General features: G+C 67.0%; 45 protein-coding genes and 2 tRNA genes. 27 read left to right on the forward strand and 20 right to left on the reverse strand.

Annotation, left to right across the window (positions count from 1 at the left end):
* Positions 1-92: 92 nt before the first annotated feature.
* On the reverse strand, positions 93-704 hold the full coding sequence (locus O0K41_RS10780) for a superoxide dismutase (protein WP_005410310.1): 612 nt from the start codon (positions 702-704) through the stop codon (positions 93-95).
* A 221-nt stretch (positions 705-925) separates the two neighbouring features.
* Here O0K41_RS10780 and O0K41_RS10785 point away from each other — a divergent pair, with 221 nt between their 5' ends.
* Together O0K41_RS10785 and O0K41_RS10790 are read left to right on the forward strand one after the other, a co-directional pair.
* Positions 926-1,378 (forward strand): ribonuclease domain-containing protein, encoded by a 453-nt coding sequence (locus O0K41_RS10785; RefSeq protein WP_005410311.1) that lies wholly within the window; start codon positions 926-928, stop codon positions 1,376-1,378.
* Positions 1,378-1,791, forward strand: a complete 414-nt coding sequence (locus tag O0K41_RS10790; protein ID WP_049451454.1) for a barstar family protein — start codon at positions 1,378-1,380, stop codon at positions 1,789-1,791. The genes O0K41_RS10785 and O0K41_RS10790 overlap by 1 nt, the downstream gene beginning before the upstream one ends.
* 141 nt (positions 1,792-1,932) lie before the next feature.
* Here the strand turns inward: O0K41_RS10790 and O0K41_RS10795 are convergent, their stop codons facing one another.
* Positions 1,933-3,699, reverse strand: coding sequence for a hypothetical protein (locus tag O0K41_RS10795; protein ID WP_164222023.1), 1,767 nt, complete (start codon positions 3,697-3,699; stop codon positions 1,933-1,935).
* Between the two features lie 10 nt (positions 3,700-3,709).
* The gene (locus O0K41_RS10800; RefSeq protein ID WP_005410314.1) at positions 3,710-4,309 is read right to left on the reverse strand and encodes an NfuA family Fe-S biogenesis protein; all 600 of its coding nucleotides are present in this window, start codon (positions 4,307-4,309) and stop codon (positions 3,710-3,712) included.
* A gap of 90 nt (positions 4,310-4,399) precedes the next feature.
* Here O0K41_RS10800 and O0K41_RS10805 point away from each other — a divergent pair, with 90 nt between their 5' ends.
* From O0K41_RS10805 to zupT, 3 genes are all read left to right on the forward strand, one after another.
* Entirely contained in the window at positions 4,400-4,750 is a 351-nt protein-coding gene (locus O0K41_RS10805; protein WP_005410315.1) for a 4a-hydroxytetrahydrobiopterin dehydratase, read from the forward strand.
* On the forward strand, positions 4,747-5,163 hold the full coding sequence (locus O0K41_RS10810; RefSeq protein WP_005410316.1) for an energy transducer TonB: 417 nt from the start codon (positions 4,747-4,749) through the stop codon (positions 5,161-5,163). Before O0K41_RS10805 ends, O0K41_RS10810 begins: the two co-directional genes overlap by 4 nt.
* Before the next feature lie 98 nt (positions 5,164-5,261).
* Positions 5,262-6,071 carry a zinc transporter ZupT gene (gene zupT / locus O0K41_RS10815; protein WP_164222026.1) on the forward strand — a complete coding sequence of 270 codons (810 nt, stop codon included), beginning with the start codon at positions 5,262-5,264 and terminating at the stop codon, positions 6,069-6,071.
* Positions 6,072-6,482: 411 nt separating this feature from the next.
* On the opposite strand, the gene O0K41_RS10820 is transcribed toward zupT, so the two are convergent.
* Complete coding sequence (locus O0K41_RS10820; protein ID WP_164222027.1) at positions 6,483-7,457, reverse strand: RluA family pseudouridine synthase; 975 nt, start codon at positions 7,455-7,457, stop codon at positions 6,483-6,485.
* Positions 7,458-7,864: 407 nt separating this feature from the next.
* Here O0K41_RS10820 and rne point away from each other — a divergent pair, with 407 nt between their 5' ends.
* On the forward strand, positions 7,865-11,152 hold the full coding sequence (gene rne / locus O0K41_RS10825) for a ribonuclease E (RefSeq protein WP_164222029.1): 3,288 nt from the start codon (positions 7,865-7,867) through the stop codon (positions 11,150-11,152).
* Positions 11,153-11,474: 322 nt separating this feature from the next.
* On the opposite strand, the gene O0K41_RS10830 is transcribed toward rne, so the two are convergent.
* From O0K41_RS10830 to O0K41_RS10875, 10 genes are all read right to left on the reverse strand, one after another.
* Positions 11,475-12,359, reverse strand: a complete 885-nt coding sequence (locus O0K41_RS10830; RefSeq protein WP_043034728.1) for an endonuclease/exonuclease/phosphatase family protein — start codon at positions 12,357-12,359, stop codon at positions 11,475-11,477.
* 2 nt (positions 12,360-12,361) lie between these two features.
* Entirely contained in the window at positions 12,362-15,529 is a 3,168-nt protein-coding gene (locus O0K41_RS10835) for a discoidin domain-containing protein (protein WP_164222031.1), read from the reverse strand.
* Positions 15,526-16,362, reverse strand: a complete 837-nt coding sequence (locus O0K41_RS10840) for a carbohydrate ABC transporter permease (RefSeq protein WP_005410322.1) — start codon at positions 16,360-16,362, stop codon at positions 15,526-15,528. The genes O0K41_RS10835 and O0K41_RS10840 overlap by 4 nt, the downstream gene beginning before the upstream one ends.
* Complete coding sequence (locus O0K41_RS10845; RefSeq protein ID WP_005410323.1) at positions 16,359-17,240, reverse strand: sugar ABC transporter permease; 882 nt, start codon at positions 17,238-17,240, stop codon at positions 16,359-16,361. Before O0K41_RS10845 ends, O0K41_RS10840 begins: the two co-directional genes overlap by 4 nt.
* The gene (locus O0K41_RS10850) at positions 17,237-18,577 is read right to left on the reverse strand and encodes a sugar ABC transporter substrate-binding protein (RefSeq protein WP_164222037.1); all 1,341 of its coding nucleotides are present in this window, start codon (positions 18,575-18,577) and stop codon (positions 17,237-17,239) included. Before O0K41_RS10850 ends, O0K41_RS10845 begins: the two co-directional genes overlap by 4 nt.
* Before the next feature lie 4 nt (positions 18,578-18,581).
* A complete protein-coding gene (locus O0K41_RS10855) occupies positions 18,582-20,186 on the reverse strand; it encodes a glucoamylase family protein (protein WP_049451706.1) in 1,605 nt (534 codons plus the stop codon).
* Positions 20,187-20,433: 247 nt separating this feature from the next.
* Positions 20,434-23,490, reverse strand: a complete 3,057-nt coding sequence (locus tag O0K41_RS10860; RefSeq protein WP_099484810.1) for a TonB-dependent receptor — start codon at positions 23,488-23,490, stop codon at positions 20,434-20,436.
* A gap of 76 nt (positions 23,491-23,566) precedes the next feature.
* Complete coding sequence (locus O0K41_RS10865) at positions 23,567-24,604, reverse strand: LacI family DNA-binding transcriptional regulator (RefSeq protein WP_012480808.1); 1,038 nt, start codon at positions 24,602-24,604, stop codon at positions 23,567-23,569.
* Between the two features lie 149 nt (positions 24,605-24,753).
* Positions 24,754-25,005, reverse strand: coding sequence for a BolA family protein (locus O0K41_RS10870; protein ID WP_032963317.1), 252 nt, complete (start codon positions 25,003-25,005; stop codon positions 24,754-24,756).
* Positions 25,006-25,025: 20 nt separating this feature from the next.
* Complete coding sequence (locus tag O0K41_RS10875) at positions 25,026-25,325, reverse strand: YciI family protein (RefSeq protein WP_049451704.1); 300 nt, start codon at positions 25,323-25,325, stop codon at positions 25,026-25,028.
* Between the two features lie 374 nt (positions 25,326-25,699).
* On the opposite strand from O0K41_RS10875, the gene O0K41_RS10880 reads away from it, so the two are divergent.
* The 3 genes from O0K41_RS10880 to O0K41_RS10890 are packed head-to-tail and all read left to right on the forward strand — an operon-like array spanning position 25,700 to position 29,115.
* A complete protein-coding gene (locus O0K41_RS10880; protein ID WP_005410330.1) occupies positions 25,700-26,605 on the forward strand; it encodes a ScpA family protein in 906 nt (301 codons plus the stop codon).
* Between the two features lie 13 nt (positions 26,606-26,618).
* Positions 26,619-27,494, forward strand: a complete 876-nt coding sequence (scpB, locus tag O0K41_RS10885; RefSeq protein WP_005410331.1) for an SMC-Scp complex subunit ScpB — start codon at positions 26,619-26,621, stop codon at positions 27,492-27,494.
* Positions 27,487-29,115 carry a pseudouridine synthase gene (locus tag O0K41_RS10890; RefSeq protein WP_164222033.1) on the forward strand — a complete coding sequence of 543 codons (1,629 nt, stop codon included), beginning with the start codon at positions 27,487-27,489 and terminating at the stop codon, positions 29,113-29,115. The genes scpB and O0K41_RS10890 overlap by 8 nt, the downstream gene beginning before the upstream one ends.
* A 116-nt stretch (positions 29,116-29,231) precedes the next feature.
* On the opposite strand, the gene O0K41_RS10895 is transcribed toward O0K41_RS10890, so the two are convergent.
* On the reverse strand, positions 29,232-30,020 hold the full coding sequence (locus tag O0K41_RS10895; RefSeq protein ID WP_005410333.1) for a helix-turn-helix transcriptional regulator: 789 nt from the start codon (positions 30,018-30,020) through the stop codon (positions 29,232-29,234).
* A 90-nt stretch (positions 30,021-30,110) separates the two neighbouring features.
* On the opposite strand from O0K41_RS10895, the gene O0K41_RS10900 reads away from it, so the two are divergent.
* Positions 30,111-31,238, forward strand: a complete 1,128-nt coding sequence (locus tag O0K41_RS10900; RefSeq protein WP_164222035.1) for an MFS transporter — start codon at positions 30,111-30,113, stop codon at positions 31,236-31,238.
* A 95-nt stretch (positions 31,239-31,333) separates the two neighbouring features.
* Entirely contained in the window at positions 31,334-31,627 is a 294-nt protein-coding gene (locus O0K41_RS10905) for a hypothetical protein (protein ID WP_005413984.1), read from the forward strand.
* On the opposite strand, the gene O0K41_RS10910 is transcribed toward O0K41_RS10905, so the two are convergent.
* The 3 genes from O0K41_RS10910 to O0K41_RS10920 all read right to left on the reverse strand — a co-directional run bounded on the left by O0K41_RS10910 (position 31,614) and on the right by O0K41_RS10920 (position 34,120).
* Positions 31,614-32,048: a hypothetical protein gene (locus O0K41_RS10910; protein WP_088435921.1), complete on the reverse strand. Its 435-nt coding sequence runs from the start codon at positions 32,046-32,048 to the stop codon at positions 31,614-31,616. The two genes, O0K41_RS10905 and O0K41_RS10910, sit on opposite strands and share 14 nt — an antisense overlap.
* A 103-nt stretch (positions 32,049-32,151) precedes the next feature.
* On the reverse strand, positions 32,152-32,958 hold the full coding sequence (locus O0K41_RS10915) for an amidohydrolase (protein ID WP_123958828.1): 807 nt from the start codon (positions 32,956-32,958) through the stop codon (positions 32,152-32,154).
* Positions 32,959-32,971: 13 nt separating this feature from the next.
* Entirely contained in the window at positions 32,972-34,120 is a 1,149-nt protein-coding gene (locus O0K41_RS10920) for a pyridoxal phosphate-dependent aminotransferase (protein WP_005410338.1), read from the reverse strand.
* Between the two features lie 188 nt (positions 34,121-34,308).
* Between O0K41_RS10920 and ccmA the strand changes: the two genes are divergently transcribed.
* The 11 genes from ccmA (at position 34,309) to O0K41_RS10975 (ending at position 42,675) form a co-directional block, all read left to right on the forward strand.
* The gene (ccmA, locus tag O0K41_RS10925) at positions 34,309-34,938 is read left to right on the forward strand and encodes a heme ABC exporter ATP-binding protein CcmA (RefSeq protein WP_005413987.1); all 630 of its coding nucleotides are present in this window, start codon (positions 34,309-34,311) and stop codon (positions 34,936-34,938) included.
* On the forward strand, positions 34,935-35,630 hold the full coding sequence (gene ccmB / locus O0K41_RS10930; protein WP_005410340.1) for a heme exporter protein CcmB: 696 nt from the start codon (positions 34,935-34,937) through the stop codon (positions 35,628-35,630). Before ccmA ends, ccmB begins: the two co-directional genes overlap by 4 nt.
* A 43-nt stretch (positions 35,631-35,673) precedes the next feature.
* On the forward strand, positions 35,674-36,444 hold the full coding sequence (ccmC, locus tag O0K41_RS10935; protein ID WP_043035336.1) for a heme ABC transporter permease CcmC: 771 nt from the start codon (positions 35,674-35,676) through the stop codon (positions 36,442-36,444).
* Positions 36,441-36,629, forward strand: coding sequence for a heme exporter protein CcmD (gene ccmD / locus O0K41_RS10940; RefSeq protein WP_005413988.1), 189 nt, complete (start codon positions 36,441-36,443; stop codon positions 36,627-36,629). Before ccmC ends, ccmD begins: the two co-directional genes overlap by 4 nt.
* Positions 36,626-37,087 (forward strand): cytochrome c maturation protein CcmE, encoded by a 462-nt coding sequence (gene ccmE / locus O0K41_RS10945; RefSeq protein WP_005413989.1) that lies wholly within the window; start codon positions 36,626-36,628, stop codon positions 37,085-37,087. The genes ccmD and ccmE overlap by 4 nt, the downstream gene beginning before the upstream one ends.
* Positions 37,088-39,007, forward strand: a complete 1,920-nt coding sequence (locus O0K41_RS10950) for a heme lyase CcmF/NrfE family subunit (protein WP_049451692.1) — start codon at positions 37,088-37,090, stop codon at positions 39,005-39,007.
* Between the two features lie 8 nt (positions 39,008-39,015).
* Entirely contained in the window at positions 39,016-39,633 is a 618-nt protein-coding gene (locus O0K41_RS10955) for a DsbE family thiol:disulfide interchange protein (RefSeq protein WP_005410345.1), read from the forward strand.
* Positions 39,634-39,637: 4 nt separating this feature from the next.
* Positions 39,638-40,087: a cytochrome c-type biogenesis protein gene (locus tag O0K41_RS10960; RefSeq protein ID WP_005413991.1), complete on the forward strand. Its 450-nt coding sequence runs from the start codon at positions 39,638-39,640 to the stop codon at positions 40,085-40,087.
* Positions 40,081-41,070 carry a cytochrome c biogenesis protein gene (locus tag O0K41_RS10965; RefSeq protein WP_049459788.1) on the forward strand — a complete coding sequence of 330 codons (990 nt, stop codon included), beginning with the start codon at positions 40,081-40,083 and terminating at the stop codon, positions 41,068-41,070. The genes O0K41_RS10960 and O0K41_RS10965 overlap by 7 nt, the downstream gene beginning before the upstream one ends.
* A 148-nt stretch (positions 41,071-41,218) precedes the next feature.
* On the forward strand, positions 41,219-42,331 hold the full coding sequence (locus tag O0K41_RS10970; RefSeq protein WP_088435924.1) for a homoserine O-acetyltransferase: 1,113 nt from the start codon (positions 41,219-41,221) through the stop codon (positions 42,329-42,331).
* The gene (locus O0K41_RS10975; RefSeq protein WP_005413994.1) at positions 42,331-42,675 is read left to right on the forward strand and encodes a DUF1294 domain-containing protein; all 345 of its coding nucleotides are present in this window, start codon (positions 42,331-42,333) and stop codon (positions 42,673-42,675) included. The genes O0K41_RS10970 and O0K41_RS10975 overlap by 1 nt, the downstream gene beginning before the upstream one ends.
* A 92-nt stretch (positions 42,676-42,767) precedes the next feature.
* On the opposite strand, the gene cydC is transcribed toward O0K41_RS10975, so the two are convergent.
* Together cydC and cydD are read right to left on the reverse strand one after the other, a co-directional pair.
* Entirely contained in the window at positions 42,768-44,441 is a 1,674-nt protein-coding gene (gene cydC / locus O0K41_RS10980) for a thiol reductant ABC exporter subunit CydC (RefSeq protein ID WP_088435925.1), read from the reverse strand.
* Positions 44,438-46,183 (reverse strand): thiol reductant ABC exporter subunit CydD, encoded by a 1,746-nt coding sequence (gene cydD / locus O0K41_RS10985; RefSeq protein ID WP_108270380.1) that lies wholly within the window; start codon positions 46,181-46,183, stop codon positions 44,438-44,440. The genes cydC and cydD overlap by 4 nt, the downstream gene beginning before the upstream one ends.
* A 228-nt stretch (positions 46,184-46,411) precedes the next feature.
* Here cydD and O0K41_RS10990 point away from each other — a divergent pair, with 228 nt between their 5' ends.
* The 5 genes from O0K41_RS10990 to O0K41_RS11010 all read left to right on the forward strand — a co-directional run bounded on the left by O0K41_RS10990 (position 46,412) and on the right by O0K41_RS11010 (position 49,688).
* Positions 46,412-48,001: a cytochrome ubiquinol oxidase subunit I gene (locus O0K41_RS10990; RefSeq protein WP_005410352.1), complete on the forward strand. Its 1,590-nt coding sequence runs from the start codon at positions 46,412-46,414 to the stop codon at positions 47,999-48,001.
* Positions 48,002-48,016: 15 nt separating this feature from the next.
* Entirely contained in the window at positions 48,017-49,168 is a 1,152-nt protein-coding gene (cydB, locus tag O0K41_RS10995) for a cytochrome d ubiquinol oxidase subunit II (protein WP_005410353.1), read from the forward strand.
* Positions 49,169-49,226: 58 nt separating this feature from the next.
* Positions 49,227-49,343: a cytochrome bd-I oxidase subunit CydX gene (gene cydX / locus O0K41_RS11000; protein WP_005410354.1), complete on the forward strand. Its 117-nt coding sequence runs from the start codon at positions 49,227-49,229 to the stop codon at positions 49,341-49,343.
* Positions 49,344-49,398: 55 nt separating this feature from the next.
* Positions 49,399-49,475: transfer RNA gene (locus O0K41_RS11005), tRNA-Pro, on the forward strand.
* Between the two features lie 140 nt (positions 49,476-49,615).
* Positions 49,616-49,688: transfer RNA gene (locus O0K41_RS11010), tRNA-Pro, on the forward strand.

Below are 49,688 nucleotides of genomic sequence, written 5' to 3' on the forward strand. Positions count from 1 at the left end.
CCCCCCCCCCCCCCCCCCCCCGGCACTACCAATGCGGAAAACAAAAAGGCCGGGGTTTCCCCCGGCCTTTTCTGTTCATCCTGTTACCACGATCAGGCAATCGCTTCCTGGTAACGGCGCTCGACTTCGTTCCAGTCGATGACGTTGAAGAACGCGCCGATGTATTCCGGGCGGCGGTTCTGGTACTTCAGGTAGTACGCGTGTTCCCACACGTCCAGGCCGAGGATGGGGGTGTTGCCTTCCATCAGCGGGCTGTCCTGGTTGCCGGTGCTCTCGACCACCACCTTCTTGTCCGGAGTCACGCTCAGCCAGGCCCAGCCGCTGCCGAAACGGGTCAGCGCTGCCTTGGTAAAGGCGTCCTTGAACTTGTCGAAGCCGCCCAGGTCCTTGTCGATGGCCTTGGCCACGTCGCCCACCGGGTTACCGCCCGCGTTCGGTGCCATCACGGTCCAGAACAGCGAGTGGTTGGCATGGCCGCCACCGTTGTTGCGCACCGGACCCTGCAGGTTCTCCGGCAGCGACTTGAGCTTCTTCACCAGTTCTTCGACCGGCAGGTCAGCGTACTCGGTGCCTTCCAGCGCCGCGTTGACGTTGTTGATGTAGGTCTGGTGATGCTTGGTGTGATGGATTTCCATCGTCGCCGCATCGATATGCGGTTCCAGCGCGTCGTAGGCGTAGGACAGCTTGGGCAGGGTATAGGCCATGATGCATCTCCTGATTGCGAGGGCACCCGACGGTGTCGGGCGTTGCGCGGTGAATGATGGGGACAGACCGCCAGATTACCAAGGGGGATGTAAAGGAAATTGCGTCCTGCCGGTGAGCACGACGGCAATTGTTACGCAGCGGTGACGCGGCGCCGTCCTCATGCACCGTGCAGCGCGCAGGCGCTACAGTGCGAGCACCACCCTCGCCCGCTTCCTTGCCCATGCGCAACCCCCGGCTGCTGATCACCGCCATCGCCCTGCTGCTGCTCGGCCTGGTCGTCAACCATTTCATGCAGCGCCCGCCGGCGCCGCAGTTCGCGCCGGACCTGCAGGGTGCGACTGCCGCGCGCGCACCGGCCACGGCCACGCCCGGCAAGGGCAACGGTCTGCCCGCCTTCCTGCCCGCCGAAGCCCTGCAGACGATCGCGCTGATCCAGCGCGGCGGGCCGTTCCCGCACCGCCAGGATGGCAGCACCTTCGGTAACCGCGAACAGCAGCTGCCGCAGCGTCCGCGCGGTTACTACCGCGAATACACCGTGGACACCCCCGGCGCGCGCACCCGTGGCACGCGCCGCATCGTCACCGGCGGCGATCCGCCGGAGGCGTGGTACTACACCGACGACCACTACGAATCGTTCCGCAGCTTCACCGTACCGGCCCAGGGAGCGCAGTGATGAGCCACGACGATTTCGGCCTCGGCCTGCATGACATCAACAATGCCGGCGTCTACGCCATCGACAGCGACGACATCGGCGCACTGGCCGCAGCGATGCGCGATGCCGGCCTGAAGGTGATCCGCATCGACCTGGAAGGCGTCGCCGACAAGCGCACCCTGCTCGCCCGGCTGGCGGCGCAGCTGGATTTCCCGGCTGGCTTCGGCGGCAACTGGGATGCACTGTCGGACAACCTGCGTGATCTGCAGTGGCTGCCGGCGAACGGCTACGCGTTGTTCCTGGCCGATGTGGATGCGCTGCGTGCCGCCACGCAGAAGGACTTCGACACCCTTCTGGACGTGCTGGATGAAGCCAGCCGCGATTGGGTCGGTCGCGACGTGCCGTTCTGGGTGTTCCTGTCACAGAGCGCGTAAGGGCAACGCCCTGGCAGGCGCCGCCCCTGGTCGACGCGCGTGCTCCGGTAGATGCCGACCTTGGTCGGCGCTTCTGTGCCAACCAAGGTTGGCACCTACCAAAGCGCGAGCCGGCCAACGTGTGGGGCGCGGCTCCCCTGCCTAGCGGCTCCCGTTATCTTCCTGCAGCTCTTTCTTGAACGGAATGTCCGGCGGCGGCCGTGCCACCGCCGGCTGGTCCTGCATGTTCGGATTGGTGAGGCCGCAGCCGCCACCCGCCTGCAGGATCGAGATCACGCAGGAGATCTTCGTACCGGTGCCCGGCAACGGAATCTCCATCGACTTGATGCCCTTGCGCACCCATTCGGCCAGCAGTGATTCCTGCGGCACCCAGTACTTGTCGAACGAGGTCGGCGTGTAGTCGTACGGCGGTCGCTTCAACCAGGTGCCAGACTGCGCGATGCGCTCCTTGCTCCAGCCATCGTTGGCGCCACCGGGGGCACCACGTTCGGCGTGACCGCCACCTTCCTGCCCCGGCACGCGCACGCTGCCGTCGGCATTGAACAGGCCATTGCCCTTGCCGGCGGCACTGGCCTGGCTTGCGCCCCTGCTGGCGCCGTCGTGGTTGCGGCTCGACGCGCCCCAGTCGTCGCCCTTGGCAGGCGTAGCCCAGTTGCCCGGGTTGGGAGCCGGACGCGCGCCGGCCTGGGCCGGTGTCGTGCTGGAGGTGGATGGCCGTGGCGTGCTGCTGTTGGCCTGGGTTGCAGTGCTACTGGCCGCAGGCGCGGGCGTTGCCGCTGGCGCGCTGCCACTGGACGTTGAAGGCGCCGCCGCGGGTGCCGACGCAACTTCGCGCTCGCGCACCTGCAGGTCACGGCCTGCCGGCGCACGCACGGTCGGCTCGCGCCCGGCCACAGCAGCCATCCGTACCTGCGGATCGACCACGGCCTGCACTTCGCGCTCGCGCACCTGCACATCGCGCTGCGGCACACGGACCTGTACATCGGCCGTGCGCAGCGGCTGCGATATCGCCGGTGCATCGACCGTACTGATTTCACGCTCCTGCACCGGGATGTCACGCAGCTGCGGCGTCCGCACCGCGATCTCCGGCGCACGCAGTGCGGCCGGGGCCGGCGGCACCTGCACCGGCTGCACACTGCGCTCGCGCACCGTCGGTACCGTGTCGCGCGGCACGATGCTGATCTCCGTGCGCGGCACGCTGACAGGTGGCACCACGAAATCCGTACTGGCCTCGGCTACTTCGGTGGCCTGCACCGGAGACGGCGGCGGTGCCGCGACCGGCGCCGGCTCGGATTCGGCGGGCGGCGGCGGCACGCTGGCCACTGCAGCCGGAGCGGGTGCGGACGCAGCTGCCGACGCGGACGCCGGACGCGGCTCAGGCGCCGTTGCGGCCCCTGCGTTCTGGCCAGCTGCAACCTGGCCCGGCGGTGCAGCGGCCGCCGCTTCCGCACCTGGCTGATCGCCACCGCCCTCCTGGGTAGCGCGACCGACGAACTCCACCTGCACGCGCTCGCCCTCGGCGCCTTGTTCTTCCGGTGCCGAGGTGCGGATCACTGCCACCCATAGCAGCAGCATGAAGAACAGCAGATGCAGCAGCGCACTGGCCAAGGCCGAGACCCAACGCATCCAGCGCTGGTCGCGCGGCGCAGCATCCCAGTCCTGCCAGAACAGACGGCGCAACGCTTGCCAGGGTGACAGCCGGGGCAACTGCCCGGGTGGCCCCGGCAGCGGACGCGGCAGCAGCACCGCGATCAACTCGCTGGCGTGCAGCGGCCGCGGCAACGGACCGAGCGAGCGCAGCCACAGCGCCCAGCCGTACGGCAGGCGCGTGGTTTTCTCGAGGACGGCCTTGGGCTGCTGGCGGGCCAGCAGCAGGTCGATGAACTGCTCGGCCCGGGTCAGAGGCACGCGTCAGCGATCAGGCGGCGTTGCCGCGAGGGATATACGGCGCGTGGCCACTGTCGTGGTCGGTCGCGTCGCGCACGGCGGTCACGCCCGGCACGCGGCCCATCAGGGTCTTTTCAATGCCCTGCTTGAGGGTCACGTCGGCCATGCCGCAGCCCTGGCAACCGCCACCGAAGCGCAGCAGCACCACGCCTTCGGCCGAAACTTCCTGCACGGCCACCTTGCCGCCATGCGAGGCCAGCTGCGGATTGATTTCGTTTTCCACCACCCAGTGCACGCGCTCGACCAGCGAAGCGGCATCGCCGGGCGCTTCGCCCTTGATGCGCGGCGCCTTGATGGTCAGCTGCTGGGTACCGGCACTGCCGGCGACGATGTCGATCTCGGCGCCATCGAGCCAACCGACGCTGCCGGCATCAACGTAAAGCGTGAAACCATCGCAGTCCACCGCCCACTCGTCGCCGAGCAGGTCGGTCGGTTCGGCGAACTCCAGCCGGGCGTCGGCGCGCGGGGTGCCGGGATCGACCGCGCTCAAGCGCACACCCATGCCGGGCACGCCCTCGCGTTCGATCAGCTTGCGGAAATGGGTCTGGGCAGTGTCGGAGATCTGGATCATCAGGCTATTCTAGCCAAGTAAGCGTCAGCCGCTCATTCGATTTATACACCGTCCGGCGCATTGTTCAGTCAACACGAGGTGGAGATTCCCATGGCCGACCTGATTCCACTGGCCCAGGCCCGTTGCGTGCCGCGCAAAGGCAGCGACCACAAGCTCGGCGAAGCCCGCCTGGCCGAACTGCTGCCGCAGATTCCCGGCTGGGAGCTGAGCGAGGGCGGACAGGCCCTGACGCGCACCTTCCGCTTCAAGGATTACTACGCCACCATGGCCTTCGTGAACGCGCTGGCCTGGATTGCCCACCGCGAGGACCACCATCCGGACCTGGGCGTGCACTACGACCGCGCCGTGGTGCGCTTTTCCACCCACGACGTGGGCGGCCTGAGCGAGAACGACTTCATCTGCGCTGCGAAGACTTCGGCCCTGACGGAGCAACTGCCATGAACGTACGCTTGCTGAGCCTGTCCCTGATTGCTGCGACCGGCCTGGCCGGTTGTGGCCCGTCGGAACCGCCGGCACCACCGCCGCCGCCGCCGACCGAAGTGGCCGCGGTGAAGACGCCGCCACCGCAGTACCCGCTTGAACTGGCCTGCATGGGCGTAGGCGGCACCAGCACCTTCAAGGTGACCATCGGTACCGACGGCAAGCCAAGCGAGGTCGCCCTGCTGACCGGCGCCGGCAACCCGCAGCTGGACGAACTGGCCAAAACGGCCGTTCAGGGCTGGCAGTTCAAGGCTGCCACCCGCAACGGCGCTGCCGTGCCGGCCACCATCCAGGTGCCGGTCAGCTTCAACCCGCCGCAGCCGAAGCCCGATCAGTGCTTCGCCATCGAAGAACGCTTGCGCCGCGGCGGCTGATCGCGCGCACCCCGACGAGGCCAGCCGACGCCCGCCTCGCCCTCCCCGCCCCGGGCTCATCCGGGGCGGCTGTCTGTTGACCAGGACCGCGTCGGTACATGCTGCAGATTCCCCCCGAAAATGTCTGGATCGCACTGTCGGTCACCCTCGCGGCCGGTCTGGCCACTGCCATCGGCAGCCTGCTGGTGCTGTTCTCGCGCCGCCCCAATCCGCGCCTGCTGGCGTTCGGCCTGGCCTTCGCCGGCGGCGCGATGGTCTACGTGTCGCTATCGGAAATCCTCAACAAGTCCATCGCCTCGTTCGCCCTGGCCTATGGCGAGCGCACCGGCTTCACCTACGGCACGTTGGCCTTCCTGGCCGGCGTGATCGTGATCGTGCTGATCGACCACTTCATTCCCAATCCGCATGACAGCCTGGACAAGCAGGACCCTGCGTTCCGCGAAAACAGTCGCGAGTACCTGAAGCGGGTCGCGCTGCTGACCTCGGTGGCGATCACCGCGCACAATTTCCCGGAAGGCTTGGCGACCTTCTTCGCTACGCTGGAAAGCCCGTCGGTGGGCATGCCGCTGGCCTTCGCCATCGCCATCCACAACATTCCCGAGGGCATCGCGATCGCGGTGCCGGTGTACTTCGCCACCCAGAACAAGTTCTATGCGTTCAGTGCCAGCCTGCTGTCCGGCCTGGCTGAGCCGGTGGGCGCGGCGCTGGGCTACTGGTTGTTGTCAGGATCGCTGTCGCACGCCACGTTTGGCTGGGTGTTCGGACTGATCGCCGGCGTGATGGTGTTCCTGGCGCTGGACGAGCTGCTGCCGGCAGCCAAGCGCTATGCCAAGGGCCACGAGACGGTATATGGCCTGGTGGCCGGCATGGGCACCCTGGCGATCAGTCTGGTGCTGTTCAAGTGGTGAGGGGTTCCCGGCCAACGGGCTGAGCCCCCTCGCGGCTGGCACGTTCCGCAGTATCGAAAGGTCACGGGCGGGGCCGGCTTGCAGGGGACGCCGTGAACCCGTCCATGGGGGCTTGTCCGCGGCATCCATGCCGCAGACACCCCTGCAAGCCGGCCCCGCCCGTGCCCCGTCATTTTTCCGTGCACGCCAGCCGCGCGATGAAAAGATTGAAGAGCGAAGCGCGCGCTGCGCGCGTGAGTCGAGTACGACTCGAGTCTACAAAGGCTGCGTGCGGGTATGGGCCTACGCTGCGGATGTCCGGGTCCGCCTTGTAGCGAGCCGAGCACCGCAGGTCCGGCGAGGGCGAAGAGGCGCGGGTGTCTGAGCGCTGCGAATGGCGCCGACCAAGCGCCCGGCGCCGCCGAACTGCCGTCAGCGCAGGCGGTCCAGCGCCTCGACCAGCTCATCGGCCAGCGGCGCGTTCAGCACATACGGGCTCTTGCCGTCGTCCAGCGCGAACTCCAGCGAGGCCGCGTGCAGGAACAGACGCTTCAGCCCGATCTGCTCACGAAGCCGCTTGTTGACCGCCGGATCGCCGTATTTGTCGTCGCCGGCCACCGGATGCCCCAGGTGCTGGGCATGCACGCGGATCTGGTGGGTACGGCCGGTCTCGATGCGCACCTCGCAATAGGAATGGCCGCCGCGGCGCTCCAGCACCCGGAAGTGGCTGATCGATTCCTTGCCGATCGCGTTGACCTGCACATGGCGCTCGCCGCCCTGGCGCAGGCCGACATGCAGCGGCGCATCGACCGTCATCACCCCGTCGGGCATGCGACCGGCCAGCAGGGTCAGGTAGCGCTTGCGGATGCCGGCGCCGTGGTCTTCACGCAGCAGCGCCTGCAGTTCGCTCAGCGCCGAGCGCTTCTTGGCCACGATCAGCAGGCCCGAGGTGTCGCGATCCAGCCGGTGGACCAGCTCCAGGGTCTGCCCCGGGCGCAGCGCGCGCAGGGTCTCGATCGCGCCGAAGCTGATGCCGCTGCCGCCGTGGCTGGCCACGCCGGTGGGCTTGTTCAGGGCCAGCAGGCGCGCGTCCTCGAAGACGATGGCCTGCTCCAGCCGGCGCATGAATGCCTCCGGGGGACCCACCTTGTCTCCCTCTTCGGTGAGACGAACCGGCGGCACGCGCACTTCGTCGCCCGCCTCCAGCTTGCGCTCGGCCTTGGCGCGGCCGCCGTTCACCCGTACCTGGCCACTGCGCACCAGCTTGTAGACCAGGCTGCGCGGGGCGCCTTTCAGCTGGCCGAGCAGGAAGTTGTCCAGGCGCTGGCCGGCGCGGTCGGCGGGAACGGTGATCATGCGCACGGAAGGCTTGTCGCCAGTGGGCTTGGTGGGGTCTTGGGCGGTCATCAGGCTGTTTATTCTGTTACACTCGGGGGGCGAGATAAGGGATTGATTTCGTTGGAAGTTACTCAGGGCCAGAAGCCCAGCTTCCGACGAATCCGGCACAGTGCGCGACCACCGCCCGCGGGGCGGCCATGTTAGCGGCTCACCGGCCTTCCCGGCCATCGCCGGATGCCTGACACGCAACCGTGCTGAACATGTCCCGCGTGGCGCTCCAGCCTGGCTGACAGCTGCCTGCGGCCCTGCAACACCCAAAAACCATAAGAGTGAAGCGCTCCCGCGGCCTGCCGTGGTGTCGTAGCGCTGGAAACCCAAGCCGCCCTCCCCGCGCTTGCGCGAATGGGCGGCGAGCCGTGTCCAGAGGCGAAACCCCATGGCGTTCCGCGCGGTAGCCGCTTGCGAGGAACGCAACAATGAAGCGAATGCTGATCAACGCCACGCAGGCTGAAGAGCTGCGTGTTGCCATCGTGGATGGCCAGTCGTTGTATGACATCGACATCGAACAGCCGTCGAAGGAACAGAAGAAGTCCAACATCTACAAGGGCCGGATCTTCCGCATCGAGCCCTCGCTGGAAGCGGCCTTCGTCGAGTACGGCGGTGGCCGCCATGGCTTCCTGCCGCTGAAGGAAATCTCCCGCGACTACTTCCAGGCCGGTGTCGACCACAACAAGGCCGGCATCCGCGAGCTGCTGAAGGAAGGCCAGGAGATCGTCGTCCAGGTCGACAAGGAAGAGCGTGGCAACAAGGGCGCCGCCCTGACCACGTTCATTTCGCTGGCCGGCCGCTACATGGTGCTGATGCCGAACTCGCCCAGCGCCGGCGGTGTGTCGCGCCGCATCGAGGGCGAAGACCGGGCCGCGCTGAAGGACGCCCTGGACAAGCTGAACATCCCCGACGACATGGGCGTGATCATCCGTACCGCCGGCGTCGGCCGCGATGCGGAAGAGCTGCAGTGGGACCTGGACTACCTGCTCAATGTCTGGCGCGCCATTGCCGAAGCGGCACTGAGCAAGCCCGCCCCGTTCCTGATCTACCAGGAATCGCGCCTGATCGTGCGCGCCCTGCGTGACTACCTGCGCGCCGACATCGGCGAGATCCTGGTGGACACCGAGGAGATGTACGAGCACGCCCGCGAATTCATGCAGCAGGTGATGCCGCAGACCCTGCGCAAGCTCAAGCACTACAAGGACGACATTCCGCTGTTCAATCGCTTCCAGATCGAATCGCAGATCGAAGGCGCCTACGAGCGCAACGTGCGCCTGCCGTCGGGCGGCTCGATCGTGGTCGACCAGACTGAAGCGCTGACCGCCGTCGACGTGAACTCCTCGCGCGCCACCAAGGGCAGCGACATCGAGGACACCGCGTTCCAGACCAACCTGGAAGCGGCCGAGGAAGTGGCCCGCCAGCTGCGCCTGCGTGACCTGGGCGGCCTGGTGGTGATCGACTTCATCGACATGGCCTCCAACAAGCACCAGCGCGAAGTCGAGAACCGCCTCGCCAACGCGCTGAAGTACGACCGCGCGCGCGTGCAGGTCGGCCGCATCTCGCGCTTCGGCCTGCTGGAAATGAGCCGCCAGCGCCTGCGCCCGAGCCTGGGCGAGTCCAGCCAGATCGTCTGCCCGCGTTGTGACGGCCACGGCCGCATGCGCAGCGTCGAGTCGCTGTCGCTGTCGATCATCCGCGTGGCTGAAGAGCATGCGATGAAGGAGAACACCGGGCAGGTGCTGGTGCAGGCCCCGGTGGAGATCGCCAATTACCTGCTGAACGAGAAGCGCAGCGCCCTGCGCGAGATCGAACAGCGCCACGAGGCGCCGATCGTGATCGTCGCCGACGAGCAGCTGCACACCCCGCACTACACCGTGACCCGCCTGCGCGAGAACGAGCTGGGTGAAGAAAGCAGCAAGCCCAGCTACCAGCGCGGCACCCCGCGCAAGCTGCCGGTGCACGCGCTGACCAAGGGCCAGCTGAACATCCCGCCGCCGGCGGTGACCCAGGTCAAGCACACCTCCCCGGCCCCGGTGCGCGAGGAAGTGGAGCCGGCCGCGGCCGCTCCGGCCCCGGTCGCTGCAGCCCCTGTTGCGCCGGCCCCGGCGGGCGGCGTGATCGGTTGGCTCAAGCGCGTGTTCGGTGGCGAACCGGCGCCCGCGCCGGCACCGGCTGCCCCGGCTGCACGCCAGCAGCAGGACGGCGGTCGCAAGGACCGCAACAAGGATCGCAACAAGGACCGCAAGGACCGTCGCGACGACAATCGTGGCAATGGCAACGCGCAGCAGCAGAAGGATGGCGGCAACCGCAAGGACCGCGGCGAGCAGCGCAAGGACGGCCGCAACGGCAATAACGGCAATGCGCAGCAGCAGCCGCAGCAGGGCAAGCAGAAGGAGCCGCAGCACAAGGATGGCCAGCAGCCGCCGCAGCAGCAGAACAAGCCGCGCAACGAGCAGCAGGGCCAGAACCAGAACCAGCAACCGAAGCTGAAGCAGCCCAAGCAGCCGCGCCCGCAGCAGCAGGACGGTGACAAGCCGGCCGAGAAGCCGCAGCGCAATGCCGCCGAAGCACCTGCCGAAGCCGTGACCGCAGCTGCAGCCGTAGCCGCTACGGCCGTCGCCGCCAATGGGGTGAACGCGCAGGAAGCCACCGCCCCGGTCGCCCCGGTCGCCCCGGTGGAAGCGGCCGCACCGGTCGACGCCGCTGCCAATGCGGCCAGTGCGACCGACGTGGTCGCAGTTGCCGCTGAAGAGGCTGCAACCGACGCCAATGGCGAGCAGGCTGGCGAAGGCGCAACCCGCCGTCGCCGTGGCCGTCGTGGTGGCCGTCGTCGTCGCCGCGGTGGCGCCGAGAACGCCGCCGGCAGCGACGCCCTGGGTGATGACCAGGACGAGGGTGATGACAGTGATGACGCCGACGGCGCCGAGCCGAACATCGACAGCACTGCCGGCACTGCGCCGGTCGCGGCTGTGCAGCCCACGCGTTCGCAGCCGGAGTTCGACTTCGATGACGAAGCCGAGCCGGTCGCTGTCGAAGCCGAGAAGCCAGCCCGTGCTGCCGCCGCTGTTGTCGCCGCGCCGGTTGCCGTGGTGAGCAGCGCTGTGGTCGAAGCCGCCGCCCCGGTCGTGGCTGAAGTGCAGGCACCGGTCGAAGCTGCGAAGACCGAAGCGGTGTCCTCGCCGGTCCAGACCAGCATGCTCGATGCCATCGACGCCGCGACCCCGGTCCAGCCGGTCGCCGCTGCCGCACCGGTCGCCAACGTCACTCCGGTGGTGGACGCTGCTGCGCCGGCCATCGAAGCAAAGTCGGTTGTGGCTGAAACGGCCGCGGTGGTTGAAGCCGCTCCGGTGATCGAAGCGAAGCCGGTCGCAGTCGAGGCCGCGCCGGTCGTGGAATCGAAGCCGCAGGTGGTTGAAGCAACCCCGGTGGTTGAAACCAAGCCGGTGGCCAGTGAGAGTGCCCCGGTGGTGGAGGCCGCCCCGGCCGTTGAAGCCACGCCGATCGTCGAGACTGCGCCGATCGTGGAACAGCCGGTCGCTCCGGTGGCGGTCGAAGCCGCACCGATCGAAGCCGCCGCCCCGAGCGCTGATGCGGTGGTGACGCCGTCGATCGATCCGGTCGCCGATGGCCATGCCGACGCTGCAGCCCAGGCTGCAGAAGCCAAGGCTGATGAAGAAGACGAAGAGGCCGCCAAGCGCACGCCGCCGGCGAACTGATCGCTCCTTGATAGCGTGAAAACGAACCGGCGGGGATCAATGATCCCCGCCGTTTCTGTTTGTGCTTCGGGCCGAACCGTGCCAACCAAGGTTGGCACCTACCTGATGCACGCACAGCGCATTGGTAGAGGCCGACCTTGGTCGGCGCCGTGGGTCGGTCGCCAGCGGGCACCTCCGTGCCAACCAAGGTTGGCACCCACCAGGGCACAACCCGCGCACGGTCACCGCTTTGGTAGAGGCCAACCTTGGTTGGCGCCGTTGATCGAGTGCACGCGGACACGCCCGTGCCAACCAGGGTTGGCACCTACCCAAGCGTGTCCCGTCAGGGTTTCGGCGCGAACTGCAGGCGGGTCCACACGCCGTAGTGGTCCGAGGCCCAGCGACCGCTGTCGTCGGGCTGGTCGAACAGGATCTTCGCCTCGCGCGCGACCATCTCGTCCTGCTGGAAGAAGATGTGGTCGATCCGCGACGGCGCCTGGTAATAGTGGCGGTTGAGCGTACTGACCCCGGACAGATCGGTGTTGACGTGCACGCTGCCGTAACTGTCGCCGTAATGGCTGCGCAGCTCGCTCAGATCGCCGGCATCCACCAGTGCATTGAAGTCACCTGCGATCACCACCGGTGCGCCCGCCGACGTCGCGCTGATGAAGCGCAGCAGGTCCTCGACCTGGCTGCGACGGATGCGTTGTCCGCTCTCATCACTGCGCTCGTTCAGATGCGTGGCGTAGACGTTTACCGGCGTGCCATCGACGTCGATCCGCAGGTGGGCCACGGTGCGGTAGTCGTCCAAGGGCTGCAGCAGATGATCCCCCTGGGCAAGGATCGGCCGCCGGGTCAGAAGCGCATTGCCGTAGCGCTTGGGCGCGCCGACCGCATCGGTGGACACGAACACGTACCTGTAACCAAGTTGGCTGGCCAGCCATTGCGCCTGGTTTCGCACGTTGCGGCGTTGGATCACCTCCTGCAGGGCAACCGCATCCGGCTGCAGGCGCTTGAGTTCGGCCAGGATGGTGCGGCGCCGGCGTGGCCAGTCCTCGCGGTCATGATGCAGGTTGAAGGTGACCATGCTCATGCCTGGCGCGGTGGCGACATCAGCCGCTGCCCCGGCGGCTGGATCGGCCGCCATCACGGCGCCCGGCAGTGCCAATGCAATGGCCAGCCCAAGGGCGCGCACGATCGTGCGCACCCTTGCCCCCTGCTGCTTCATCGTTACTGCCCCTTGCGCTCGGCGCGGCGCACCGCGCTCGGTACATCGATCTCGACCCGCGCCGGCAGCTGGTGCACGTGCAGTTCCTTGTTGACCCATTCGGCCGCTTCGCCGTTGATCGTCGCCTCGGCCGGATCACCGGCGTACGGCCACGGCAACACCACGCCACCGACCGGTGGCACCAGGCCCGGCTGCACCTCCAGCACCAGCTGCCTGTCGCTGCGCTGCAGGCGGTAGTTGAGCTGGCCCTGCGGCGTGCGCAGGCCCTGCACGGCGATGCCCTCGCCCTGCAGCCAGGCGCTCGGAATGCCGGCGGCCAGCACCAGCGCATCGTCCATGTCACGACTGTACGCGAACATGTCCAAGGCCGAGCGCACGAAGTCCGAGGCTACCCAGGCGTGCGGCAGGTCACCGACGAAGAACGGCTTGCGCGGCGTGCGCGAGACCACCTCGGCCCACTGGTTCCAGGCCTGCGGCGCACGGTCCCTGAAGAAGAACTCGGTGGCCTGCCAGGCGCGGTCACGCCAGCCCAGGCGTACGAACGCCGCCACGTTGCGCCACTCGTACGGGGTGTAGTCCTTCCACTCACGCTTGCCGTCGCGGCGGGCCACGAACTCCTTCCAATAGCGCTCGAAGGTCGCCTCCAGTGCCTGCTGCGGCAGTCGGCCCTGCTCGCCGCCCGGCGCCAGCGCGATGGTGGTCGAGGTCGCATCGAAATCGCCCAGCTCGGCCGAGCCCGGCAGGTAGTCGATGTCGTGCTGCTGCATCGCCGACAGCAGCGAGGCCTGCAGGTCATCACGGAACTGGTCACGCGATCCGGCGATCTGCATCGCCTCGACCTTGCCCAGCTGGGCCGCCAGCGATGCCGCGTCCGTGTAGCCGCGCAACGCCCAGAAATTATCCCAGTACGAATGCATCGGCTTGGCCGAATAGCCTTCGTGGCTGATCGAGGCCGGCATCATCCCGTAGAAGGCAGGATTGCGTGCGCGGTTTTCCTCGGTGCGCTCGCTGGCGCGCAGCTGCTCCATGTAGTTGTAGGCGCCCTGCACGTGCGGCCACATCAGCTCGGTGAACGTGCTGTCGCCGGTGTAGCGTCCATACTCGGCAATGCTGTAGATCAGTTCGCCATGGCTGTCGTTCTCCGGTACCGGGTCGCTGCCGCGCGCGTCGACGCAGCACGGCACCTTGCCGTTCTCGAACTGGTACGGCGCATACCAGTTGATGTAGTCACGCACGGCATCGCTGCGCCCCATGCGCAGCAGGCCCTCGGAAATCATCGCGCCATCGCGGATCCAGCTGCGCGCGTACGAGCGCGTGCCCGGCTGCAGGCGTGGGCCAACCCGCGAGATCAGCATGTGCGCGACGGCCGTGCGCAGGGTATCGACCAGTGCCTGGCCCGCAGCCGGCACCTGCAGCGAGACCACGCCCAGCTTCTGCCGCCATTGATCGGCCACCTGCGCCTGCGCCTTGGCCACGTCCAGCGCCTGCGGCGCCCAGCCACCGGTCTGCGGCAGCACCACCGCCACTTCGCGGCTCTGGCCGGGCTCGAGCTTGATCGTGTACATCAGCGCACCCGACGCCATGCCGGTGCTGTCCTTCACTGCGGTCGTGGCCGGGTACTTGCCGCTTTCCAGATGCATCGCATCGAGCTTGCCATCGAACGTACTGGCAAAGCGCGCATCCGGCACCTGCAGCGGATAGATGCGCGGCTCACCGTTGACCCGAACCAGCTGTTCGCCCACATTCAGTGCATCGATGCGGCTGAAGCCACCGACGGTGTTGAGGAACTGGGTGGGCGGGTTGACCTGCCACGGACGGATTGCCAGCGCCAGGGTGTACTCGTGCGCGACCTTGTCCGGATTGCTCAGCCGGTAGCGGCCGATCAGCTGCGCGCGCTCGGGCGTGCCCTGCACGAAACTGGTCACCGAAAGCCCGGCCTTCTCATGCACCCAGTCGACGGTGGCGATCGGCAGGTAGTGATCCTGCAGCGACTGGGTGATGGCGACCTTCGACCAGTCCAGCAGCTTGCCGTCCAGGCGGATGAACGGCTCGATGCTGAAGCTGCCCTTGGCCGGCTCCAGCGCGCCATCTTCGCTGATCAGCGCCTGCTCCTGGCCACCATCAAGGCCGAGCAGGGTCCAGTACGGCTGTTCGCCCACATAGGCACGCGGCAACGAGCCACGCGGCAGATCGGCGGCCACCGAGGACAGGAAGGCATTGGGCGTTGCGGCGAACGCCAGCGGCTTGAGCGCGATGTCACGGATGCCGTAGCGCCAGTTCGGGCCATCGCGCAGATCGAAACGCACGTAGCGCGCGTCGGTATCCGGCAGCGCCAGCCAATCGCGCCCCCCCGCACCGCCGGTCACCTCGCGCACAGTGCGCCAGTCCCGGCCATCCTCGGACGTCCGCACGGTGTAGCGATTGGCTTCCAGGTTCGGCAGCCAATCGATCACTACACCGCCGATCTCGCGGCTCTTGTGCAGGTCCAGGCTGATGGTCTGCTGCTTGACGCCACCGCTGATCCAGAACGTGTCGCTCTTGCCGTCGATCATGCGGTCCTGCAGCGCGGTGGCCGTATCGGCAATCACCGATGGCACCAACGCCGAATCATCCTGCGGCGGCAGGCCCTGCAGGGTCAGCTTGTCGAAGCACACCGTGCCGCGGCCACCGACCTTGCTGTAGATCGTGAACTCGACGGCGGCGCTTCGTGCCATCTCCTTCTCGGGCGAGGGACCCCACGCCTTGTCGATCTGGCGGCGGCGGTACTCGACCGGCGTCCACGCCTTGGGGAACCTGTAGCCGGGCCGGTTGACCCACCAGACGTTGTCGCCGCTGGCATCGATCAACTTGAACTGCAGGTCGTTGCCCGGCGATTCGCCACGCAGCTGGAATCCGAAGCGGTAATTGACCGGGTATTCGATGTTCAGCGCGCGGCGGATGCCGACGTAGCCGGAGACATCGTGGAAGTCATAGTCCAGGCACAGCGCGCGGCCACCACCGGCACCACTGACCGGGCGCAGCGAACCGCTGACCTGGTCGGACAGCACCAGCGTCCAGGCTGCGATGTCGTCGAAGTCGTCCAGCAGCTTCGGTGCCGGCAGCGCCGGTGGTGCGGCGATCGCCAGGGAAGTCCACAACAGGCACAGTCCAACGGCGATCGTTCGCTTCATCCCTTGACGCTCCCCAGCAACAGACCTTGGATGTAGTACCGCTGCAGCACCAGGAACAGCGCCAGCACCGGGACCACGGTGACCACCGCGCCAGCCATCATCATTTCCACGTCCATGATGTGCTCGCGCGAGAGGGTGGCCAGTGCCACCGGCAAAGTGTAGTGCTCCTGGTCGGTCAGCACGATCAATGGCCACATGAAATCGTTCCATGCGCCCATGAAGGTGAAGATCGCCAGGGTCACCAGCACCGGCTTGAGCATCGGCAGCACGATCTGGAAGAAAATGCGCAGCTCCCCTGCCCCGTCGATGCGCGCCGCTTCCAGCAGTTCGTCCGGGATGGAACGCGCGTACTGGCGTACCAGGAAGATGCCGAACACGCTGGCCAGCGCTGGCACGATCACGCCACCGAAGCTGTTGACCAGGCCCAGCTGCTTCATCAGCAGGAACAGCGGCAGCATCGCCACCTGCGCCGGAATCACCAGCGCCGCCATCAGCACCTGGAACAGGCGCTCGCGGCCGACGAAGTTGAGCTTGGCGAACGCGTAGCCGGCCATGGTGTTGAGCAGCAGCGAACCGACCGTGATGCCGAGCGACACCAGCAGGCTGTTGGCGAAGTTGCCGCCCATGCCAGTGCGCGCGAACAGCTCATGGTAGTTGTGCGTGGTGATGCTGGAAGGCAGCAGCGGCGGCGGGAAATGGCTGGCCTCGCCCTGCGGCATGAACGAGACCGAGAGCATCCACAACAGCGGTGCCAGGCTGACCAGGGCCAGCACCAGCAACGCACCATTGATCAACCACGGGTACCAGCGCGACTGGCCGATTTCACGACTCATACCAACTGCCTCTTGCGGCCGAAACGCAGCATCACGGTGGTCACCGCCAGGATGATCAGGAACAGCAGGAACGCCACGGCGGAGGCGCGTCCCAGGTTCCACCACTTGAAGCCTTCCTCGAACATGAAATACAGCACGCTGACGGTGCTCTGCAGTGGGTCGCCGCGGGTCATCACGTAGGGTTCGGCGAACAGCTGGAAGTAGCCGGACACGGTAATCACGCCGACCACCAGCAGCACCGGGCCGAGCATCGGCAGGGTGATGTGCAGGAACTGCTTCCAGCGCGAGGCACCGTCGATGCGCGCGGCCTCGTACAGGTCATGCGGGATCGCCTGCAGGCCGGCCAGGAAGATCACCATGTTGTAGCCGAAGTTCTTCCACACCGCGAACAGCATGATGGTCGGCATCGCCCAGTTGGGATCGCCCAGCCAGTCGATCGGGCTGATGCCCAGATGGCCCAGGCCGTAGTTCACCAGGCCGTAGCTGGTATGGAACAGGTAGCGCCAGATCACCGCCACCGCCACCAGCGTGGTCACCACCGGCGCGAACAGCGCGGTGCGGAACAACGCCTTGAAGCGTGCGGCCGGCGCATTCAGCAGCATTGCCGCGCCCAGCGACACGCCGATCGACAAGGGCACACCGATCAACACGAAGTAAGTGGTATTCCACAGCGACTTCCAGAACATCGGTGTCTGCAGCAGATCGATGTAGTTGCCGAGGCCGACAAAGCGCAGGTTGCTGCTGTCAGCCAGGGCATACAGGTCGAAGTCGGTCACGCTCAGCGCCAGCGCCGAAGCCACCGGCAGGCCGAAGAACACGCCCAGCACGATCAGCGAGGGACCGGCGAAAATCCAGCCGGCGAGTGAAGTACGTTTCATTGCGCGCTCCCGGCGGCCACGGCACTGCTCGATTGCGGCGACGGAACGCGCTGCTGCAGGCGTTGTTGTTCATGCATCCAGCGGCGCTTTGCCAGCACCTTGTCCACGCGCTGGTCGAGCTCTTCGACGGCCTTGTCCTGCGGCAGGCCACCGCGCACCACCTTCTCGGTGACGATGCGCATTTCCTGCACGATGCGCTCCCATTCGAGCACCTTCGGCGTCGGCTTGACCCGCTCCAGCTGGTCACGGAACGCTGCGGCCAGCGGATCGTTGGCCAGCGACGGCGCACTCCACGTGCTGCGGCGTGGCGGCAGGTCGCCGATGATCGAATGGAAACGTGCCTGGATCTGCGGGCGCGACAGGAACTCGATCAGCTTCCACGACGCCTCCTTCTGCTGCGACTTGCGGAAGATCACCAGGCTGGTGCCACCGGCGATGCCCGCGCCCGGACCCTCCGGCCCCGGCAGCGCTGCGGTGCCCCACTGCCCTTCCAGTTCCTTCGGCTGCAGCTTCTTGAACTCGCGGATGTTCCATGGGCCGGAAATGTAGAAGACGTTGAAGCCGCGGAAGAACTCATCCCAGACGTTTGAGATCTGCGTCTCGGACATCTTCGGCGCCCAGCCCTGCTCGAACATGTTGGCGTAGAACGCCAGCGTGCGGCGGAAGCCGGGGCTGCTGAAGTTGCCGCGGGTGTCATCATCGCGCAGCAGCGGATCGGGCTGCTGCAGTGCCAGCGACAGCTGCTGCTCGAACTCGTTGATCGGCATCAGCACCGCATAGCGGTTCGGGCCCTGCATGCGCTTGATCGCTGCCATCTGCTCATCCCACTCCTGCCACGTGCGCGGCGGGTGGTCGTAGCCGGCCTTGGCCAGCAGGTCCTTGCGGTAGTAGATCAGGCGCGTATCGACATACCACGGCACGCCGACCAGCTCGCCGTGGATCACGTTGGTGTCCCAGATGCCCTGGAAATAGTCCTTCTCATCGACCACGGCAGAGTGATCGACGAACGGCTGCAACGGGGTCAGCGCATCGAGCTCGGCGAACTCCGGCACCCAGGTGTTGCCGAGCTGGCACACGTCCGGCAGGCCGTCGGCGGCGAACGCGGTCAGCAGCTTTTCGTGCGCAGCGGTCCACGGGATGTTCTGCACGTCCACCTTGATGCCCGGGTTCTCGGCTTCGAACTCATGGATCAGTTCGCTGACCACCTCGGCTTCCCGGCCCATTGCCCAGAAGCGCACAGTGGTGGTGCCCGGTTCGGTGCGGGCGCAGCCGGCCACGGCCAGTGCGGCCAGGGTTGGCAGTGTCCAGCGGCGCAGACGGTCGATCCAGTTCGGCATCGGGTTACTTGCCCTGGCCTGTGTTGCGGTTGGCATTGTTCTTCTGTTCCTGCGCGGCAGCCGCGCGTGATTCGGCGATACCCACCGCGCGTGCCGCCGCGGCCTTTTCGTCTTTCTGCAGTTCCAGCGGCTGGAACGAACCTTCCGGCGCCAGCCAGCCACCACTGAACCCCGCCCGCTCCAGGCCCTTGCGGATGTACGGGTTCTTCTTCATCACTTCCCAGACGAAATCATTGCGATAGTTGGCGATCATGGTCAGGATCGGCCCCTGGTCGATGGCGATGTAGTCGCTGGCGACCCAGCCACGATCCGGCACCACGCGGCCGGTCTTGATCGGGATGTCGTAGTTGAAGCTGGGATTGAACGAATCCAGGAAGCCGTAGCTGGAATAGATGTAATCGCCGTAGCGCTTGTGCATCTCCAGCGTGGCCGGGATCACCTGTTCCGGCGCGAACACCACCGACGCGATCGCGGCGGTCGGAGCGATGGTGCCGTCATCGAAGTTTTCGCGCAGGCCAGCGCCGCGCGAAGAGTAATGGCGGAACTGGCGCTGCTCGCCACGGTATTCCTGCGTGGTGTTCTGCGGGCCATCGCTGGCGGTCAGGCCCCAGACGTTCTCGCCGTAATCCTTCCACTGCATCGGGTTGGCGATGGCGTACTCACGCTGGGCCAGTGCGGCCGAGCGGCTGTTGAGGAAGTAGGTGCTGCCGCGCTCGCGCATGTAGGCGTCCTGGATGTCGCGGAAGTCGATCCAGACGTGGCTGTACTGGTGGCCGAACAGTGGGCCGAAGGACAGGTATTCCTGGCCTTGGTAGACCCCCCAGTCGTTGTCATAGGTGCGCGTCCACACCGTCCACGCATCCGGGCTGACCGGGTGCGTCGGCGAACCGAGGGCAAGGATGTAGACCATCATGGCCTCGTTGTAGCCCATCCAGTCGTGGTCGATGAAACCGCTCTCGGGGAACCAGCCCATCGAGATCAGCGGCGCACGCTGCTGCAGCCAGGGCCAGTCGACCTTCCTGTACAACGTGTCGGCGATCTGGCGGATTTCCTTCTCGCGCGGATCGTCACCGTCGTAGTACGACTGCGCGAACAGCACCCCCATCATCAGCAGCGCGGTATCCACCGAGGACAGTTCGACCCAGCTGTCGTAGCGACGGCCTTCCTGCATGTCCAGGAAGTGGTAATAGAAGCCCTTGTAACCCGCCTTGCCGGTACGCTGCGGGCCCATCGGCACGTCGCGGAAGAATTTCAGGGTAGTCAGGGTGCGGTCGATCGCCTGGTTGCGGCTGACCCAGCCGTTCTCGATGCCGATCGGATACGCGGTCAGTGCGAAGCCGACCGAGGCGATGCTGGCGAACGGCCGCGACGGATAGCGGTCCGGGGTCAGGCCATTGATCTCGTTGGTGGTATCCCAGAAGAACTGGAAGGTGCGGCGCTCGATGTCATCGAACAGCGGCGGCAGCTCAGGTTTCATCGGCCGCGGCGGTGCATCGGCCTCGATCAGGATCACCGGCGGCCGCGGCTTGGCAGGCTCCTGCTGGGCCGGCTGGCAGGCGGCCACGGCCAGGCTCAACGCTGCGGCGGACAACAGATGACGTGCCTGCATGGCGCGATTTCTCCGGTGGTCTGATCGATGGGAAAGCATACCGTCCAATGATCTGAAATCGTTTACAAGGTGCGTTCTTAAAAAACCACGAAAAACGTGGTTTGACACCGCGATCATTGCCCATGCCGATGCCCCCTGACCGGCAGCGGCATGGGCAATGGACCGGCACAGGGCCGGCCATTGCTGTTTTCACGCGCCCGATGCCGCCGGCGGAGCGGCGGCATCGGGGTCATGCATCCATCCGGGCTTAGAAGCGGAAGCCCACTTCGGCCTTGACCTGGCGCGGCGTACCGACGATGTCGCCGGTCTCGTTGTAGCTCGCGGTCAACTTGCCATTCTTGTAGTAGTTGTAGTTCGAGAAATTGTCGAAGTTGAACACATTGATGATGTCGATACGCGCATACAGCTCGGTATCGCCCGGCATCTTGAACGTCTTCGTCGCCTGCAGGTCGACCGAGCGATAACCGAAGATCTTGCCACCCAGCAGGAACTTGCCGTTGCCACCCGGAACCGCCGCCATCGGGGTCGGCAGGTCGAAGCCATTGGCCTGCGGCACGCCGTACCAGTCGTTGATCGCGGTCGGGGTGGCCAGGGTGATCTTGCCACCGAAGGTGATGCCCCAGAAGCCCGCATACGAACCGGTCACCACCAGGCGGTGACGCGGCGCGCCGTTGGAGCGGATGGTCGGGTAGTCACCGATCACGCCACGGTCGAACGCGTAGTGCTCGTTGATGTCACGGTTGTGGCGGGCGGTGGTCCAGGTATAGGCGATGGAGGTGCCCCAGCCGCTTTCCTGGGTGAACGGCTTCTGCGCCGACAACAGGATCTGGGTAGCACGGGTCTTGATGCCCTGCTGGCCGATGATCAGGCTGCCGAAGCCCGGCACGTTGCAGCTCCACGCCTGGCCCAGACCGGCTTCGGTGCCACCGCACAGACGCGGATCGTCGAAGAAGTTGCCGGTCGGGTAGCGGTTGCCCAGGGTGAAGGCGAAGCCGTCATAGGTGAGCGTGCGCGAGATGGTGGCGTCGGTCAGCCAGTCGCCGATCTGGTTGCTCATGCCCAGGCTGAACTGGTCAGCGTAGGGCACCTTCAGATTGTTGTTCAGCAGGTCGACTTCCAAGCCGGCATTGCTGGTCGAACCGACCAGGCTCTGGAGGTTGCCGATACCGTTGAGCAGGTTCGGGTTCCAGTCATAGCACGCGGCGTTGCCCTGGAAGCACTGACCGGTTGCCGGATTGCGGAAGTAGATCGTCGGCTGCGGCAGGGCCAGCTTGGTGGTTTCCAGCTGCAGATAGTCGAACAGGTCGCGGTCGTAGGAACGACCGGCACCACCGTGGATCACGTGCTGCTCGTCGGCATTGATGTCATACGAGAAACCCAGACGCGGCTGCCAGGCATTCTTGAATGCCTTGCGGTTGTGGCCGTTGCTGATGTAATCGTTGATGTTCAGGCCGCTCAGCGCCAGCGTGTCAGCGTAGCTCTGGCCAGCGGCGGCACGCGGATCCTGCGCGAACAGCGCATTGACCACTTCCGGCGGGGTCACGAAGTCCAGATAGGACGGGTTCTTCTCGTAGTCCCAGCGCAGGCCGAGGTTCAGCTGCAGGTGGTCGTTGACCTGCCAGTCATCCTGGATGAACAGACCGATCTGCTTCACCTTCGAGCGCACTTCGCCGGACACGCCGGACACGCCGGTGACCGGCTTCACGAACTGTGCCTTGTACGGGATGCTGTCCGGGAAGGTCGGGTTGTCGATGGTGTAGTAGAACTGCGGATTGATCTGCGCCGCATCGGAGGCGTACAGGTCGATCTGCTTGTACTTGGCACCCATCTTGATGGTGTGGTCGCCCGCCCACTGGATGCCATCCAGGGTCAGGTTGTCTTCGACCGACCAGCCCTTCTGGCCCTTCACCTGCGACGACATTGCCGAGGAACCACCGATCGAGACGATGGCGCGCTCCTCGTTCTTGCCGTCCGGCGCGGTGTAGTTGAAACCGTTGCCCATGCTCAGCGGCTTGGGATTGTTGAACGAATCCTCGTGGGTAACCATCAGCTCGTTGTAGTAACGCTCACCGCTGTGGTTCCAGCGCAGCGCGTAACGGCGGTCAGTGTTCTTGGTTTCCTTGCCGTGCATCGGCGCGGTCTGGTCCGAGAACTGCTGCTGGGTTTCATCACGGTCCTGGAAGGTCAGTTCCAGGCGATCGTTGTCGGTCGGCTCGAAGTCGACCTTGGCGAAGATCAGGTCCTGCTGGAACGGCTGGCTGGCCGGGCCCAGGCCGGCCTGGGCATCAGCCGGGACGCGGTTGGCCTTGTTGGTCACCGAACCATGCGGTGCGATGGTCACCGGCAGATCGAAGCGCTTGGCTTCATAGGTCACGAAGAAGTGGGCCTTGTCCTTGACGATCGGGCCGCCCAGGGCGAAGCCGTATTCCTTCTCGGCCGAATCCTCCTTGCCCTTGCCCGGCTGACGCTCGGCCGGGGTCATCGCGCGCATGCTGTCGTTGGTATAACGGTAGAAGGTTTCACCCTTGAACTCGTTGGTACCCGACTTGGTCGCGGCCGTGACCGCTGCACTGGACACCTGGCCGTACTCGGCCTTGTAGTTGCCGGTGATGACCTTGTACTCGCCGATGGCCAGCTGCGGGAACGGGTTACCGGCACTGCCGGACTGACCGGCCACGCCGCCGCCCTTGACGTAGCTCTTCTGGCCCACACCGTCGATGTAGACGTTGGTGCCGTCGGAGTTGGTGGCACCGCCGCGCAGCGAGGTGTTGCCCTTGGCGTCGCGGGTGAAGATCATGCCCGGCACCGCGTCGGCGAACTCCAGGAAGTTGCGCGAGACCTGCGGGGTGGTCTGGATCTGCTGCAGGCTGACGGTCTTGCCGACTTCGGACGTGCGCACTTCCTGCAGCAGGGTCGGCGCGACGACGTTGACAGTGTCCAGGTTGGTGGCTGCGGTCGTACCCGGGGTGCTGCTGGCAGCGCCGGCAAAGTTCAGGGTAGCGGTCGAGGCCACGGTGACGGTGACCTTCTGCGACTGGCCGTTGGCGACCACGTCATAGGTGCCCGGGTCCAGGCCCATCAGCGAGTAGCTTCCATCGGCACGGACGGTACCGCGACGGACGGTGCCGGTGGCCACGTTGGTGGCGGTCACCTCGGCGCCGGCCTGCGCGCCGGAAACCTGGCCGCGCAGGCTGGCATTGGCCGACTGCGCCATGACGTTCGGAGCAGCAGCCAGCATCAGGCAGCTGACCAGTGCGGTGCTCAGCAGCCGGCGCGCCGGCGTGCGGAAGGTGGTGTGCATCATCAACTCAATCTCCGGGTGGCGGTAACCGCTTGCGCGGTCCCTGCGATCAATCAAAAAAGAAGGAACGCCTCCGGCTTCAACGGCCGGATGGCGGAGTGGTGGAATCGCGAACTATCAAGCGGGGAACCAGGGTCTGCTTGTCCCCTGTCCCATCCGTGGAGGTGCCGTCCATCAACTGCATCAGGCGCGTCATGGCCCGATCGCCGAGTTCGGCGATGCTGACCTGCATGGTGGTCAGCGACGGGTGGACGAAACGCGCCAGTGGAATGTCATCGAAACCGGCCAGGGCGACGTCGGACGGAACGTGGACACCTGCCTGCGTGAACGCATACAGGCAACCCAGCGCCATCATGTCGTTGGCGGCGAACACGGCATCAGGCAGCGCTCCGGCTGCCAACAACTCCTGACCGGCGCGATGGCCGGAAGCTTCGTCGAAATCACCGGGCAGCTCGATGCCTTCGGCGTCACTGCCGAAAGCCGCCAACGCGTCACGGAAGCCACGCAGGCGCTCGCGCGCGTCGAAGTTGAGGTCCGGGCCAGAAATGAAAGCGATACGGCGGTGACCCGCGTCAAGCAGATGGCGGGTCATCGCCATCGCACCGGCATGGTCATCGATGCTCAGCACCGGGTGGTCCTGCCCGGGCAGATAGGTGTTGATCAACACCGTTGGCAACGACTGCGGCAGGTTGTCGGTCAGGAATCCCGGGCTCTCCGCATAGGGCGAGAGCACCAGCAGGCCGTCGACGCGGCCGCGCATGGCGCGCAGGGCAGCGCCCTGCTGCTCCTGGTCACCGTGGTAACTGGACACCAGCAGGTGCTGGCGGCGGTTGCGGGCGACGTTGTCGATGCCGCGCATCAGCTCGGAGAAGAATTCGCCGTACAGGTCAGGCAGTACCACGCCCACCGTATTGGTGCGACGGCTGCTGAGGCTGCGGGCGGCGGCGTGCGGGGTGTAACGCAGCCGTGCGGCCACCTCCAGCACAAGCTGGCGGACCGGTTCGGCGACATTTTCATGCCCGTTGAGCGCGCGGGAAACCGTGGCCACGGAGACCCGGGCTTCGCGAGCGACGTCTTTGATTGTGATAGCTGCCTTGTTCACGAAGCCGCCCTCCACGGCTTGGACCTACCAGCATTGGCGCGGAATGTAAGCGTTTCCATCTGGGCTTGTAAACAGTCCGTTAGGCGAATGTCCTGAAATGGACATGGAAATCTGTCTGTGGCGGGCCCGCTGACGGACCCGCCAGGACAGTGTGGGACAAGGGCTCAGCCCTGTTCTGACGGGGTCAATGCACGAATGGACAGCGCGTGGATGTCGGTCTCCATCATCGCGCCCAGCGCGGCATAGACCGCGCGATGCCGGGCCAGTGGCCCCAGTCCGGCGAAGCGTTCACTGACCACATGCACGTTGAAATGACCGCGGCCATCGCGCGCACCGGCGTGGCCTGCATGACGATGACTGTCGTCTTCGATTTCCAGCACGCTCGGGGCCAGCGCCTGCTGCAGTGCGTCACGCATCCGCTCGATCCGCTCCGCGTTCACGGCAGGACCTTGCGGAACGGACGCACCTGTACATGGGTGTAGACGCCCGCGGCTACGTAAGGGTCGGCATCAGCCCAGGCCTGGGCCTGCACGAGCGACTCGAACTGCGCGATCACCACCGAACCACTGAAGCCGGCCGGGCCCGGGTCCTCGCTGTCTACTGCCGGGCACGGTCCGGCCAGCAGCAGGCGGCCTTCGTCGCGCAGCGCGTACAGGCGCGCCAGGTGTTCCGGACGTGCTTGCAGTCGCTGTGCCAGCACGTCCTGGCCGTCATAGCCTTCAATCACATACCACACGGCATTTCCTCGCTTGCGTTGTCGGGTGCGCAGATTCTAGCCAATGCCGCCCTCGCCCCAGCCCGGCTGGACACTGGCGCGACAAAGGCTTACCCTAGACACCATTGCACGTGGCTGGATGCAGCAGCCCGTCGGTTTCTGCGGCCAACGCAGCCCCCGACGACCGTCCCGCTGCTTCGAACCGGACCACCTGGCCGGGCCACGTAGACGACCTCCCCGTAGTTCCGTCGCTGCCGTTTACTGCGGCGCGTCCTGCTGTTTGATATGTGTGGAATCGCGCCGATCCCGGCGTGTCTGGTGCCGTGGGGCGCCGTGGCGTTGGCCCGGTGAACCCGCTGCCGCGACTGGTCCGATGCAATCCTGATGTCCATTAGATGACTTCCGAACTCGCGCTCGACGCGAACCCGCCAACCCGGCCGCCCGCCCCCCAGCAGCAGGAAATGCCGCTGGCCGTGGTGCATGGGCAACCGGTCCTGCAGATTCCGCAGGACCTGTACATCCCGCCGGACGCGCTGGAAGTCATCCTGGATGCCTTCGAAGGCCCGCTGGACCTGCTGTTGTACCTGATCCGCCGCCAGAACCTGGACGTACTGGACATTCCCGTGGCCGAGATCACCCGGCAGTACGTGGAATACATCACCGTGATGCGCGAGCTGCGCTTCGAGCTGGCCGCCGAGTACCTGGTCATGGCCGCGATCCTGGCCGAGGTGAAGTCGCGCATGCTGCTGCCGCGCCCGGTCAGCGAGGAAGGCGACGAGGCCGACCCGCGCGCCGAACTGGTGCGCCGCCTGCAGGAGTACGAACGCTTCAAGCAGGCCGCCGAGGACATCGACGCCCTGCCCCGCCAGGACCGCGACACCACGGTGGCACACGCCTTCATGCCCGAACGTGCTGCGGTGAAGCTGCCGCCGCCGGTGGACCTGAAGGAAATGCTGCTGGCCCTGCACGACGTGCTCAAGCGCGCCGAGCTGTTCAGTGGCCACGCCATCAAGCGCGAGGCGCTGAGCGTGCGGCAGCGCATGGGCGAAGTGCTGGGCCGGCTTGAAGATGGCAAGTTCTACCGTTTTGAAGGGCTGTTCACCGCAGAAGAAGGCAAGCTGGGCGTGCTGGTCACGTTCCTGGCGGTGCTGGAACTGGCCAAGGAACAGCTGCTGGACATCGTCCAGGAAGAGCCGCTGGCGCCGATCTACGTGAAGTCCCTAGCCGCCGGCAACACCAATGCCCCGCTGCAGTTCAGCAGCGAGTTCGACGACAACGACGCCGCCAACGAGAACGAGTGAGCGCTGACTGCCGATGGACCAAACGCTGATCAACCGCATTGTCGAGGGTGCCCTGCTGGCCTCCAGCCAGCCGCTCACCCTGGCCCAGCTGAAAGACCTGTTCCCGGAAGAGGAGCCGGCACCGCCGGGCAGCATCGAACGTGCGCTTGAGCGCCTGCGCGAAGCCTGCGAAGGCCGTGGCGTGGAACTGGTCGAGGTCGCCTCCGGCTTCCGCTACCAGGTGACCGGCGAAGTGCATGGCTGGATCAGCCGGCTGTGGACCGAACGCAAGACCCGCTATACCCGTGCCACCCTGGAAACCCTGGCGCTGATCGCCTACCGGCAGCCGATCACTCGTGGCGAGATCGAGCAGGTGCGCGGCGTGGCGGTCAGCAGCAACATCATCCAGGCGCTGGAGGAACGCGAGTGGATCCGCGTGGTCGGCCACCGCGACGTGCCCGGCAAGCCTGCCCTGTTCGGCACCACCAAGGGCTTCCTGGACTACTTCGGCCTGAAGCGCCTGGACGAGTTGCCGCCGCTGTCGGAACTGAAGGACCTGGGCGAGCTGGAACCCCAGCTGGCCCTGGACCGCGACGCACCGGCCGCCGCCAGTGCCGAGGGTCCGGACATTTCAGCTGGCGCCGATGGCGCTGCTGCCAACGATGACGCCGGCCTGGCCGGCAGCGACACCCCCGACTCCGCCGACGCAGCGTCTGCGTCGGCTTCCGATGAGCAAGCACCTTCGCCCCTTGATGATGGGCACCCCGATTCCGCGCCGGGCGAGCGCGCGGTGCCCCTGAACGAACGCGAAGACAACGCCGTCGCGATGACGACCGTGGCTGTTGACCAAGCCGATTCCGAACCAGAGGCCGACCCCGAAACCGTCGGCCGGAGCAAAACTGATGAGTGACACCCCCCGTAACAAGCTCTCGCTGAAGCGCGAAGCCACCTCCGAACAGTTCAAGCTGGAAGAGCGCCTGCACAAGGTGCTGGCCCAGGCCGGCCTGGGTTCGCGCCGCGCGCTGGAACAGCGCATCGCCGAAGGCCTGGTCAAGGTCAACGGTGAAGTCGCGCAGACCGGCATGTCGGTCAAGAGCGGCGACAAGATCGAGCTGGATGGCCGCGGCTTCGTCGCCACCGCCCTGGCCGAACCGTCGCGCGTGCTGGTCTACAACAAGCCGGAAGGCGAAGTGACCACCCGCGAAGACCCCGAAGGCCGCCCGACCGTGTTCGAATCGCTGCCGCCGCTGAAGGGCGCGCGCTGGATCGCCATCGGCCGCCTGGACATCAACACCACCGGCCTGCTGCTGGCCACCACCGACGGTGAACTGGCCAACGCCATGATGCACCCGTCGTTCGAGGTCGAGCGCGAGTACGTGGTGCGCGTGCGCGCCCCGGAAGGCGAGGAGAAGGTCTCCGACGCCATCGTCGACCGCCTCGCACGCGGCGTGGCACTGGAAGACGGCCCGGCCAAGTTCGACGAGATCGAACGCATCGGCGGCACCGACTCGCACGACTGGTTCCGCGTCGTGGTGAAGGAAGGCCGCAACCGCGAAGTGCGCCGCCTGTGGGAGTCGCAGGGCTGCCAGGTCAGCCGCCTGAAGCGCACCCGCTACGGCAAGGTGAGCCTGCCGCGCGAACTGGCCCGTGGCCATTCGGTGGAACTGGGCACCGCCCAGGTTGAAGCCCTGCGTGCGCAGCTGAAGCTGGAAGAAGGCGCGCCGTCGGCTCTGACCCTGCAGCCGGTGATCGGCCAGCGCCGCGCCGCCAAGACCACCGTGCGCGTGCGCGAAGGTGGCCGTGGCAATGCCTACGTCAACGGCCATAACACCGCAGACGAAGGCCGCGAGCTGCGTCGCTTCGACAACGTCCGCGAAGACCGCGGCCGTGGCCGCGGCGGCAAGGGCGGCGGTTTCAAGGGTGGCCTGACGGTCAGCGGTGAAGCAGCAGCCAAGCAGTCGCAGAGGCCGTTCAAGCAGCGCACCCAGAAGAACGACCGTTCGCTGCCGGAAGGCAACCCGGCCGCGTTCCGCACCTGGTACGTGCCGGATGGCGTGAGCACGGGCCCGAGCGGCCATCGCAATGCCGGTCCGGGCGCGCGCGGCCCGGGTGCCCGTGGTCCGGGCGCAGGCGGCCAGGGCCGTCCGTACGGCAAGCCGAAGGGTCCGGGCGCCGGTGGCGGACAGGGCCGTGACGGTTTCGGCGGTGAAGGCCGTGGCGGCGCAGGCGGCCAGGGTCGTCCGGCCGGTGCCGGCAACCGCTCGCAGGGCCAGGGCAACAAGCACCCGTATGGTCATCCGGGCAATGCCCCGAGCTTCCCGTCCGACCACGCCACGCCGGGCTTCAACCCGTATGGCAGCCCCAAGCCGGCGCAGGGCGCCCGTCCGGGCGGTCGCGGGCCGGGTGGTGGCAACCGTGGTCCGGGCGGCAATCGCGGCCCCGGCGGTCCGGGTGGCAACCGTGGCCCGGGTGGCCCCGGCGGCAACCGCGGTCCGGGCGGCCCGCGCCGCAGCGGCCCGCGCGGCGGCTGATCACCGGCACGCCTGAAATGAAAAACCCCGGCGCAGGCCGGGGTTTTTCGTTGAAAAGGGGACGGAGGGGATTAAGTCGTTTTTGCCACGGCCTGTGTCAAAGGGGCGAAAGCGACTTAATCCCCTCCGTCCCCTTTTGCGTGGCGCTGGAACGCGGCGGGTGTGGTGCCGGTCATGCCGCGGAAGAAGGCGATGAACGGGCTCTCGGCGGAGAAGCCGGTGTCCTGCGCCACGTGCGCCACGCGTTGGCCCAGCAGCAGCAACTCCATGGCCCGCATCAGGCGCCATTGCTGGCGCCAGGCCTGGTAGCTCATGCCGGTATCACGCTGCATCAACCGGCCGACGGTACGCGCGCTCAGGCCCGTGCGCGCGGCCAGCTCCCCCAGTTCGGGCGGCAGCTGTTCGGCCACCGGGAGGCACCGTGCGATCCGCGGATCACGAGGCAGAGGCAGGTCCATCGGCGCCACCGGTGCAGCAGCGATTTCCAGCACGCACAACGCCAGTTGGTGGTGCGCGCGCGGCGACTGCCAGTCATGGTCGAACGGCGCCTGCGCGATCGGCTCCAGCAAGGCCTGCAGCAGCGACCCCACGCCGATGATCGCCGGCTGCCGGGGCAGCTGGGCCGACAGCGTGGCGTCGAAGTACAACGAACGGTAGTCGACCGCCTGGCGCATCTGCGCGCGATGGCGCAGCCCGCCCGGAATCCACGCGGCGCGCGCGGGCGGCAGCAGGCTGATGCGATCACCGTAGGTCAGGCGCGTGCAGCCCTGCCGGGTATACAGCAGCTGCGCGCGTGCATGCTGGTGCCAACCCGAGTCGTGATCCGCCAGTGAGGCTGCAATCCCCAGCACCGGAGCGCTCCAGGCATCGGCGTCGAAGTGCGCGTGCGGCTGCAACCAGGCCATGTCTTATTTCATACATTCGATGACAGGATAGACAGAGTGCGCCATTGCGGACGCGACCACAATGCGCGGCCCTGTTCCTGGAGCGCCCGCATGTCGCGCCGCCTGTTGTTGCTCACCATTGCACTGCTGATGTTCCCGCAGTTGGCACAGACCCTGTACAGCCCGGCCCTGGCCGATCTGGCCGAACGCTTCGCCCTGCCGCCGAGTGCCGCCAGCCAGGCCATGAGCCTGTACCTGTTCGGCTTCGCTGCAGGCGTGCTGCTGTGGGGGCGCCTGGCCGATCGTATCGGTCGTCGCCCTGCCCTGCTATGCGGGCTGGCCGTGTTCGCACTGGCCGCCTGCGGCGGCCTGCTGGCCAGCACCTTCGGCCAGGTCCTGCTGGCACAGGCACTGGCCGCACTGGGTGCGGCGGCGGCCTCGGTGGTAACCCAGACCGTACTACGCGACCACCTGCAGGGACCCGCGTTGGCGCAGGCGTTCTCCTGGATCGGCATGGCCCTGGCCCTGAGCCCGGCCATCGGCCTTGCACTGGGCACGCTGCTGGTCGCCGCCCATGGCTATGTCGGCGTACAGTCCGGCCTGCTGCTGATCGCTGCCCTGCTGGCAGTCGCATGCCTGGCGGGCCTGCGCGAAAGCCGCCCTGCACAGATCCCGCACGCGCCCATGCTGCCGTTGCTGCGGGAACTGCTGCGCGATCGCTGGATCTGGTCACACGCGTTGCTGGTGATGGCCTTCAACGTGGCGATGTACAGCTGGTATGTGCTCGGCCCCTTCGTGTTTGCGCGCCTGCACTGGCCAGCCACCTGGTTCGGCGCCAGCGGCGCGGTGCTGGCACTGGGCTCGGGACTGGGCGCGTGGGGCAATGGCCGCCTGCTGCGTGCAGGCGTTGCCGCAACCACGCGCATCCGCATCGCCGCAGGACTGGTCCTGACGGGAGGCCTGCTGGCCGCGCTGCTGCATGATCACCCTGCCCTGATCGCGGCGATGGTGCCGGTGGTGACGGGCTTCGGCCTTGCCATTCCCAATGTGCTCGGCCAGGCCCTGCGCGGCTATCCACACTGTCTCGGCAGCGCAGGCGCGCTGTTCGGCCTGCTCTACTACCTGTTGATCGGTGCGGCAATGGCGCTGGTCGGTGCGGTGCAGATGCTGGCACCGACCGTTATCGCGTGTGGCCTACTGGCCTTGTGGCTGCAACGGCGGCGTCCCGCTGCAGCCTAGGAATTGCTGCAAAAGCAGCGCACTGTGCTGGCCTTCCGGGAACGGCTTTGATTCCCCGGCTATCGTGCGCGCGCTCCCACACAAGGCAGATGCCCATGATCACCATCACCGCCGAACAGGCCCGCGCCAACGTCGATGCCGCCAAGCGCCCGATCGAACTGTTCTACCGCGATCTCGACAACGCCATCCAGATCGGCTCGGAAAATGGCCGCCGCTACATCGTGTTCGGCTTCAGCCAGGTGATGGCCAGCGAGCAGCTCGTCGAAGATGTGGTCGCACAGCTGCTGAAGAATGGTTTCGGTGTCGAACGGTTGTTGAGCGATTCCGAACAGCACTACATCCGCATCAGCTGGGGAACTGCCGCGCCGTCGCGCCTCAGCGCCGGCTGAGGGTGAACGCGGTGCCGTCCACGCCCAGATCCCAGCCCTTGCCGGTACCGGACAGGGCGAGCGAGATGTCGCCCTTGGTCATCACCTGCGCGTTGCTGGACTTCACCGCACCGGCATGCGCGCCCACCGAGGCGTAAGTACCCAGCAGCTCGTTGACGCTGACTGCGCCGGTGAAGCTGCCACGTCCGTTGGTGATCTTCGACTTACCCAAGGTCAGACCGCCGCCCTTCATCTGGATGCGCACCGGCATGCTGGCGCCATTGCTGCAGGTGACCGTGCCATTGCCGGATGCAGTCTTGTAGATCAGCGACCAGCCAGAGAGGTTGTAGCGCAGCTCGCAGTCGAGGTTGCCAGCGGCGTGCGCGGCCGGGGCCAGCGATGCGGCAGACAGGGCAAGCAGCAGGGCGAAGGGCTTGTTCATGGCAGGACTTCCAGTTCGGTCGGACTGCCGGCGAATCTAGCAGCGCGCGCGTGCACGTTGGATGCAGGCGCACGCGCTGGTGCAGCAGTGTTCAGGCCGGTGCTCAGGCCTGTTCGTCCAGGTGGAAGGCATCGGCATCGAGCATCGCCGGGAAACGCGCGCGGTGTGCGGCCAGCGCCTCGGCCGAGATGGTGGTGGTGACCACCTGTTCGCGTTCGCGGATCTCCACCTGCGGCTGGCCGAGGAAATCCAGCACCGCGCTGTCGCCTGCGTAGTGCAGCTGGTTGCCATCGACACCGACGCGGTTCACCGCTGCCACGAAGCACAGGTTTTCAATCGCACGTGCACGCAGCAGCGTCTTCCACGCATAGGCGCGTGCCGACGGCCAGTTGGCGACGAAGATCTGCAGGTCGAAATCCAGCTGCTGCGGACGCTCCACGTTGTAGCGGTTGCGGCAGAACACCGGGAAACGCAGGTCGTAGCAGACCTGCGGATTGATCCGCCAGCCCTTCCATTCCACGCTCAGGCGGTCGCGACCGGCGGCATAGCGCTCGTGCTCGCCGCCGTAACGGAACAGGTGGCGCTTGTCGTAGTACTGCAGGTCGCCATCGGGCGTGGCGAACAGCAGGCGGTTGTAGACGCCCTCGCCGTCGCGCAGCTGCACGCTGCCGATCACCGCCGCGTTCAAGGTCCTGGCTTGTTCGCGCACCCAGGCCACGGTCTGGCCGTCCATGCCTTCGGCCTGGGCAATGGCGTCGTTGGAGAAACCACTGGTGAAGGTCTCCGGCAGGATCACCAGGTCGGTGGTGCCGGCCAGCGGTGCGAGCAGCGCGCCGTAGTAGGCGCGGTTGCCGGCCGGATCGTGCCAGCGGGTGTCGCCCTGGACGAGGGAAATGCGCAGGTCCTGCATGTTCAAGCCTCGCTCAGAGCAGGCGCAGGCGTTCGATCGCCGCGTCCATCGTTGCTTCATTCTTGGCAAAGCACAGGCGCACCAGGCGCTGGCCGGCCGGCGGGTTTTCGTAGAACGGCGACAGCGGGATCGCGGTCACGCCCTTCTCGATGGTCAGCCACTTCACGAACTCATGGTCCGGCAGGTCGCTGATGGCCGAGTAGTCGACCAGCTGGAAGTAGCCGCCGGGGACCGGCAGCGCCTTCAGGCGAGTGCCGGCCAGCTGCTCGCGGAAACGGTCGCGCTTGGCCTGGTAGAACGCGCCCAGCTCCAGGTGGTGTTCGGGTTCGTCGCGGATCATCGCGGCGAAGCCGTACTGCGCCGGGCCGAAGCTGGTGAAGGTGTTGTACTGGTGCACCTTGCGGAACTCGGCGGTCAGTGCCGGTGGTGCGATCGCATAGCCGATCTTCCAGCCGGTGCAGTGATAGGTCTTGCCGAAGCTGGAGATCACGAACGCGCGCTCGCGCAGTTCCGGGTAGCGCAGCGCCGATTCATGGCGGCGGCCGTCGTAGATGATGTGTTCGTACACCTCATCTGAGATCAGGTAGATCTGCGTGCCACGCAGCAGCTCGGCCAGTGCCTGCATGTCCTGCGCCGACAGCATCGCGCCGGACGGGTTGTGCGGGGTGTTGACGATCAGCATGCGGGTGCGCGGGGTGATCGCCGCACGCACGCGGTCCCAGTCGACCGCGAAGGTCTGCGGATCCAGCGACACATGCACGGCCTTGGCACCGGCCAGGTCGATCGCCGGTTCATAGCAGTCATACGCCGGGTCGAGCACGATCACTTCCTCGCCGGCACGCACCACGGCGTGGATGGCGTTGAAGATGGCCTCGGTACCGCCACTGGTGACGGTGATCTCGCTGTCCGCATCGACCTGCGCGCCGTAGCAGTCCAGCGCCTTCTGCGCGATGGCCTGGCGCAGCGGCGCCACGCCGGTCATCGGCGGGTACTGGTTCAGCCCGGCGGCCATCGCCCTGGCGGTCTCGTCGATCAGGCGCTGCGGCGCCGAAAAGTCCGGAAAACCCTGGCCCAGGTTGACTGCGCCGTGTTCGGCGGCGAGCTGGGACATCACGGTGAAGATCGTGGTACCGACCTTGGGCAGCTTGGTGTTCGGTTGCATCGGCCTGGGCTGTGGGGGAACAGGCCTGCGAGTTTACGCAATCCGCGCGTCGGTAGTGCCGGCCGCTGGCCGGCCCCCCCTGGGACGATCTGCGACGCCGGGTCGCATCTGCCGGCCAGCGGCCGGCACTACCATCGGCATTCACCGCTACAATTGCCATCGCACTCCGGCATGAAGACCCCTGCCCCTTGAACACCCCTGCATTGCTGGCCGCCAGCGGCCTGAGCTTCTCCCGCAATGACGAGCCGGTGTTCGGCCCGCTGGACTTCCATGTGGACGCCGGCGAAGCCCTGCTGGTGCAGGGCGGCAATGGCGCCGGCAAGACCACCCTGCTGCGCGTGCTGGCCGGCCTGGCCCGGCCCGGCGCCGGCCAGGTGCGGATCGACGGCAAGCCGGCGAGCAATGCCGAACGTGCACGCTACGTGGCCTACCTCAGCCATCTGCCGGCCCTGAAGCCAGACCTGGACACGCTGGAGAACCTGCACTTCCTGTGCGGCCTGCATGGACGGCGTGCGCGGCAGATGCCCGGCAACGCGCTGGCCATCGTGGGCCTGGCCGGTTATGAGGACACTCTCGTTCGGCATCTGTCCGCCGGGCAGAAGCGGCGGCTGGCACTGGCACGCATCTGGCTGTCGCCGGCGCCGCTGTGGCTGCTGGACGAGCCCTATGCCAACCTCGACCTGGAGGGCATCACCCTGGTCAACCGCATGATCTCGGCGCACCTGCGTGCCGGCGGCGCTGCGCTGGTCACCACCCATGGCGCCTATGCCGCACCGCCGGTGCGTACCCGCCAGCTCGACCTCGGCGGTGCCGCATGATCGCGCCGGGTACCGAGCCAGGCCTGTGGCAGACCGCAGGCGCCCTGCTCAAGCGCGACCTGCGCCTGCTCTGGCGCCGCCGCGGCGATGCGCTGCAACCCCTGCTGTTCGCGGTGCTGGTAGTGGTGCTGTTCGCGCTGGCCCAAGGCCGCGAACCACAGCTGCTGGCCGCCACCGCCGGCGCGGTGCTGTGGCTTGCTGTGCTGCTGGCGGGCCAGCTGTCGCTGGATTCACTGTTCCGTTCCGACGCTGAAGATGGCTCGCTGGAACAGTGGCTGCTGGCGCCGGTGCCGCTGGCCTGGCTGGTGCTGGTGCGCGTGCTCCTGCACTGGGCGACCACTGCGCTGCCGCTGATCGTGGTCAGCCCGCTGTTGGCCGAAATGCTGCATCTGCCGCATGACCAGCTGCCGATGTTGCTGGCATCGTTGCTGCTGGGAACGCCGTTGCTGAGCCTGATCGGTGGCGTGGTCGCCGCACTGACCGTTGGCATCCGACGCTCTGGTATTCTCGTGGCGCTGCTGTCGCTGCCGCTGTACGTGCCGGTGCTTGTGTTCGGCGCCGGCAGCCTGGCGGCAGCCGGACGCGGGCAGGATCCGGTCGGTGCGCTGCTGATGCTGGGCGCTGGCCTGCTGCTCGCGCTGGTGCTGGCTCCGCTGGCCACTGCCGCTGCAATACGTATTTCTCTGAGTTGACCGAGCTGAGAGCCAATCCACCCCTGCTGGATAGCCGCCACGCATGAATCCGATTGTCCGCTGGTTCCACCAACTCGGTTCGCCTCCCACGTTCGACCGTTTCGCTGCCCGCTGGTCGCGGGTGTTCTACCTCGCGGCGATGCCGGTGCTGCTGGTCGGCATGTGGCAGGCGCTGCTGGTGGTGCCGCCGGAAGCCAAGCAGCTGGACAGCTTCCGCATCCTTTACATCCACGTGCCCAGTGCCTGGATGAGCCTGTTCGTATTCGCGCTGATGGCGCTGTATGCCGCCATCGCGCTGATCTGGCGGATCAAGGTCTGCGAGATCCTGGCCATGGCCTGCGCGCCGATGGGCGCCGGTTTCACCCTGATCACCCTGCTGACCGGCAGCATCTGGGGCAAGGGCACCTGGGGCACCTGGTGGGACTGGGACCCGCGCATGACCAGCGAGCTGGTGCTGCTGTTCCTGTACCTGGGCGTGATCGGCCTCTACCACGCCATCGAGGACCGCCGCAGCGCCGCACGTGCGGCGGGACTGCTGGCCATCGTCGGCGTCAGCCTGCTGCCGGTGATCCGCTATTCGGTGGACTGGTGGGGCGGCCTGCATCAGCGCCAGTCGATCAACGTGTTCGGTGAATCGGCGATCAGCAGCGCGATGATCGCGCCGCTGTGGTGGATGGTGATCGGCACCAAGTTCTGGTTCGCCGGTTCGGTGCTGGCCAAGGCGCGCGCCGACAATCTCGACCGCGAGGCCGGCAAGGCCTGGGTCGGTGGACGCGTCGGTGCCGAACGCCCGGTCCGGGAGGCCCAGCCATGACCCACCTTCCCTATGTGATCGGCGCCTACGCCGTGTTCGTGCTGGTGCTCGGCGCCGACGCCATCGGTTCGTGGCTGCGCCTGCGCGTGGCACGCCGGCTGGCACTGGCCCGCCAGCAGCGGCAGCAGACCCGCGCCGGCAGGCAGGACGCAGCTGTGCCGCTGTCGACGGAGCTGGAACGATGACCCCGGTACAGCGTCGCCGCTTGGCATGGGTGCTGCTGGCCCTGCTCGCCTCCGGCCTGGCCACTGCGCTGGTGGCGATGGCACTGGAGCGCAACATCGCCTACCTGTACACGCCTTCGGAAGTGCTGCGCGGTGATGTCGATGCGCAGTCGCGCTTCCGCTTGGGCGGCATGGTGGTGAAGGGCTCTTTCAATCGGCCGGTCGGCTCGCTGGAAGCACGTTTCGAAGTGACCGACGGCGACGCGCAGCTGGCAGTGACCACCTCGCGGATCCTGCCGGACATGTTCGCCGAAGGCACGGCGGTGGTCGCCAGCGGCCGCCTGCAGGGCGGCACCTTCGTCGCCGACGAAGTGCTGGCCAAGCACGATGAGAAGTACGTGCCGAAGGAAGTGGCCGACAAGATGGGCGATGCCCACCGCAAGCACGATGTGCCGGTGACGGCCCCCGAGGTGCGCTGAGTGCTGCCCGAACTGGGTCAGATCCTGCTGATGTGCGCATTGCTGGCCTCGCTGCTGCAGGCCGGCCTGCCGCTGGTCGGCGCACATCGCAACAACACGGCATGGATGGCGGTGGCACGGCCAGCCGCGTTCGCGCAGCTGCTGCTGCTCGCCGGCGCGTTCGCGGTGCTGACCGCCGCGTTCGTGCAGCAGGATTTCTCAGTGCGCTACGTGGCCGAGAACTCCAATTCGCTGCTGCCGATGATCTACCGCTATTCGGCGGTCTGGGGCGCGCATGAAGGCTCACTGCTGATGTGGGCGCTGGTGCTGGCATTGTGGACCGGCGCGGTGGCGCTGTTCTCCCGGCATCTGCCGGCACCGGTGCAGGCGCGCGTACTGGCGGTGATGGGCATCGTCAGCGTCGGCTTCCTCGCCTTCCTGATCTTCACTTCCAACCCGTTCCTGCGCCTGAACCCGGCGCCGCTGGAAGGGCGCGATCTCAACCCACTGCTGCAGGACCCGGGGCTGATCATCCATCCACCGATGCTGTACATCGGTTACGTGGGTTTCGCCGTTCCGTTCGCATTCGCGGTGGCGGCGCTGCTGGAAGGTCGCGTGGATGCGCGCTGGCTGCGCTGGACGCGGCCCTGGACCAACGTCGCCTGGGGCTTCCTGACCCTGGGCATCGCGCTGGGCAGCTGGTGGGCCTACTACGAGCTGGGCTGGGGTGGCTGGTGGTTCTGGGACCCGGTGGAGAACGCCAGCTTCATGCCATGGCTGGTCGGTGCGGCACTGATCCATTCGCAGGCCGTCACTGAAAAGCGCGGCACCTTCGGCAGTTGGACCCTGCTGCTGGCGATCGCGGCCTTCGCGCTGTCGCTGCTGGGCACCTTCCTGGTCCGCTCCGGTGTGCTGACCAGCGTGCATTCGTTCGCCGCCGATCCCTCGCGTGGCCTGTTCATCCTGGTGTTCCTGTCGGTGCTGGTCGGTGGCAGCCTGCTGCTGTACGCGCTGCGCGCCAGCCAGCTGAGCGTGGACGCCGACGACCCGCGCCGTGGCTTCACTGCCACCTCGCGTGAGACCCTGCTGCTGGCCAACAACCTGCTGCTGGCCACGGCCTGCGCGATGGTGCTGCTCGGCACGCTGTATCCGTTGCTGGCCGATGCGCTGTCGCTGGGCAAGATCTCGGTCGGCCCGCCCTACTTCGGCAGCCTGTTCCTGCTGCTGATGGCGCCAATGATCCTGCTGCTGCCGTTCGGCCCACTGGTGAAATGGCAGCGTGACCAGCCCTCGCGCGCCTTCGCGCTCCTGGCACCGTGGCTGGGCCTGGCGCTGCTGCTGGGCGCGATGGCCTGGTGGCAGGCGCCGCAGAACGGCTGGAAGGCCGGCATCGGCGTGGCCGCTGCGGCCTGGGTCGCACTCGGTACCGCACGCTTCGTCTGGCAGCGACTGCGCGGCAACGGCCGCTTCACCGCCGAAATGCTCGGCATGATCGTTGCCCACGCCGGCATCGCCGTGTTCCTGGCCGGCGCGCTGCTGGTGGAAGCCTTGAACGTGCAGCGCGAAGTGGCGCTGGCCCCGGGCCAGCAGCTGGTGGTCGGTCGCTACGAAGTGCGCTTCGAGGGCGTGGACCATCGCGAAGGCCCCAATTTCATCGCCGACCGCGGTCACCTGCGGGTGTTCCGCGAAGGCCGCGAACTGGCCCTGCTGCACCCGGAGAAGCGCCAGTACGCCAGCGGCGGCCAGGTGATGACCGAGGCCGGCATCGATGCACGCTTCGACGGCGATGTCTACGTGGCATTGGGCGAGCCGCTGGGCAACAATGCATGGGCGGTACGGGTGCACATCAAGCCATTCGTGCGCTGGATCTGGCTGGGCGCGCTGCTGATGGCCCTGGGCGGATTCATCACCGCCGCCGACCGCCGTTTCCGTCGTCCGTAGGAGTTTCCATGTCCGAGTCCCCCGCCCCGCGCCCCTCCCGCCCGCTGCCGCCGGTAGCCATCGTGATCGGCGTGCTGTTTTTCTTCGGCCTGCTCGGGCTGATGATCTACGGGGTTATGAAATCGGGTGATCCGCAGCGCGACGTGCTGCCATCGGCGCTGATCGACAAGCCGGCGCCAGCGTTCGCGCTGCCGGTGCTGCACGACCCGGAAATGATCGTGCACAGCGACGAACTGCGTGGCGCGCCGTACCTGTTGAACGTGTGGGGCAGCTGGTGCGCGGCCTGCCGCGAGGAACACCCGGTGCTGACCCGTTTCGCCGAGAGCAAGCGCGTGCGCGTGATCGGCTACAACTGGAAGGATGAACCGACCGATGCCCTGCATTGGCTGGAACAGCTGGGCAACCCGTTCATGGTCGTGCTCAGCGACGTGGAAGGCCGCACCGCGATCGACTGGGGCGTGACCGCCGCACCGGAAACCTTCCTTGTCGACGGCAGCGGCATCGTGCGCTGGAAGTACAGCGGCGCGATGACCCAGCGCGTGGTCGACGAGAAGCTGATCCCGGCGCTGGAGAAGATCGAGAAGGCCCAGGGCAATGCCGGCAGCACGTTGCACACGGCGCCCTGAGCCCATGCGCTGGCTGCTGGCGCTGCTGCTCCTGATGCTGCCGCTGGCCGCGCTGGCACAGCAGCCGCTGCATGATCCGCAGCCGCTGCAGTTCCGCGATGGCGCCGAAGAACGCCGCTTCCACGACCTGGCTGCGCAGCTGCGCTGCGTGCAGTGCCAGAACCAGTCGCTGGCCGATTCCAACGCGCAGATCGCGCAGGACCTGCGCCGCGAGGTGCTGCAGCTGATGCAGCAGGGCCACGACGACGCGCAGATCAAGCAGTTCCTGGTCGCGCGCTACGGTGAGTTCGTGCTCTATCAGCCACCATTGCAGCCGGGCACCTGGCTGCTGTGGGGCGGTCCCCTGCTGATGCTCGGTGCGGGTGCTCTGGTGGTGCTGGGCATCGTCCGCCGCCGTGGCCGTACGGTTGGCGCCGCAGCGGCCGGCAAGGCCGATGAAGGAGACGGATGGTGAGCCATTGGCTGCCGATGCTGGCCGGTCTGGTTGCTGCGTTGATGGCAGCGCTGGTGCTGTGGCCGCTGCGCCACTCTGGCCGCCGCGGTTTCGTGGTCGGCGTGTTCGCACTGGGCGTGGCCGGTGCCTGCCTGTATCTGCTGGTCGGTGATCCGCGTGCAGCACAGGTGCAACCGACGCCTTCGGTAGCCACCCTGCGCGATGGCGTGCAGGCCCTGCAGGATGCACTGAAGCGTGACCCACAGCGGGCCGATGGCTGGGCGCTGCTGGGCCGGTCGCAAGCCGAACTGGGCAATGCCGCAGCCGCGGCGGACGCGTTCGCGCGGGCCGCCACTCTCGCCCCGGAAGACCCCGGCGTGCTGGTGGAAGCGGCGCAGGCACGTGCGCAGGCCGATGCCGGCAAGCAGTTCGATGACACGGCGATGGCCTGGCTGCAGCAGGCGCGTGCGCTGGCGCCCGATGCCGAGCGTGCCAGCTGGCTGCTGGGTATCGCCCTGCGCCAGCGCGGAAAGAATGCCGAGGCCGCAGATGTGTGGAGCGGCCTGCTGCCACGGCTTGAGCCCGGCGCCGCGCAGGCGCTGCAGGCGCAGATCGCCATCGCCCGTGAAGCCGCCGGTCAGCCGTCCGATGCAGCCGTTGCGGCGCCACCGGCGCTGTTGCAGGTGCGCGTGCAGTTGCCTGCGTTGAAGGGCACCGAGTGGCCGGCCAGCACCCAGGTATTCGTGCTGGCCCGCGCCGTGGGTGGACCGCCGATGCCGGTGGCCGCACGCAAGCTGCCCTTGGCCGGATTCCCGGCCACGGTCGGGCTGGGTGACGCTGACAGCCCGATGCCAACCGCACCGCTGTCGGCCCATCGCGAAGTGGAAGTGCTGGCACGCATCTCGCGCACCGGCAGCGCCAACCGCAGCGAGGATGACCTGCAGAGCGTGCCGGTGAAGGTGAGCCTGCCCCACGACGGTGTTGTGGAGCTGCGCTTCCCGTAACGCGCCGCGGTAGTGCCGGCCGCTGGCCGGCAACCTCATGAATCCTGATGCGCCTGCGAGGTTGCCGGCCAGCGGCCGGCACTACCTGCATCGCCGATGGAAACCAGCGTGTCGCCAGCTCCACATGCGGCCCCGCTAGAATGCCTGCATGACCGAATTCATCCCGCCCGGCACCCGCTTCCACGCCCTGCCCTCGCCCTTCCCGTTCAAGCGCGGCGGCGCCCTGCACGGCGCGCGCGTCGCCTATGAGACCTGGGGAACACTGGCGGCCGACGCCAGCAACGCGATCCTGATCGTGACCGGCCTCTCGCCGGATGCACATGCGGCAGCCAACGACGCCAACCCGGCAACGGGCTGGTGGGAAGGCATGGTCGGACCCGGCAAGGCGATCGATACCGACCGCTGGTTCGTGGTCTGCGTGAACTCGCTGGGCAGCTGCAAGGGCTCGACCGGTCCGGCCTCGCTCAACCCGGCCACCGGCCAACCGTATCGTCTCGACTTCCCCGAGCTGTCGATCGAAGACGGCGCGCGCGCCGCGATCGAAGTCGTGCGCGCCCTGGGCATCGAACAGCTGGCCTGCGTGGTCGGCAATTCGATGGGCGGCATGACCGCGTTGGCCGTGCTGATGCTGCACCCGGGCATTGCGCGCAGCCACGTCAACATTTCCGGCAGCGCGCAGGCGCTGCCGTTTTCCATCGCGATCCGCTCGCTGCAGCGCGAAGCGATCCGCCTTGATCCACGCTGGAATGGTGGCCACTACGACGACGACGCGTATCCCGAGTCCGGCATGCGCATGGCGCGCAAGCTGGGCGTGATCACCTACCGTTCGGCACTGGAATGGGATGGCCGCTTCGGCCGCGTGCGGCTGGATTCGGACCAGACCGACGACGATCCGTTCGGTCTGGAATTCCAGGTGGAAAGCTACCTGGAAGGCCACGCACGGCGCTTCGTGCGTTTCTTCGACCCCAACTGCTATCTGTACCTGAGCCGCTCGATGGACTGGTTCGACCTGGCCGAGTATGCCGATGGCGATGTGCTGGCCGGGCTGGCGAAGATCCGGGTGGAGAAGGCGCTGGCCATCGGCGCCAACACCGACATCCTGTTCCCGGTGCAGCAGCAGCAGCAGGTCGCCGATGGCCTGCGTGCCGGAGGCGCTGACGCCCATTTCATCGGATTGGAGTCACCGCAGGGTCACGACGCCTTCCTGGTCGACTTCGATCGTTTCGGCCCCGCCGTGCGCGGCTTCCTCGACGCGCTGTAGTGGCTTGGCGGCGCAACCTGGCGCTCGCCGCGTTCGGCGCGTTGATCGCGCTGATGGTCAGCGGTGTGCTGCCGCTGTGGCTGGGTGGTTGGTGCATGCTGGCCAGCGCGGTTTCGTTCGCGCTGTACGGCCAGGACAAGCGCGCGGCGCAGCGAAAGCAATGGCGCATTCCCGAACGCACCCTGCAACTGCTGGCCTTTGCCGGTGGCTGGCCGGGCGCGCTGCTGGGCCAGGCGCTGTTCCGACACAAGCACCGCAAGGCCGCATTCCAGTGGGTGTTCTGGTTGTGCGTGCTGGCCAACGTGGCCTCGATCGCGGTGATGCTGCGCGAGTTCTCGCGGTAACCCTCGCAATCGGTAGTGCCGGCCGCTGGCCGGCAATTCCGTGTCCGCATCAAGCGCCATGAGGTTGCCGGCCAGCGGCCGGCACTACCGGTTCACGCTTCGCGGACCAGAGCCCCGTCGCGCAACCGGTACTGCGCATCGACCACGCCTTCGGGCAGGTCGTCGTGGGTGATCATCAACAGGCTGCGCCCGTCCAGCAAACCGGAAAGGTCCTGCAGCAACGCACGTGCGGTATCCACGTCGAGGCCTTCGGTCGGTTCGTCCAGCAGCAGGATCGGCGCATTGCGCAGCAGTGCACGGGCCAACGCCAACCGCCGCGCCTGCCCGGCCGACATCGTCGCGCCGTTCTCGCCCACCCAGGCCTGCAGGCCGCCGTTGCGCTCGGCCCATTCGCCCAGGCGCACGCGGCGCAGCACCGCCCACAAGGCGGCGTCGCTGGCATCGGGATCACCCAACCGCAGGTTCTCGGCCACGCTGCCGGCAAACACCGGCGCGTTCTGCGGCAGCCACGCCAGTTGCCGGTGCCAGTCGGCCTGGGCGAAATCACGCAGGTCGCGGCCACCGTAGGTCAGCCGTCCCTGCTGCGGATCCCACAGCCGCAGCAGCAGGCTCGACAGCGTGGTCTTGCCACTGCCGCTGTCGCCGCGAATCGCGATGCGTTCGCCTGGCGCCAGGGTCAGCTGCAGGCCGGACAACACCGGCCGCGCGCCGCCTGGCCACTGGAAATGCACGTCATCCCAATGCACGCGCGCAGCCGGCGGCACCACCTGTGGCGCCTGCGGATCGTCCACCGTCGGCGCTTGCTCGACGATCGCCTGCAGGCGATCGGCGGCAATGCGCCCGGACTGCAGCGACTGCCAGGCCAGGCCCATGCCGGCCCACAGCTCGACCAACGCCACGGTCAGGAACATCAAACCTGCGGCCATTTCCGGTGCGATGCGCTGCTGCTCGGCCGCGTGCAGGGCCAACGCCAGCATCGCCACCAGGCCCAGCCCCGCCACCAGGCCGTGCAGGGTCGAGGCCGCGATCAGGCGCCAGCGGCGGCGGCGGTCACGCGATGCCAGCTGCTTGGCAGCTACGCGTACCTTCAGCTGCCACGCTGCATCGGCATGCAGCGCGGCCAGGTCACCCGCACCTTCCAACCCTTCAAAGGCCGCGGTGCGCAATGCGGCACGATGCGCGGCACGGTCGGCCTCTTCGTCGTCATGGCCACGCACGCCCAGCCACGGCACGCCGAAGGCGATCAGCAGCGCCAGCACCGCCAGCAGCACCGCAGCCGACGGCAGGATCAGTGCCGCCGAAACGATCGCGACCAGCGACAATCCGCCCAACGCCACCAGCGGCCCGATCGCACGCACCAGCAGGCCGTCCACTTCACCGATGTCGCCGAGCAGGCGCGCCAGAAGGTCGCCGGTGCGCGTAGCCCCCAATCGTGCGGGTGCCAGCGGCAACGCGCGGCGGAAGAACCACACGCGCAGGTCGCGGGCGATGCGCAGCGTGGCGTCGTGGCCGACCAGCTTCTCGAAATAGCGCGACACGATGCGCGCCATCGTCAGCCCGCGTATACCCGCGGACGGTGAGAAGAAGTTGAAGCCTTGGCCGAGGCCGGCCGCGCCAGCCAACGCGGCGGCGGTGAGGAAGCCACCGGACAGGCCAAGCAATGCGGTGCCGGCCAGCATGGTGGTCCACAGCAGCAGCACGGTCAGCAGCAGGCGCGGCCGATGGCGCAGGAACACCGCGCGCAGCGAATCAGGCGAACGGCTCATGCGCCCACCGCCTGTGCCGGTTCGACCAGGCGCCCTTCCGGCAGCAGCAGGCAGCGGTCGGCCCAGGCGATCACCGCCGGGCTGTGGGTGGCGACCACCACACTGCGGCCCCGCGCATAGGCAGCCAGGCTGCGCAGCAGTGCGGCCTCGGTATCGGCGTCGAGAAACGCGGTGGGTTCGTCCAGCAACAGGACCTGCGGGTCGCGCAGCAACAACCGGGCCAGGCCGATACGACGGGCTTCGCCGCCGGACAGGCCGAAGCCACGTTCGCCGATCACCGTGTCCAGGCCCTGTGGCAGGCGCTGTGCGAACTGCAGCACCTGCGCGGCCTCGGCCACCGCACGAAGACGCGCATCGCTGGCACCCGGATCGGCCAGCCGCAGGTTGTCGGCGATGCTGCCGTGGAACAGGTAGGGGCGCTGGCTGGCATAGGCCACCTGCACACCGGGACGCAGCTGCAGCTTGCCGGCGCGCGGCGGCAGCCAGCCGGCCAGCGCTTCCAGCAGGGTGCTTTTACCGGAACCGCTGGGACCAACCAGGGCCAGGCGCTGGCCCGGCTCCAGCCGCAGGTCCAGATCCCGCAGCACATCCTGCGGCGCGCCCAGCGGGCGCAGCACCAGCCCTTGTGCCTGCAGCGGCGGCAACGCGGCCTCGGCCGGCTCCACCGCCAGCGGTGCAACCTCGTTCTCGACCAGGCCCTGCTCATCGGGCAGCGACTGCAGCAGGCGCTCCACTTCGGCGGCGGCGGCCAGTGCATTGGCGCGATCATGGTAGTGCGCGGCCAGCCGTCGCAGCGGCGCATAGAATTCCGGTGCCAGCAGCAGGCAGAACAGCCCCGCACCCAGCGTCGGCACCGCTGCATGCAGCGACATCATGCCCAGATAGCTCAGGCCCAGGTACAGCGCCACCATCGCCACGCTCACCGAGGCGAAGAATTCCAGCACCGTGGACGACAGGAAGGCAATCCGCAGCACCTTCAGCGTGCGCACGCGCACGCCTTCAGCGGCAGCCTCGATACCCTCCAGCTCGGCGTCACCGCGGCCATACAGGCGTAGCAGGCCCAGGCCCTTGATGCGGTCGGCGAAATGGCCGCTCATGCGTGCCAGCTCACCCAGCTGCGCACGGCCGGCCGCTTCGGCGCCCCAGCCCACCAGCATCATGAAAAACGGCACCAGTGGCGCGGTGAACAGCAGGATCAGCGCCACCACCCAGTCCACCCAGGCCACCGCGGCCAGGATCAGCAGCGGCACCACCACCACTTCAGTGCGCACCGGCAGGAAGCCGCTGTAATAGCTCTCGATCGCATCACCGTGATGCAGCATCAGTTCGCCCAGTTCGCCGGTGCGGCGCTGCCGCAGCCACAGTGGGCCGTGGCCCAGCAGGCGTGCGAACACGCGTTCGCGCAATGCCAGGCGCGCGGCGTCGGCCACGTCACCGGCGGCGGCCTGGGTGGCGCTGCCCAGCAGGGTGCGCAGCACCAGGATCACCGCCAATCCCGCCAGCACCGGCAGGCCAGAGGCCAGCGGCACGCGCTCCACCAGCACCTGCTGCACCAGCCAGGCGATGGCGGCAGCCTGGCCGATCAACAGTGCGCCGGACAGGCTGATGCACAGCGCGGCCAGGCGCTGGCGGCCCCGGGCGGAGCGTGCCAGGTCGGCCAGCCAGGCCGTGCGCACACGCCGCTGGCGGGCGGTTTCAGCTTCCGGGGACAGGCCGTCAGGGGTCGTTTCGGCAGCGCTCAAGAGGTCTTCACGGGCAACGGGGGAGACACGGCATTGTAGGCGCAGGCAATAGCCCGCCCCTGCGGCCGGCGGTCGCAGTCTTCATCAGGTTGGCATACGATCAACCGGGGCACCTGTTCATACATTGATCTGGATCAAGGCTGTTTGAAGTAGTCGGTCACATCATTCACGTCGTAGACCACCCTTCCCGCCACCTGCAACGGCACTATCCAACGAGGTAGCCAGGCCATGATTGATCAGACAGTCGTAGAACTGTCGCGGCTGCAATTCGCGCTGACCGCGATGTACCACTTCCTATTCGTACCGCTCACCCTCGGCCTGTCCTTCATGGTGGCCATCATGGAGAGCGTGTATGTGATGACCGGCAAGGAGATCTGGCGCAGGATGACCCTGTTCTGGGGCGTCCTGTTCGGCATCAACTTCGCCATGGGCGTTGCCACCGGCATCGTCATGGAATTCCAGTTCGGCATGAACTGGTCCTACTACAGCCACTACGTGGGTGACATCTTCGGTGCGCCACTGGCGATCGAAGGCCTGATGGCGTTCTTCCTGGAAGCCACCTTCGTCGGCCTGTTCTTCTTCGGCTGGAACCGCCTGAGCAAGGTCAAGCACCTGATGGTGACCTGGCTGATGGCGCTGGGGACCAACCTGTCGGCGATCTGGATCCTGGTGGCCAATGGCTGGATGCAGAACCCGACCGGTGCGGTGTTCAACCCGGAAACCATGCGCATGGAAGTGGTCGACTTCATGGCGGTGGTGTTCAACCCGGTGGCGCAGGCCAAGTTCGTGCACACCGTCAGCGCCGGCTACGTGACCGGTGCGGTGTTCGTGATGGCGATCAGCGCGTTGTTCCTGCTGCGCAACAAGCACAAGGACCTGGCCCGCCGTTCGTTTGCGGTGGCCGCGGCGTTCGGCCTGCTGTCATCGCTGTCGGTGGTCGTGCTGGGTGACGAGAGCGGTTACGCCGCCAGCGAACACCAGAAGATGAAGCTGGCCGCGATCGAAGCGATGTGGGAGACCGAGCGTGCACCGGCCGACTTCACCGCCTTCGGCATCCCCAACCAGGAGACCCACCAGAACGACTACGCGGTGAAGATCCCCTACCTGATGGGCCTGATCGCCACCCGCTCGTTGAACCAGCCGATTCCCGGCATCCTGGAACTGGTCGAGCGCGCCGAACACCGCGTGCGTGGCGGCCAGCTGGCCTACGGTGCATTGGAACGCCTGCGCGCCAACAAGAACGACGTTGAAGCGCGCGAGATGTTCGACCGTCACTGGCAGGACCTGGGCCACGGCCTGCTGCTCAAGCGCTATCGCGATGACATCCTCAACGCCACCCCGCAGGAAATCTCGCAGGCGGCGATGGACACGGTGCCTCGCGTGATGCCGTTGTTCTGGACCTTCCGCGTGATGGCCGGCCTCGGCTTCTACCTCATCGCTTTCTTCGCCCTGGCCTTCTACTACTCCTGCCGCAACAATTTCCAGGACAAGCGCTGGTTCCTCAAGCTGGCCCTGTGGACGCTGCCGGCACCGTGGATCGCGATCGAGTGCGGCTGGTTCGTGGCCGAGTATGGTCGCCAGCCGTGGGCGGTCGATGGCGTGCTGCCGACCTTCTATGCAGCATCGGGGCTGGCCCTGCATGAAATCGTGCTGACCCTGGCCGGCTTCACTGCCATCTACACCGCGCTGATCGTGGTCGAGATCAAGCTGATGCTCAAGGCGATCCGCAAGGGTCCGGACGAGGTGCTGCCGTCACTGCAGTCGCCCCAGCCGCATGCTTCCCACAATGCCTCGGCGCCGGCCGCCGGCCAGGCCTGAGGCAGGAGAACCAAGATGGATTTCATTCTTCTGGACTACACCACGCTGCGCGTGATCTGGTGGCTGCTGCTCGGCATCCTGCTGATCGGTTTCGCCGTGATGGATGGTTTCGACCTGGGCGTGGGCACCCTGCTGCCCTTCGTCGCCCGCAACGACGCTGAGCGCCGGCTGGTGATCAATACCATCGGTCCGGTATGGGAAGGCAACCAGGTGTGGCTGATCCTGGGCGGCGGCGCGATCTTCGCCGCATGGCCGCCGCTCTACGCGGTCAGCTTCTCCGGGTTCTACCTGGCGATGTTCGTGATCCTGTTCGCGCTGATCCTGCGACCGGTCGGCTTCAAGTTCCGCAGCAAGATGCCCAGCGAGCGCTGGCGCAACACCTGGGACTGGGCGCTGTTCATCGGTGGCTTCATCCCGGCGCTGATCATGGGCGTGGCGGTGGGCAACGTGGTGCTGGGCGTGCCGTTCCACTTCGATGACAGCATGCGCATCTTCTACACCGGCTCGTTCTTCGGCCTGCTGATGCCCTTCGCGCTGCTGGCCGGCCTGCTCAGCGTGTCGATGCTGGTCGCCCACGGTGCCGCCATGCTGGTGCTGAAGACCGACGGCCCGGTGGCCGAACGTGCGGCCCGTTTCGGCAGCATCGCCGCGATCATCGCCTTCGTGCTGTTCGCGGTGGGCGGTGCCTGGGTGGCCTTCGGCCTGCCGGGTTACCAGATCACCTCGCAGGTGGTCACCGACGGCGCCACCAATCCGCTGCTGAAGACCGCCGAACTCGGCGCCGCCGGTGGCTGGATGCGCAACTACAGCGCCATGCCGGCCACGATCCTGGCGCCGCTGCTGGGCCTGGCCGGACTGCTGGCCAGTGCGGTACTGCTGCGGGCCCGTCGCGGCGGCTTGGCCTTCATCGCCTCCGGGGCCGCCATCGCCGGCATCATCCTGACCGTCGGCTTTGCGATCTTCCCGTTCCTGCTGCCGTCCTCGAGCCAGCCCACCTCCAGCCTGACCGTGTGGGACGCCTCGTCCAGCCACCTGACCCTGTGGATCATGCTGCTGGCCACGGCGGTGTTCCTGCCGATCATCCTCGCCTACACCACCTGGGTGTACCGCGTGCTGAAGGGCAAGACCACCACCGAAGAGATGGGCAACAACCCGAACGCGTATTGATTGCTTGCACGTGTGCCGACCAACGGTCGGCACCTACCCGGAATGAAGGAGACTGATCATGTGGTATTTCGCCTGGATTCTCGGTGCCGGCCTCGCCTCGACGGTGGCCATCCTCAACGGCATGTGGTTCGAAGCCCGCGAGCAGAACCGCATCGAGAAGGAAAATCGTCGCTGAGCTGTAAAAAAGCCTTGCCGCCTTGGCCTTCACACGGTATCTTAGGCGGCTCCTTCGGGGTGTAGCTCAGTCTGGTAGAGCGCTACGTTCGGGACGTAGAGGTCGCAGGTTCGAATCCTGTCTCCCCGACCACTTCGGTGGTCGCATTGAAGCCTGGTGAAGTCGTCCAGGCTTTTTTGTTCCCTGAAGTGGCACTGCTTCGGCAGTGTGAAGAAAACAGCATTCACCCCTTGCCGCCATCGGGGTGAATCGCTAGAATAGGCGGCTCCCTTCGGGGTGTAGCTCAGTCTGGTAGAGCGCTACGTTCGGGACGTAGAGGTCGCAGGTTCGAATCCTGTCTCCCCG

The organism is Stenotrophomonas sp. Sm2128 (genome assembly GCF_030985535.1).
Lineage (GTDB): Bacteria > Pseudomonadota > Gammaproteobacteria > Xanthomonadales > Xanthomonadaceae > Stenotrophomonas > Stenotrophomonas maltophilia.

Excerpts from the sequence above, each read along its gene's own strand:
- O0K41_RS10780 (WP_005410310.1), bottom strand. The coding sequence starts at position 704 with ATGGCCTATACCCTGCCCAAGCTGTCCTACGCCTACGACGCGCTGGAA.
- O0K41_RS10785 (WP_005410311.1), top strand. The coding sequence starts at position 926 with ATGCGCAACCCCCGGCTGCTGATCACCGCCATCGCCCTGCTGCTGCTC.
- O0K41_RS10790 (WP_049451454.1), top strand. The coding sequence starts at position 1,378 with ATGAGCCACGACGATTTCGGCCTCGGCCTGCATGACATCAACAATGCC.
- O0K41_RS10800 (WP_005410314.1), bottom strand. The coding sequence starts at position 4,309 with ATGATCCAGATCTCCGACACTGCCCAGACCCATTTCCGCAAGCTGATC.
- O0K41_RS10805 (WP_005410315.1), top strand. The coding sequence starts at position 4,400 with ATGGCCGACCTGATTCCACTGGCCCAGGCCCGTTGCGTGCCGCGCAAA.
- O0K41_RS10810 (WP_005410316.1), top strand. The coding sequence starts at position 4,747 with ATGAACGTACGCTTGCTGAGCCTGTCCCTGATTGCTGCGACCGGCCTG.
- zupT (WP_164222026.1), top strand. The coding sequence starts at position 5,262 with ATGCTGCAGATTCCCCCCGAAAATGTCTGGATCGCACTGTCGGTCACC.
- O0K41_RS10820 (WP_164222027.1), bottom strand. The coding sequence starts at position 7,457 with ATGACCGCCCAAGACCCCACCAAGCCCACTGGCGACAAGCCTTCCGTG.
- rne (WP_164222029.1), top strand. The coding sequence starts at position 7,865 with ATGAAGCGAATGCTGATCAACGCCACGCAGGCTGAAGAGCTGCGTGTT.
- O0K41_RS10830 (WP_043034728.1), bottom strand. The coding sequence starts at position 12,359 with ATGAAGCAGCAGGGGGCAAGGGTGCGCACGATCGTGCGCGCCCTTGGG.
- O0K41_RS10835 (WP_164222031.1), bottom strand. The coding sequence starts at position 15,529 with ATGAAGCGAACGATCGCCGTTGGACTGTGCCTGTTGTGGACTTCCCTG.
- O0K41_RS10840 (WP_005410322.1), bottom strand. The coding sequence starts at position 16,362 with ATGAGTCGTGAAATCGGCCAGTCGCGCTGGTACCCGTGGTTGATCAAT.
- O0K41_RS10845 (WP_005410323.1), bottom strand. The coding sequence starts at position 17,240 with ATGAAACGTACTTCACTCGCCGGCTGGATTTTCGCCGGTCCCTCGCTG.
- O0K41_RS10850 (WP_164222037.1), bottom strand. The coding sequence starts at position 18,577 with ATGCCGAACTGGATCGACCGTCTGCGCCGCTGGACACTGCCAACCCTG.
- O0K41_RS10855 (WP_049451706.1), bottom strand. The coding sequence starts at position 20,186 with ATGCAGGCACGTCATCTGTTGTCCGCCGCAGCGTTGAGCCTGGCCGTG.
- O0K41_RS10860 (WP_099484810.1), bottom strand. The coding sequence starts at position 23,490 with ATGATGCACACCACCTTCCGCACGCCGGCGCGCCGGCTGCTGAGCACC.
- O0K41_RS10870 (WP_032963317.1), bottom strand. The coding sequence starts at position 25,005 with ATGCGTGACGCACTGCAGCAGGCGCTGGCCCCGAGCGTGCTGGAAATC.
- O0K41_RS10880 (WP_005410330.1), top strand. The coding sequence starts at position 25,700 with ATGACTTCCGAACTCGCGCTCGACGCGAACCCGCCAACCCGGCCGCCC.
- scpB (WP_005410331.1), top strand. The coding sequence starts at position 26,619 with ATGGACCAAACGCTGATCAACCGCATTGTCGAGGGTGCCCTGCTGGCC.
- O0K41_RS10890 (WP_164222033.1), top strand. The coding sequence starts at position 27,487 with ATGAGTGACACCCCCCGTAACAAGCTCTCGCTGAAGCGCGAAGCCACC.
- O0K41_RS10895 (WP_005410333.1), bottom strand. The coding sequence starts at position 30,020 with ATGGCCTGGTTGCAGCCGCACGCGCACTTCGACGCCGATGCCTGGAGC.
- O0K41_RS10900 (WP_164222035.1), top strand. The coding sequence starts at position 30,111 with ATGTCGCGCCGCCTGTTGTTGCTCACCATTGCACTGCTGATGTTCCCG.
- O0K41_RS10905 (WP_005413984.1), top strand. The coding sequence starts at position 31,334 with ATGATCACCATCACCGCCGAACAGGCCCGCGCCAACGTCGATGCCGCC.
- O0K41_RS10910 (WP_088435921.1), bottom strand. The coding sequence starts at position 32,048 with ATGAACAAGCCCTTCGCCCTGCTGCTTGCCCTGTCTGCCGCATCGCTG.
- O0K41_RS10915 (WP_123958828.1), bottom strand. The coding sequence starts at position 32,958 with ATGCAGGACCTGCGCATTTCCCTCGTCCAGGGCGACACCCGCTGGCAC.
- O0K41_RS10920 (WP_005410338.1), bottom strand. The coding sequence starts at position 34,120 with ATGCAACCGAACACCAAGCTGCCCAAGGTCGGTACCACGATCTTCACC.
- ccmB (WP_005410340.1), top strand. The coding sequence starts at position 34,935 with ATGATCGCGCCGGGTACCGAGCCAGGCCTGTGGCAGACCGCAGGCGCC.
- ccmC (WP_043035336.1), top strand. The coding sequence starts at position 35,674 with ATGAATCCGATTGTCCGCTGGTTCCACCAACTCGGTTCGCCTCCCACG.
- ccmD (WP_005413988.1), top strand. The coding sequence starts at position 36,441 with ATGACCCACCTTCCCTATGTGATCGGCGCCTACGCCGTGTTCGTGCTG.
- ccmE (WP_005413989.1), top strand. The coding sequence starts at position 36,626 with ATGACCCCGGTACAGCGTCGCCGCTTGGCATGGGTGCTGCTGGCCCTG.
- O0K41_RS10955 (WP_005410345.1), top strand. The coding sequence starts at position 39,016 with ATGTCCGAGTCCCCCGCCCCGCGCCCCTCCCGCCCGCTGCCGCCGGTA.
- O0K41_RS10960 (WP_005413991.1), top strand. The coding sequence starts at position 39,638 with ATGCGCTGGCTGCTGGCGCTGCTGCTCCTGATGCTGCCGCTGGCCGCG.
- O0K41_RS10965 (WP_049459788.1), top strand. The coding sequence starts at position 40,081 with ATGGTGAGCCATTGGCTGCCGATGCTGGCCGGTCTGGTTGCTGCGTTG.
- O0K41_RS10970 (WP_088435924.1), top strand. The coding sequence starts at position 41,219 with ATGACCGAATTCATCCCGCCCGGCACCCGCTTCCACGCCCTGCCCTCG.
- cydC (WP_088435925.1), bottom strand. The coding sequence starts at position 44,441 with ATGAGCCGTTCGCCTGATTCGCTGCGCGCGGTGTTCCTGCGCCATCGG.
- O0K41_RS10990 (WP_005410352.1), top strand. The coding sequence starts at position 46,412 with ATGATTGATCAGACAGTCGTAGAACTGTCGCGGCTGCAATTCGCGCTG.
- cydB (WP_005410353.1), top strand. The coding sequence starts at position 48,017 with ATGGATTTCATTCTTCTGGACTACACCACGCTGCGCGTGATCTGGTGG.
- cydX (WP_005410354.1), top strand. The coding sequence starts at position 49,227 with ATGTGGTATTTCGCCTGGATTCTCGGTGCCGGCCTCGCCTCGACGGTG.